53 protein-coding genes and 1 pseudogene are annotated in these 53642 nt (G+C 71.5%); 38 read left to right on the top strand and 16 right to left on the bottom strand.

What is annotated here, in order from left to right; all coding sequences use genetic code 11:
- Window positions 1–127: 127 nt before the first annotated feature.
- Entirely contained in the window at window positions 128–1699 is a 1572-nt protein-coding gene (ffh, locus tag AVW11_RS22090) for a signal recognition particle protein (RefSeq protein WP_076045476.1), read from the top strand.
- Window positions 1700–1787: 88 nt separating this feature from the next.
- Here the strand turns inward: ffh and AVW11_RS22085 are convergent, their stop codons facing one another.
- The gene (locus AVW11_RS22085) at window positions 1788–2474 is read right to left on the bottom strand and encodes a hypothetical protein (protein WP_030844524.1); all 687 of its coding nucleotides are present in this window, start codon (window positions 2472–2474) and stop codon (window positions 1788–1790) included.
- Window positions 2475–2605: 131 nt separating this feature from the next.
- On the opposite strand from AVW11_RS22085, the gene proS reads away from it, so the two are divergent.
- The 18 genes from proS (at window position 2606) to AVW11_RS21995 (ending at window position 17178) form a co-directional block, all read left to right on the top strand.
- Window positions 2606–4018, top strand: a complete 1413-nt coding sequence (gene proS, locus AVW11_RS22080; protein ID WP_046776320.1) for a proline--tRNA ligase — start codon at window positions 2606–2608, stop codon at window positions 4016–4018.
- Between the two features lie 210 nt (window positions 4019–4228).
- On the top strand, window positions 4229–4825 hold the full coding sequence (locus AVW11_RS22075) for a hypothetical protein (RefSeq protein WP_030844521.1): 597 nt from the start codon (window positions 4229–4231) through the stop codon (window positions 4823–4825).
- A 236-nt stretch (window positions 4826–5061) separates the two neighbouring features.
- A complete protein-coding gene (gene rpsP, locus AVW11_RS22070; RefSeq protein WP_030031059.1) occupies window positions 5062–5499 on the top strand; it encodes a 30S ribosomal protein S16 in 438 nt (145 codons plus the stop codon).
- 2 nt (window positions 5500–5501) lie between these two features.
- Complete coding sequence (locus AVW11_RS22065; RefSeq protein ID WP_030011889.1) at window positions 5502–5741, top strand: RNA-binding protein; 240 nt, start codon at window positions 5502–5504, stop codon at window positions 5739–5741.
- A gap of 83 nt (window positions 5742–5824) precedes the next feature.
- Complete coding sequence (gene rimM, locus AVW11_RS22060) at window positions 5825–6439, top strand: ribosome maturation factor RimM (RefSeq protein WP_030844520.1); 615 nt, start codon at window positions 5825–5827, stop codon at window positions 6437–6439.
- Window positions 6436–7257, top strand: a complete 822-nt coding sequence (gene trmD, locus AVW11_RS22055) for a tRNA (guanosine(37)-N1)-methyltransferase TrmD (RefSeq protein WP_030844518.1) — start codon at window positions 6436–6438, stop codon at window positions 7255–7257. The genes rimM and trmD overlap by 4 nt, the downstream gene beginning before the upstream one ends.
- A 134-nt stretch (window positions 7258–7391) precedes the next feature.
- A complete protein-coding gene (gene rplS, locus AVW11_RS22050; RefSeq protein ID WP_030823745.1) occupies window positions 7392–7742 on the top strand; it encodes a 50S ribosomal protein L19 in 351 nt (116 codons plus the stop codon).
- 44 nt (window positions 7743–7786) lie between these two features.
- Window positions 7787–8551: a signal peptidase I gene (lepB, locus tag AVW11_RS22045; RefSeq protein WP_076045484.1), complete on the top strand. Its 765-nt coding sequence runs from the start codon at window positions 7787–7789 to the stop codon at window positions 8549–8551.
- 208 nt (window positions 8552–8759) lie between these two features.
- A complete protein-coding gene (gene lepB, locus AVW11_RS22040) occupies window positions 8760–9542 on the top strand; it encodes a signal peptidase I (protein WP_381785673.1) in 783 nt (260 codons plus the stop codon).
- A 112-nt stretch (window positions 9543–9654) separates the two neighbouring features.
- Entirely contained in the window at window positions 9655–10551 is an 897-nt protein-coding gene (lepB, locus tag AVW11_RS22035) for a signal peptidase I (protein WP_076045482.1), read from the top strand.
- A 41-nt stretch (window positions 10552–10592) separates the two neighbouring features.
- Entirely contained in the window at window positions 10593–11375 is a 783-nt protein-coding gene (gene lepB / locus AVW11_RS22030; RefSeq protein ID WP_030844508.1) for a signal peptidase I, read from the top strand.
- The gene (locus AVW11_RS22025) at window positions 11365–11871 is read left to right on the top strand and encodes an NUDIX hydrolase (protein ID WP_076045472.1); all 507 of its coding nucleotides are present in this window, start codon (window positions 11365–11367) and stop codon (window positions 11869–11871) included. The genes lepB (AVW11_RS22030) and AVW11_RS22025 overlap by 11 nt, the downstream gene beginning before the upstream one ends.
- Before the next feature lie 55 nt (window positions 11872–11926).
- A complete protein-coding gene (locus AVW11_RS22020; RefSeq protein WP_005311352.1) occupies window positions 11927–12235 on the top strand; it encodes a DUF2469 domain-containing protein in 309 nt (102 codons plus the stop codon).
- Between the two features lie 109 nt (window positions 12236–12344).
- Window positions 12345–12716, top strand: coding sequence for a YraN family protein (locus tag AVW11_RS22015; RefSeq protein WP_030844504.1), 372 nt, complete (start codon window positions 12345–12347; stop codon window positions 12714–12716).
- Entirely contained in the window at window positions 12716–14347 is a 1632-nt protein-coding gene (locus tag AVW11_RS22010; RefSeq protein ID WP_060176880.1) for a YifB family Mg chelatase-like AAA ATPase, read from the top strand. The genes AVW11_RS22015 and AVW11_RS22010 overlap by 1 nt, the downstream gene beginning before the upstream one ends.
- The gene (gene dprA / locus AVW11_RS22005; protein WP_076045470.1) at window positions 14344–15522 is read left to right on the top strand and encodes a DNA-processing protein DprA; all 1179 of its coding nucleotides are present in this window, start codon (window positions 14344–14346) and stop codon (window positions 15520–15522) included. Before AVW11_RS22010 ends, dprA begins: the two co-directional genes overlap by 4 nt.
- 209 nt (window positions 15523–15731) lie before the next feature.
- Entirely contained in the window at window positions 15732–16568 is an 837-nt protein-coding gene (whiG, locus tag AVW11_RS22000; RefSeq protein WP_037833057.1) for an RNA polymerase sigma factor WhiG, read from the top strand.
- 52 nt (window positions 16569–16620) lie between these two features.
- A complete protein-coding gene (locus tag AVW11_RS21995) occupies window positions 16621–17178 on the top strand; it encodes a TetR/AcrR family transcriptional regulator (RefSeq protein WP_030844494.1) in 558 nt (185 codons plus the stop codon).
- A gap of 329 nt (window positions 17179–17507) precedes the next feature.
- Here the strand turns inward: AVW11_RS21995 and AVW11_RS38525 are convergent.
- A pseudogene (locus AVW11_RS38525) lies at window positions 17508–17864 on the bottom strand (M23 family metallopeptidase); the annotation flags it as partial.
- A 251-nt stretch (window positions 17865–18115) separates the two neighbouring features.
- Here AVW11_RS38525 and rpsB point away from each other — a divergent pair.
- From rpsB to AVW11_RS21945, 9 genes are all read left to right on the top strand, one after another.
- Window positions 18116–18994 carry a 30S ribosomal protein S2 gene (rpsB, locus tag AVW11_RS21985; protein ID WP_030844489.1) on the top strand — a complete coding sequence of 293 codons (879 nt, stop codon included), beginning with the start codon at window positions 18116–18118 and terminating at the stop codon, window positions 18992–18994.
- A 135-nt stretch (window positions 18995–19129) separates the two neighbouring features.
- The gene (gene tsf, locus AVW11_RS21980; protein WP_030844487.1) at window positions 19130–19966 is read left to right on the top strand and encodes a translation elongation factor Ts; all 837 of its coding nucleotides are present in this window, start codon (window positions 19130–19132) and stop codon (window positions 19964–19966) included.
- Window positions 19967–20128: 162 nt separating this feature from the next.
- On the top strand, window positions 20129–20908 hold the full coding sequence (gene pyrH / locus AVW11_RS21975; protein WP_030844484.1) for a UMP kinase: 780 nt from the start codon (window positions 20129–20131) through the stop codon (window positions 20906–20908).
- Window positions 20909–20990: 82 nt separating this feature from the next.
- Complete coding sequence (frr, locus tag AVW11_RS21970) at window positions 20991–21548, top strand: ribosome recycling factor (protein WP_030028670.1); 558 nt, start codon at window positions 20991–20993, stop codon at window positions 21546–21548.
- Window positions 21548–22624: a phosphatidate cytidylyltransferase gene (locus tag AVW11_RS21965; protein WP_060176896.1), complete on the top strand. Its 1077-nt coding sequence runs from the start codon at window positions 21548–21550 to the stop codon at window positions 22622–22624. The genes frr and AVW11_RS21965 overlap by 1 nt, the downstream gene beginning before the upstream one ends.
- A 133-nt stretch (window positions 22625–22757) precedes the next feature.
- Window positions 22758–23873 carry a dual-specificity RNA methyltransferase RlmN gene (gene rlmN / locus AVW11_RS21960; RefSeq protein ID WP_030844478.1) on the top strand — a complete coding sequence of 372 codons (1116 nt, stop codon included), beginning with the start codon at window positions 22758–22760 and terminating at the stop codon, window positions 23871–23873.
- A gap of 252 nt (window positions 23874–24125) precedes the next feature.
- Complete coding sequence (locus tag AVW11_RS21955) at window positions 24126–25226, top strand: thiamine ABC transporter substrate-binding protein (RefSeq protein WP_076045466.1); 1101 nt, start codon at window positions 24126–24128, stop codon at window positions 25224–25226.
- Window positions 25227–25339: 113 nt separating this feature from the next.
- Entirely contained in the window at window positions 25340–26956 is a 1617-nt protein-coding gene (locus tag AVW11_RS21950) for an ABC transporter permease (protein ID WP_060176898.1), read from the top strand.
- Window positions 26956–27996 carry an ABC transporter ATP-binding protein gene (locus AVW11_RS21945; protein ID WP_173675265.1) on the top strand — a complete coding sequence of 347 codons (1041 nt, stop codon included), beginning with the start codon at window positions 26956–26958 and terminating at the stop codon, window positions 27994–27996. Before AVW11_RS21950 ends, AVW11_RS21945 begins: the two co-directional genes overlap by 1 nt.
- 58 nt (window positions 27997–28054) lie before the next feature.
- Here the strand turns inward: AVW11_RS21945 and AVW11_RS21940 are convergent, their stop codons facing one another.
- The 10 genes from AVW11_RS21940 to AVW11_RS21895 all read right to left on the bottom strand — a co-directional run bounded on the left by AVW11_RS21940 (window position 28055) and on the right by AVW11_RS21895 (window position 37878).
- Entirely contained in the window at window positions 28055–29311 is a 1257-nt protein-coding gene (locus AVW11_RS21940; protein ID WP_060176899.1) for a cytochrome P450, read from the bottom strand.
- Window positions 29312–29350: 39 nt separating this feature from the next.
- A complete protein-coding gene (locus AVW11_RS21935; RefSeq protein WP_240528231.1) occupies window positions 29351–30754 on the bottom strand; it encodes an NAD(P)/FAD-dependent oxidoreductase in 1404 nt (467 codons plus the stop codon).
- A complete protein-coding gene (locus AVW11_RS21930) occupies window positions 30751–31020 on the bottom strand; it encodes a ferredoxin (RefSeq protein WP_076045464.1) in 270 nt (89 codons plus the stop codon). The genes AVW11_RS21935 and AVW11_RS21930 overlap by 4 nt, the downstream gene beginning before the upstream one ends.
- Before the next feature lie 132 nt (window positions 31021–31152).
- Window positions 31153–31791 (bottom strand): hypothetical protein, encoded by a 639-nt coding sequence (locus tag AVW11_RS21925; protein WP_076045462.1) that lies wholly within the window; start codon window positions 31789–31791, stop codon window positions 31153–31155.
- A gap of 123 nt (window positions 31792–31914) precedes the next feature.
- Entirely contained in the window at window positions 31915–32820 is a 906-nt protein-coding gene (locus AVW11_RS21920; protein ID WP_030844459.1) for a DMT family protein, read from the bottom strand.
- Between the two features lie 80 nt (window positions 32821–32900).
- Complete coding sequence (locus AVW11_RS21915) at window positions 32901–33992, bottom strand: LOG family protein (RefSeq protein WP_107277529.1); 1092 nt, start codon at window positions 33990–33992, stop codon at window positions 32901–32903.
- Window positions 33993–34018: 26 nt separating this feature from the next.
- Window positions 34019–35092, bottom strand: a complete 1074-nt coding sequence (locus AVW11_RS21910) for a hypothetical protein (protein WP_076045460.1) — start codon at window positions 35090–35092, stop codon at window positions 34019–34021.
- Window positions 35074–35826 carry an ABC transporter ATP-binding protein gene (locus AVW11_RS21905; protein ID WP_060176903.1) on the bottom strand — a complete coding sequence of 251 codons (753 nt, stop codon included), beginning with the start codon at window positions 35824–35826 and terminating at the stop codon, window positions 35074–35076. The genes AVW11_RS21910 and AVW11_RS21905 overlap by 19 nt, the downstream gene beginning before the upstream one ends.
- A gap of 184 nt (window positions 35827–36010) precedes the next feature.
- Window positions 36011–37390 carry an aspartate aminotransferase family protein gene (locus AVW11_RS21900; protein WP_173675266.1) on the bottom strand — a complete coding sequence of 460 codons (1380 nt, stop codon included), beginning with the start codon at window positions 37388–37390 and terminating at the stop codon, window positions 36011–36013.
- Window positions 37375–37878: an Lrp/AsnC family transcriptional regulator gene (locus AVW11_RS21895; protein WP_007266859.1), complete on the bottom strand. Its 504-nt coding sequence runs from the start codon at window positions 37876–37878 to the stop codon at window positions 37375–37377. The genes AVW11_RS21900 and AVW11_RS21895 overlap by 16 nt, the downstream gene beginning before the upstream one ends.
- Before the next feature lie 169 nt (window positions 37879–38047).
- Between AVW11_RS21895 and AVW11_RS21890 the strand changes: the two genes are divergently transcribed.
- Together AVW11_RS21890 and AVW11_RS21885 are read left to right on the top strand one after the other, a co-directional pair.
- Window positions 38048–39487 (top strand): gamma-aminobutyraldehyde dehydrogenase, encoded by a 1440-nt coding sequence (locus tag AVW11_RS21890; RefSeq protein ID WP_030844449.1) that lies wholly within the window; start codon window positions 38048–38050, stop codon window positions 39485–39487.
- A 244-nt stretch (window positions 39488–39731) separates the two neighbouring features.
- Window positions 39732–40205, top strand: a complete 474-nt coding sequence (locus tag AVW11_RS21885; protein ID WP_076045458.1) for a hypothetical protein — start codon at window positions 39732–39734, stop codon at window positions 40203–40205.
- A gap of 70 nt (window positions 40206–40275) precedes the next feature.
- Here AVW11_RS21885 and AVW11_RS21880 read toward each other — a convergent pair whose 3' ends face one another.
- Together AVW11_RS21880 and AVW11_RS21875 are read right to left on the bottom strand one after the other, a co-directional pair.
- Window positions 40276–40965: a glycerophosphodiester phosphodiesterase gene (locus tag AVW11_RS21880; protein WP_060176906.1), complete on the bottom strand. Its 690-nt coding sequence runs from the start codon at window positions 40963–40965 to the stop codon at window positions 40276–40278.
- A 21-nt stretch (window positions 40966–40986) separates the two neighbouring features.
- Entirely contained in the window at window positions 40987–42012 is a 1026-nt protein-coding gene (locus AVW11_RS21875; protein WP_030844444.1) for an adenosine deaminase, read from the bottom strand.
- Between the two features lie 111 nt (window positions 42013–42123).
- Between AVW11_RS21875 and AVW11_RS21870 the strand changes: the two genes are divergently transcribed.
- Window positions 42124–42795, top strand: coding sequence for a DUF4190 domain-containing protein (locus tag AVW11_RS21870; protein ID WP_076045456.1), 672 nt, complete (start codon window positions 42124–42126; stop codon window positions 42793–42795).
- Here the strand turns inward: AVW11_RS21870 and AVW11_RS21865 are convergent.
- Together AVW11_RS21865 and AVW11_RS21860 are read right to left on the bottom strand one after the other, a co-directional pair.
- Window positions 42780–44381 carry a TROVE domain-containing protein gene (locus tag AVW11_RS21865; protein WP_076045454.1) on the bottom strand — a complete coding sequence of 534 codons (1602 nt, stop codon included), beginning with the start codon at window positions 44379–44381 and terminating at the stop codon, window positions 42780–42782. The two genes, AVW11_RS21870 and AVW11_RS21865, sit on opposite strands and share 16 nt — an antisense overlap.
- 475 nt (window positions 44382–44856) lie before the next feature.
- On the bottom strand, window positions 44857–45444 hold the full coding sequence (locus AVW11_RS21860) for an NADAR family protein (RefSeq protein ID WP_076045452.1): 588 nt from the start codon (window positions 45442–45444) through the stop codon (window positions 44857–44859).
- 194 nt (window positions 45445–45638) lie between these two features.
- On the opposite strand from AVW11_RS21860, the gene AVW11_RS21855 reads away from it, so the two are divergent.
- From AVW11_RS21855 to AVW11_RS21825, 7 genes are all read left to right on the top strand, one after another.
- Window positions 45639–47153 (top strand): gamma-aminobutyraldehyde dehydrogenase, encoded by a 1515-nt coding sequence (locus AVW11_RS21855; RefSeq protein WP_060176910.1) that lies wholly within the window; start codon window positions 45639–45641, stop codon window positions 47151–47153.
- A 47-nt stretch (window positions 47154–47200) separates the two neighbouring features.
- Complete coding sequence (locus AVW11_RS21850) at window positions 47201–48451, top strand: polyamine ABC transporter substrate-binding protein (RefSeq protein ID WP_030844438.1); 1251 nt, start codon at window positions 47201–47203, stop codon at window positions 48449–48451.
- 77 nt (window positions 48452–48528) lie between these two features.
- Window positions 48529–49677 carry an ABC transporter ATP-binding protein gene (locus AVW11_RS21845; RefSeq protein WP_030844435.1) on the top strand — a complete coding sequence of 383 codons (1149 nt, stop codon included), beginning with the start codon at window positions 48529–48531 and terminating at the stop codon, window positions 49675–49677.
- Window positions 49674–50603, top strand: coding sequence for an ABC transporter permease (locus AVW11_RS21840; protein ID WP_076045450.1), 930 nt, complete (start codon window positions 49674–49676; stop codon window positions 50601–50603). Before AVW11_RS21845 ends, AVW11_RS21840 begins: the two co-directional genes overlap by 4 nt.
- Window positions 50603–51409, top strand: a complete 807-nt coding sequence (locus tag AVW11_RS21835) for an ABC transporter permease (RefSeq protein WP_030844429.1) — start codon at window positions 50603–50605, stop codon at window positions 51407–51409. The genes AVW11_RS21840 and AVW11_RS21835 overlap by 1 nt, the downstream gene beginning before the upstream one ends.
- Before the next feature lie 25 nt (window positions 51410–51434).
- Complete coding sequence (locus AVW11_RS21830; protein WP_076045448.1) at window positions 51435–52853, top strand: NAD(P)/FAD-dependent oxidoreductase; 1419 nt, start codon at window positions 51435–51437, stop codon at window positions 52851–52853.
- Window positions 52854–53008: 155 nt separating this feature from the next.
- Window positions 53009–53473 carry a hypothetical protein gene (locus AVW11_RS21825; RefSeq protein ID WP_030844426.1) on the top strand — a complete coding sequence of 155 codons (465 nt, stop codon included), beginning with the start codon at window positions 53009–53011 and terminating at the stop codon, window positions 53471–53473.
- Window positions 53474–53642: the final 169 nt, after the last annotated feature.

Genomic DNA, 53642 nt, shown 5'->3' with positions numbered 1-53642 from the left:
GGGGTCCGGGACACCTCCCGGACCCCCGCCGTACGAGGGAAACCCGCCCGCAGGGCCGGACGGACGGCGCGGGCGGATACCCTGGGGGACGACCACAACGCCCCCGACCCGAGGAATCGCGACCACCGTGTTCGATACGCTCTCCGACCGCTTGGCGAATACCTTCAAGGGCCTGCGCGGCAAAGGCCGGCTGTCCGAGGCTGACATCGACGCAGCGGCCCGGGAAATCCGTATCGCCCTCCTCGAGGCCGACGTCGCCCTCCCGGTCGTCCGCTCCTTCATCGCGAACGTCAAGGAACGCGCGCGCGGCGAAGAGGTCAGCAAGGCCCTGAACCCGGGCCAGCAGGTCCTCAAGATCGTCAACGACGAGCTCGTCACCATCCTGGGCGGCGAGACCCGGCGGCTGCGCTTCGCCAAGACCGCCCCCACCGTGATCATGCTGGCCGGTCTCCAGGGTGCCGGTAAGACCACCCTCGCCGGAAAGCTCGGCCTCTGGCTGAAGGGGCAGGGCCACACCCCGCTCCTCGTCGCGTGCGACCTCCAGCGCCCGAACGCCGTCAACCAGCTCTCCGTCGTCGCCGACCGCGCGGGCGTGGCCTTCTACGGCCCCCAGCCGGGCAACGGCGTCGGCGACCCGGTCCAGGTCGCCAAGGACTCCGTCGAGTACGCGCGCACCAAGCAGTTCGACATCGTCATCGTCGACACCGCCGGCCGCCTCGGCATCGACGCCGAGCTGATGCAGCAGGCCGCGGACATCCGCGACGCCGTCAGCCCCGACGAGATCCTCTTCGTCGTCGACGCCATGATCGGCCAGGACGCGGTCAACACCGCCGAGGCCTTCCGCGACGGCGTCGGCTTCGACGGCGTGGTGCTCTCCAAGCTCGACGGCGACGCCCGCGGCGGTGCCGCGCTCTCCATCGCGCACGTCACCGGCAAGCAGATCATGTTCGCCTCGAACGGCGAGAAGCTCGACGACTTCGACGCCTTCCACCCCGACCGCATGGCGGGCCGGATCCTCGACATGGGTGACATGCTCACCCTCATCGAGCAGGCCGAGAAGACCTTCTCGCAGGCCGAGGCCGAGAAGATGGCGGCCAAGCTCGCCAAGGGCCCCAAGGAGTTCACGCTCGACGACTTCCTGGCCCAGATGGAGCAGGTCCGCAAGATGGGCTCCATCTCCAAGCTGCTCGGCATGCTGCCCGGCATGGGGCAGATCAAGGACCAGATCAACAACATCGACGAGCGTGACGTCGACCGCACCGCGGCGATCATCAAGTCGATGACCCCGGCCGAGCGCCAGGACCCGACGATCATCAACGGCTCGCGCCGCGCCCGCATCGCCAAGGGCTCCGGCACCGAGGTCAGCGCCGTCAAGGCGCTGGTCGAGCGGTTCTTCGACGCCCGCAAGATGATGTCCCGCATGGCCCAGGGCGGCGGCATGCCCGGCATGCCGGGCATCCCCGGGATGGGCGGCGGCCCCGGCCGGCAGAAGAAGCAGGTCAAGCAGGCCAAGGGCAAGCGCAAGAGCGGCAACCCGATGAAGCGCAAGCAGGAGGAGGCCGCAGCGGCGGCCCGCCGCGAGCAGGGCCCGCAGACGGTCGACCCGGCCGCCGCGTCCAACCCGTTCGGCCTTCCCGCCGGCGGCCAGGCCGGTCAGGACTTCGACCTTCCGGACGAGTTCAAGAAGTTCATGAAGTAGGCGGACATCCGCGACGGAGGGCCCCGACCGGGCACGGGCGCCGGCCCGCACGGTCGGGGCCCTTCGTCGCGCGGTCGCACCGCGGCGGTTACGCCACCCGGGCGATCACGTACCGGAAGATGTTCGGCAGCCACACGGCGCCGTCGGACCGCTCGAACGGGTGAAGCGCCTCGGCGAGCTCCTTCTCGGCGAGCGCGGCATCGGACGCCCCGTCGTAGAGCCCGGTCGACAGCAGCCCGCGCACCGCGCTGTCCACGTCCGCGTAGCCGAAGGGGCAGAACACCCGCCCCGACCCGTCCGGCCGCAGCCCGGCCCGCTCCACGGCCGCGTCCAGATCCCCGGGCGCCGGGCCGCCGCCCAGCACCGAGGGCACCGTGCAGCGCTCGGCGGGACCCCAGTCGGCCAGCACCACGGCGCCGCCGCGTCTGACGGCCGGCAGGGCCGAGGCCAGGGCTGCCGGAGCCGGGGAGAAGGCCAGCAGGGCGTCGTAGGGGCGGGGCACCGAGGACGCCGGCGGCGGCGCCGCCAGCACCTCCAGCAGCCGTTCGCGGGCCAGCGCCCGCCGGGCCGGATCCGCCTCCACGCCCGTGGCCGCGGCTCCCCTCGCGGCCGCCAGCAGCAGGGCCAGGCCGGCCCCGCAGTCGAGGCCCAGCAGCCGGTCACCCGGCCCGACCTCCAGCCGGTCGTAGACCGCCTCGTACAGCGGTACCAGCATCCGTTCCTGGATCTCCGCCCAGTCCCGGGCGACGAGCGTCGCGGTCGGCGTCGGTGTCATCGAAAGAGCGCTCCTGATTCCGTCTCGCCCCCCAGCCCCCGTTGCCAGAGAACTCCCCATTCGCCCCCGCGTCCAGAGGAGCGCGGCACCCGATTCACGCATCCCGTGCCGGGCGCCGTACGATTCGCGGCATGGCAAAGGCACCCGTTCTCACCCCGCAGGCGGAGGATTTCCCCCGCTGGTACCAGGATCTGATCAACAAGGCCGAGCTGGCCGACAACGGTCCGGTCCGCGGCACCATGGTCATCCGACCGTACGGCTACGGCCTGTGGGAGCGGATGCAGCAGGAGATGGACGCCCGCATCAAGGACCAGGGCGCCCAGAACGCGTACTTCCCCCTCTTCATCCCGCAGTCGTACCTGACGAAGGAAGCCGAGCACGTCGAGGGCTTCGCGCCCGAGCTCGCGGTCGTCACGCACGGCGGCGGCAAGGAGCTGGAGGAGCCGGTCGTCGTCCGGCCCACGTCCGAGACGATCATCAACGACTACTTCTCCAAGTGGGTCCAGAGCTACCGCGACCTGCCCCTGCTGATCAACCAGTGGGCCAACGTGGTCCGCTGGGAGATGCGCCCCCGCGTCTTCCTGCGCACGAGCGAGTTCCTCTGGCAGGAGGGCCACACCGCCCACGCCACCTACGAGGACGCCCGCGACTACGCCGCCCGCATCCACCGCGACGTCTACGGCGACTTCATGACGAACGTGCTCGGCATCGACGTCGTGCTCGGCCGCAAGACCGCCAAGGAGCGCTTCGCCGGCGCCATCAACACCCTCACCCTCGAGGGCATGATGGGTGACGGCAAGGCCCTGCAGATGGGCACCAGCCACGAGCTCGGCACCAACTTCGCCAAGGCCTTCAACACCCAGTACCTGTCGAAGGAAGGCAAGCAGGAGCTCGTCTGGCAGACCTCCTGGGGCGTCTCGACCCGCATGGTCGGCGGTCTGATCATGTCCCACGGCGACGACAACGGCCTGCGCGTCCCGCCGCGTCTGGCCCACGTCCAGGTCGTCGTCATGGCGATCAAGGGCGACGAGGCCGTCGCCAAGGTCCGTGAGCTGGGCGACCGGCTGAAGGCCGCCGGCATCCGCGTGCAGGTCGACGACCGCGTCGACACCCCCTTCGGCCGCCGCGCCGTGGACTGGGAGCTCAAGGGCGTGCCGGTCCGCATCGAGATCGGCCCCCGCGACCTGGAGGCCGGCACCGCGATGCTGGCCCGCCGCATCCCGGGCGGGAAGACCCCCGTCCAGATCGACGCGCTCGTCGACCTCCTGCCCAAGGTGCTGGACGAGGACCAGGCGCAGCTCCTGCGCGAGTCCCGCGAGCGCCGTGAGGCCCGTACGTCCGACGTCGCGACCATCGAGGAGGCCGCCGAGGCCGCCGTCGCCGGCGGCTGGGCGCGGATCCCGTGGGCCGACCTCGGCCCGGAGGGCGAGGCGAAGCTGGCCGAGCAGGCCGTCTCCGTGCGCTGCCTGGTGGCCGAGGACGGGTCCGTCCCGGACGCCGACGACGCTCCCGGTACCCTCGCCATCGTGGCGCGCTCCTACTGATCGCGCCGCCGAAGGCTTCCGGCCCCGGCGTGCGGCTGATGCCGCGCGCCGGGGGCCGCTGCTTTTTGGTCGACGTTACGTACCGACTCCTCCTGAGTTCGGCGCACCCGTCCTCGTCGGGACGCATCAGGCTGAACTGACTGGTACGTGCAAAAAATTTGGAATGGCCCGGAATCGGAACACCCGGGCACCTCGGCTCGTTGTCACGACGTGAGCACGACACCACCTGTTCTCGCCGCAGAGCTGGCGCAGGCGTGGGCCGACATTCAGCGGTACCACCCCGAGCTGCCCGACCTTGCCGCGCCCGAGTCCCTGATCGGAGAGTCCTCGTCCGCCTGCGGCGCCGAGCTCTCCTTCGAGCGACTGCTGCACGAGGCAGTCCACGGCATCGCGGCCGCCCGCGGTGTCCGCGACACCTCGCGCGCAGGCCGCTACCACAACCGCCGATTCCTCGCGATCGCCGAGGAGATGGGCCTGGACCACTCCGACGAGCCGCACGCGAGCAGCGGCTTCTCCCTGGTCACCCTCAATCCCGAGGCGAAGCGGCGCTACCGCCCCACCATGGAGCGACTGCAGCGCGCGCTGAAGGCGCACACGGCGGCCACCGCCGCCGACACCAAGCGCAGCTTCCGCGGGCCCGCCGCCCGGCACGGCTCCTCCGGTGGCGGGGTGCGCGTCAAGGCGGTCTGCGACTGCGGGCGCAACGTGCGCGTCGTCCCCTCCGTGCTCGCGCAGGCGCCGATCGTGTGCGGCGGCTGTATGAAGCCCTTCCGCATCCCCGACATCGCCGTCGCGGCGGCCTCCTGACACTGCGGGCGGCCGGCGCGCGGAGCCGGCCGTGACGTGCGGGCTCGTCCGACCGGAGCGATCCTCCCCGTCGGCCGGGCGCGCCGCAGGCGTATGGCACAATGGCTAGCTGTACTCGACAGTCGCATAGGACCCCTCTCTCCTCCGGCTGACGCGTCCATCGGGCACCCGAGTACCGCAACCCCACGTGGCATCTCATGTGCCCAACCACGTCAAGTTCAGGAGACACCACTCCAGTGGCAGTCAAGATCAAGCTCAAGCGCCTCGGTAAGATCCGCTCTCCCCACTACCGCATCGTCGTCGCCGACGCCCGCACCCGTCGGGACGGCCGCGCGATCGAGGAGATCGGCATCTACCAGCCGACCTACAACCCGTCGCGCATCGAGGTCAACGGCGAGCGCGCCCAGTACTGGCTCTCTGTCGGCGCCCAGCCGACCGAGGCCGTCCTCGCCATCCTGAAGCTCACCGGTGACTGGCAGGCGCACAAGGGCCTCCCGGCCCCCGCGCCGCTGCTGCAGCCGGCCACGAAGGAAGACAAGCGTCGCTCCTTCGACGAGTTCGCCAAGGCCCTCGAGGGCATCGGCGAGGGCAAGGGCGAGGCCATCACGCAGAAGAAGAAGGCCGACAAGAAGGCGGACGAGGCTGAGGCCGCCGCCGAGTCGACCGAGGCCTGAGCATGCTCGAGGAGGCTCTTGAGCACCTCGTAAAGGGCATTGTGGACAACCCCGACGAAGTGCAGGTCGCCTCGCGCAACCTGCGCCGCGGGCAGGTGCTCGAGGTCCGGGTCCACCCCGACGACCTCGGCAAGGTGATCGGCCGCAACGGCCGCACCGCACGTGCCCTGCGTACCGTCGTGGGCGCCATCGGCGGCCGGGGGATCCGCGTCGACCTCGTCGACGTGGACCAGGTCCGCTGAGCAGTTGAATCACCGGCACGGGCCGGGGAGGGCACACGTGCCCGCCCCGGCCCGTCGTCGTCTGAACAGGAGAGGCACAGACAGTGGAGCTGGTAGTCGCGCGGATCGGCCGCGCCCACGGCATCAAGGGTGAGGTCACCGTCGAGGTGCGCACGGACGAGCCGGAACTGCGGCTCAGCCCCGGCGCCGTGCTGCGCACCGAACCGGCTTCGGCGGGCCCGCTGACCATCGAGACGGGCCGGGTGCACAGCGGCCGGCTGATGCTGCGTTTCGCCGGTGTCAAGGACCGCACCGCCGCGGAGGCCCTCCGCAACATCCTCCTCATCGCCGACGTGGACCCGGACGAGCTGCCCGAGGAGGAGGACGAGTACTACGACCACCAGCTGATGGACCTGGACGTGGTGCTCGAGGACGGCACCGAGATCGGCCGGATCACCGAGATCTCCCACCTGCCCTCGCAGGACCTCTTCATCGTCGAGCGCCCCGACGGCACCGAGGTGATGATCCCCTTCGTCGAGGAGATCGTCGCCGAGATCGACCTGGAGGAGCAGCGCTGCGTCATCACCCCGCCGCCGGGGCTGATCGACGACCGCGCCGAGATCGCCTCCGCGCGCGACGCCGAGGCCGCGGACGCAGAGGCCCGGAGTTCCGAGGCTGCGAGTTCCGAGGGCGCGAGTTCCGAGGGCGACGCCCGATGAGGCTCGACGTCGTCACGATCTTCCCCGAGTACCTGGAACCGCTGAACGTCTCGCTCGTCGGCAAGGCGCGCGCCCGCGGGCAGCTCGACGTGCACGTCCACGACCTGCGGGACTGGACCCACGACCGGCACAACACGGTCGACGACACCCCGTACGGCGGCGGCCCCGGCATGGTCATGAAGACCGGCCCGTGGGGCGAGGCACTGGACGAGGTGCTGGCCGACGGCTACGAGGCGGGCGCGCACGGCCCCGTCATGGTGGTCCCCACGCCCAGCGGCCGTCCGTTCACCCAGGAGCTCGCCGTCGAGCTCGCCGAGCGGCCGTGGCTGATCTTCACGCCCGCCCGCTACGAGGGCATCGACCGCCGCGTCATGGACGAGTACGCCACCCGCATGCCCGTGTACGAGGTCTCCATCGGCGACTACGTCCTGGCCGGCGGCGAGGCGGCCGTGCTGGTGGTCACCGAGGCCGTGGCGCGGCTGCTGCCCGGGGTGCTCGGCAACGCCGAGTCGCACCGGGACGACTCCTTCGCCCCCGGCGAGATGGCGAACCTGCTGGAGGGTCCCGTCTACACCAAGCCGCCGGTGTGGCGCGGCCGGGACATCCCCGACGTGCTGCTCAGCGGCCACCACGGCAGGATCGCCCGGTGGCGCCGGGACGAGGCCTTCCGCCGGACCGCGAGCAACCGGCCCGACCTGATCGAGCGCTGCGAGGCCTCCGGCTTCGACAAGAAGGACCGCGAGATCCTCTCCATCCTGGGCTGGCAGCCGTCGCCGGACGGCCGATTTTGGCGCAGGCCGCAGGCCGTGGAAGAATAGGCGGCTGCTGTGTGCTCGCCGGACGCCCCTGCCACAGGGGGACCGTCGGCCGCCGAGTGGCACGGCTCCCGAATTCTCTACGGAAACCCGCACTGGCGACCTGTGGCGTCATGCGAAGAAAGCAGACGAAGAACATGTCTCACCTGCTCGATGGCGTCAACGCCGCCGCGCTCCGCTCGGACGTCCCGGCCTTCCGCCCGGGTGACACGATCAACGTGCACGTCCGCGTGATCGAGGGCAACCGCTCCCGTATCCAGCAGTTCAAGGGTGTCGTCATCCGCCGCCAGGGCGCCGGTGTCTCCGAGACCTTCACCGTTCGCAAGGTCTCCTTCAGCGTCGGCGTGGAGCGCACCTTCCCGGTCCACTCCCCGATCTTCGAGAAGATCGAGCTGGTCACCCGCGGTGACGTCCGCCGTGCGAAGCTGTACTACCTCCGTGAGCTCCGCGGCAAGGCTGCGAAGATCAAGGAGAAGCGCGACAAGTAAGGTCGCCTCCGGTGTCCGGCGGCGGCCGGATAGGCTCGCCCCCGATGGACACCGAAGCACCTCACACGCAGCGCGGTCACTCTTCCCCCCGCGAGGGGCAAGGGTGGCCGCGTTCTGCGTTCTCCCGGAGGGGCGGCGCGGAACCCGCGGAGGGGGCCGGCCAGGACCGGTCCTCCGGGCGGCCGACCTGGCGCCGGGCGGGTGTCCTCGGCGTGGTCTGCACGGCCTTCCTGCTGCTGCTCAGCAATTTCGTCCTCCAGCCCTTCCTGATCCCGAGCCACTCCATGGAGCCGACGCTCCGGGTCGGGGACCGGGTGCTGGTCAACAAGCTGGCGTACCGTTTCGGCGATCAGCCGGGCCGCGGGGACCTGGTGGTCTTCGACGGCACGGGCTCCTTCGTACGGGAACGCGCGGGCGGCAGCCCGGTCGACGGCCTGGTGCGGGGCGCCGCCTCGGCGCTCGGGCTCGCCGAGCCCTCCGACACCGACTTCGTGAAGCGGGTGGTGGGCGTGGGTGGTGACGACGTGGTCTGCTGCGACGCGGGCGGGCGGCTCTCGGTCAACGGCGTCCCGCTGGACGAGCCGTACCTGTATCCCGGCGACGCCCCCTCGAAGGTGCCCTTCCGGATCGTCGTGCCGCTGGGGACCCTCTGGGTGATGGGCGATCATCGTTCCCAGTCCCGGGACTCGCGGGACCACCTCGGGGAACCGGGCGGGGGGATGGTGCCGGTGGAGAAGGTGATCGGGCGGGCCGACTGGATCGGCTGGCCGGCTTCGCGCTGGGGCGCCGTCGGCGGCGGCCATGGGTAGCCGGGGGCGGCCCAAGGGCCGACGGGACCGGGAGCCCGAGCCGGGGCCGCGTGCGAGGACGCGGAGCCGACACGACTGGCTGGATGACGAGCCCGAGCCGGGGCCGCGTGCGAGGACGCGGAGCCGACAGGACTGGCTCGATGACGAGCCCGAGCCGCAGCCGCGCGCAACACCGCGAGGGCGACGACAGCCCGAGCCGGAGCCGGTCGTGGCGGAGGGCGGCCGGGCCGAACGGCGCCGGCTGGCCCGCAGGGTCAAGCGGCGCCGCCGCACGCGCCGGGCGGGCGAAGTCCCGCTGCTCGTCGTGGTGGCGCTGTGCATAGCCCTGCTGCTCAAGACCTTCCTGGTGCAGGCCTTCTTCATCCCGTCGGGCTCGATGGAGCAGACCATCCGGATCGGCGACCGCGTCCTCGTGGACAAGCTGACCCCGTGGTTCGGCTCCAAGGTCGAGCGCGGCGACATCGTCGTGTTCAAGGACCCCGGCGGCTGGCTCCAGGGCGAGGCGGCCCGGCCCGCCCCGGACCCGGTCGTGGTCAAGCAGATCAAGCAGACCCTGACCTTCATCGGCCTGCTGCCCTCGGCCGACGAACAGGACCTGATCAAGCGCGTCATCGGGGTCGGCGGAGACACCGTCAAGTGCTGCGACGCCCGCGGCCGGGTCACCGTCAACGGCTCGCCGCTCGACGAGCCGTACGTGAAACCGGGCAACACGCCCTCGGACATCCCCTTCGAGGTGGAGGTGCCCGCCGGAAGGCTCTTCGTGATGGGCGACCACCGAGCGAATTCGGCCGATTCCCGCTTCCATCTGGACGAGGCATTCGAGGGCACGATCGACGAGAACGGGGTCGTGGGGGAGGCCGTGGTGATCGCCTGGCCCTTCGGACACTGGACCCGTCTGGAGCAGCCCGAGACCTTCCGCATGGTGCCCGATCAGGCACGCCGCGAGGGACGCGGCCGCGGGCGGCGCCGTAGGGGCACACCGTTCGCATAGTGTGTCCTCGGTCTCCCGAGCCTTAGGGAACTCCCGCTCGTTAAGGGAGGGGAGGGCCCGTGTCCGGTTCGGCGCGGGCGGCGAACGTGAGTGAGGAGTGGATGTGGGGGACGTGGCGGTAGGCGCACGGTCCGGACGCGACGAGGGCGAGGAGCGGCCGGACGACGCCGTCGCGCACGAGACCGAGGAGGACGGCGCTGTGGAGAAGCCGCACCGCTCCTTCTGGAAGGAGCTCCCGCTCCTCATCGGCATCGCCCTGCTGCTGGCCCTGCTGATCAAGACCTTCCTGGTCCAGGCGTTCTCGATCCCCTCCGACTCGATGCAGGACACGCTGCAGCGCGGGGACCGGGTGCTGGTCGACAAGCTCACGCCGTGGTTCGGCTCCGAGCCGGAGCGCGGCGAGGTCGTGGTCTTCCACGACCCGGCGAACTGGCTCTCGGGCGAGCCCACGCCGGAGCCGAACATCGCCCAGAAGGTCCTCAGCTGGATCGGCCTGATGCCGTCCGCGGAGGAGAAGGACCTGATCAAGCGGACCATCGCCATCGGCGGTGACACGGTCGAGTGCAAGAAGGGGGGACCGGTCGTCGTCAACGGCAAGGCGCTCGACGAGCCGTACATCTACCCCGGCAACACCGCGTGCGACGACGCCCCCTTCGGCCCGCTCAAGGTGCCCGAGGGCAAGATCTGGGTGATGGGCGACCACCGGCAGAACTCCCAGGACTCCCGCTACCACATGCAGGACTCCACCAAGGGCTTCGTGCCGGTCGACAAGGTCGTCGGACGGGCCGTCGTGATCGCGTGGCCGGTCACCCGCTGGTCCACCCTGCCGGTCCCGGACACCTTCGACCAGCCGGGCATCGGCAACCAGGCCGCGGCCACCGCGCTCGGCCTCGGGGCCGCCGGACTGGCGCCCGTCGGGCTCGGCCCGGCCGCGCTGGGGCTCGCCGGAGCCGTCCCCCTCGTGATGTGGCGCCGCCGGAAGCTGACCAGCGGTCGTACCGACGGGTAGGGTGCCGCCCAGGTCGACGATCCCGATGTGGGGGCGCTGGTATGGGCGGAACAGAAGCGATACGCAGTGGCAAGGATGGCCGCGGCGGTCTCGGCAACGTGCTGTCGGGGATCGCCGTGGCCATCGGCTTTGCGCTCTTCCTCGGCGGATTCGTGTGGGGGGCGCTCGTCTACCAGCCCTACACGGTCCCGACCGACTCGATGATGCCGACGGTGCGCCCGGGCGACCGGCTGCTGGCACAGCGCATCGACGGCAGTGAGGTGCGGCGCGGGGACGTGGTGGTCTTCACTGATTCCATGTGGAGCGACTTGCCCATGGTCAAACGGGTCGTCGGCATCGGCGGCGACACCGTGAAGTGCTGCGGCGCCGACGGCGGGCTGACCGTGAACGGCACCCCGCTGGACGAGCCCTACGCCGACACCAGCCGGCCGGACTCCGGCCTGGCGATGCCGCCCGGGCAGGCCCCGCCCGCCCCCGGGACCCCCTTCGAGGTGACGGTCCCCGAGGGCAATCTCTTCCTGCTGGGCGACCGGCGCGCCGCCTCGCTGGACTCGCGGGCCCACCTCCAGGAGGCCGGGCAGGGCACGGTGCCCCGGTCGGCCGTCAGCGCCCGCGTCGACGCCCTGGCCTGGCCGTCCATGGCGATGCTGGAGCGCCCGAAGACGTACGCCGCCCTGCCCGGCGGGATCTCGGGGCACGGGCCGCTGCGGTTGCAGGCGGCGGCCGTGGCCGCCGGCGCGGCCCTGGTGGTGCTGGGGGCCGCGTACGGGCCGCTGGCCCGGGTCCTGGCGCGCGGTCGGCGGGAGCGGGCCGGTGTCGCCTGAGCCGGCGGGCGGCCGCAGACACCGGCAGGTGTCCCGGGTGATCCTGCTCGACCCGGCGGACCGGATCCTGCTGCTGCACGGCTTCGAACCGGCCGACCCCTCGGACGACTGGTGGTTCACCCCGGGCGGCGGACTGGAGGGGACGGAGACCCGGGCGCAGGCCGCGCTGCGCGAGCTGGCGGAGGAGACCGGCATCACCGAGGTGGAGCTGGGTCCGGTGCTGTGGCACCGCTTCTGCTCCTTCCCCTTCGACGGCCGGCGCTGGGAGCAGGACGAGTGGTACTTCCTGGCCCGGACCAGTCAGACCGCGACCGCGATGGGCGGTCTGACCGAGCTGGAACGGCGCAGCGTCACCGGAGCCAGGTGGTGGACCTCCGAGGAACTTCTCGCGGCACGTGAGACGGTGTACCCGACCAGACTCGCCGAGCTGCTCCGCACGCTGCTCGACGAGGGTCCTCCGGGTGCGCCGGTGGTCCTGGCCCCGGAAATCGTTTAGGGGCGCACGGCGCTGGCGCACAATAGGGGGACGCACGGCTGAAGGGGAACATGCCATGAGTGCCGAGGACCTCGAAAAGTACGAGACCGAGATGGAGCTGAAGCTCTATCGGGAGTACCGCGACGTCGTCGGGCTGTTCAAGTATGTGATCGAGACCGAACGCCGTTTCTACCTCACCAACGACTACGAGATGCAGGTGCACTCGGTGCAGGGCGAGGTGTTCTTCGAGGTCTCGATGGCCGATGCGTGGGTCTGGGACATGTACCGGCCGGCCCGCTTCGTGAAGCAGGTCCGGGTGCTGACCTTCAAGGACGTGAACATCGAGGAGCTCAACAAGAGCGACCTCGAACTGCCCGGAAGCTGAGCCGCCTCACCCGGGAGGGTGACGGGTCCGTCCACAGCGGCCGGGTTTTCCACCAAGATCCACAACGTGGGCGGGGGCGCGGGACCGTCGGTGCCGGAGGTGGTGCCCGATGGACGCGAAGAGCGCGGCACGGCAGGCGATGGGGCGGTACGGCGAGGAGCTCGCGGCACGACGGCTGACCGAGGCCGGGATGACCGTGATCGCACGGAACTGGCGGTGCCGCGGCGGGGAGATCGACATCGTCGCGCGCGACGGGGACGCCCTCGTCGTGTGCGAGGTCAAGACCCGGCGCACGGGCGACTTCGAGCATCCGATGGCCGCGGTACGGGCCGCCAAGGCGGACCGGCTGCGCAGGCTCGCCGGGCGGTGGCTCGCCGACCACGGCGGACCGCCGCCGGGCGGCGTCCGCATCGACCTCGTCGGAATCCTGCTGCCGCGCCGCGGCGCGCCCCTGGTGGAACACGTCAGGGGGGTGGCCTGATGGGGTTCGCGCGGGCCTGCTCCGTGGCCCTGGTCGGCGTCGACGGCGTGGTGGTCGAGGTCCAGGCCGACCTGGAGCCCGGGGTCGCGGCCTTCACCCTGGTGGGGCTGCCGGACAAGACCCTCGTCGAGAGCCGCGACCGGGTGCGTGCCGCCGTGGTCAACTCGGGGGCGGCATGGCCGCAGAAGAAGCTCACGGTCGGGCTGAGCCCGGCCTCCGTTCCGAAGGCGGGCGCGGGGTTCGACCTCGCTGTCGCCGTCGCGGTGCTCGGGGCCGCCGAGGTGGTCGACCCGGCGGTCATCGCCGACCTCGTGCTGATCGGCGAACTCGGGCTGGACGGGCGGGTGCGCCCGGTCCGGGGGATCCTGCCGGCCGTCCTCGCCGCGGCCGAGGCAGGCTACCGGCAGGTGGTCGTTCCGCAGCAGTGCGCCGCCGAGGCCGCGCTCGTGCCGGACGTCTCGGTGCTCGGCGTGCGCAGCCTGCGCCGGCTGATCGCCGTCCTGACCGACGGGGAGGTGCCCGAGGAGGAGCCCGGGGACCCGCCCGGCCGCCCGGACCCGATGCTGGCCGGACTGCTCGTCCCCGGCGCGGGCCTGGGCACCGGTCTCGCCCCCGGCCGTCCCGGCGGGGACTGCACCGACCTACCCGACCTCGCCGATGTGGCGGGGCAGCACACGGCCCGCCGCGCCCTCGAAGTGGCGGCCGCCGGAGGGCACCACCTGTTCCTGAGCGGGCCGCCCGGAGCCGGCAAGACGATGCTGGCCGAGCGGCTGCCCTGGATCCTGCCGCCGCTCACCCGCCAGGACTCCGTGGAGGTCACGGCGGTCCACTCGGTCGCGGGAATCCTGCCGCCCGGCGAGCCGCTGGTCTCCCGGCCGCCGTACTGCGCTCCGCACCACTCGGCGACCATGCAGTCCCTGGTGGGCGGCGGGACCGGGGTGCCCAGGCCGGGAGCGGTCTCCCTGGCACACCGCGGGGTGCTCTTCCTGGACGAGGCGCCGGAGTTCCACAGCCGGGCGCTGGACGCGCTGCGCCAGCCCCTCGAATCGGGACACGTGGTCATCGCCCGCGCGGCCGGAGTGGTACGGCTGCCCGCCCGGTTCCTGATGGTGCTCGCCGCGAATCCCTGTCCCTGCGGGCGGCACACCCTGCTCGGGGCGGGCTGCGAGTGCCCGCCCTCGGTGATCCGGCGCTACCAGGCCCGGCTGTCCGGCCCGTTGCTCGACCGGGTCGACCTGAGGGTGGAGGTCGAGCCCGTGACCCGCGGCGACCTGCTGGGACAGGGCGGCCGCGGGGAGCCCAGCGAGCTGGTCGCCCACCGGGTGCGGGAGGCCCGGGAGCGTGCCGGGGCCCGGCTCGCCGGCACTCCGTGGCGGATCAACTCCGAAGTCCCGGGACAGGAGTTGAGGACCCGTTGGCAGGCCGCCCCGGGTGCCCTGGCGCCGGCCGAGCGGGAGATGGAGCGGGGCATGCTCACCGCCCGCGGGCTCGACCGCGTCCTGCGGGTCGCCTGGACCGTCGCCGACCTGCGGGGGCGGGACCGGCCCGAGCCGCTCGACGTCGCCGTGGCGCTGGAGCTGCGGACCGGCGTCGCCCGCGGGGCCATGTCGCTGACGGGGGCCGGGACATGACCGGGGCGGGGGAGGAGGAACTGCTCGCCCGCGTCGCGCTGACACGGGTGCTGGAGCCCGGCGACGCACGCGGCGGACGCTGGATCCGGGAGCACGGTGCCGCGGGGCTGCTCCGGCTGCTGACCGGCCCGGAGGCGCAGTGGCAGCCTCCGCCCGGGGTGGGGCCGGAACGGCTCGCCGCCTACCGCAGACGCGCGGAGCTGGCCGACCCCCGCCGGGACCTGGAGCTGGCCGCGGGTGCGGGGTGCCGGTTCGTGTTCCCGGGGTGCGCGCAGTGGCCGACGCAGTTGGACGACCTCGGGGACGAACGCCCCGTCGGGCTCTGGCTGCGGGGCCGGCCGAACCTGCGCACCTGGGCGCTGCGTTCGGTCGCCGTGGTCGGGGCCAGGGCCTGCACCCCGTACGGCGCGCACATGGCGCAGACGCTGGCCGCCGGTCTCGCCGAGCGGGGCTGGGTCGTGGTCTCCGGCGCGGCCTTCGGCATCGACGGCGCCGCCCACCGCGGGGCCCTCGCCGCCGGCGGTGCGACCGCGGCGGTGCTCGCCTGCGGGGCGGACGTCGCCTATCCCCGGGGCCACGCCGGGCTGCTCGGCCGGATCGCCGGGCAGGGGCTGGTCGTGGGTGAGTTGCCGCCCGGCAGCCATCCCACGCGCAGCCGGTTCGTCCTGCGCAACCGGGTCATCGCGGCCCTCACCCGCGGCACCGTCGTCGTGGAGGCCGCGCACCGCAGCGGCTCCCTGGTGACCGCCCGGCGGGCCCAGCGCCTCGGACGGTTCACGATGGGCGTCCCCGGGCCCGCCACCAGCGGGCTCTCGGCAGGCGTCCACGAACTGCTGAGGGGCGGTGAGGCCGTGCTGGTCACCGACGCCGCTGAGGTGGTCGAAGTCGTCGGCTCCATGGGGGAGCTGGCACCCGAGCGGCGGGGCCCGGTGCTCGCCCGTGACCTGCTGGACCGGGACACGGCCCGCGTGCTCGAAGCCCTCCCGGCCGGCCGCCCGGCGACCGCGGCCGAGCTGGCACTTGCCGCCGGCACCGGCACCGATGAAGTCATCGGCAGACTGTACGAACTTCACTCTCTGGGGTTCGTCGAACGGCAGGGCGACGGCTGGCAGTTGAGCGGAGATCCGGCCGGCGAGGCCGTACAAACCCGGGTTCCCCGGCGAGGCGGTCGTTGACCTGGGGAGTTCCGGTGAAAGAGTGAAGCCGATGAGAGACGCGATCCTCCCGGTGGCAGTCGCCGGGACCGTGCGCGAGGCGCCGGTCCCGGGTCGCCCGTGCCGCTCGGGGCGCCCCTCGGCCCCCGCGCCATCCCGTACTCTTCGCGCACCGCGACACTCTCGTCACGCTACGCTCCCAAGGAATCCGGCTCCGGCAAAGGCGAAGCATGCCCCAACACACCTCAGGGTCCGACCGCGCAGCGGTGCCCCCCGCTGCCCGCGGCAGCGTGCGGTCCACCGCGCCCTCGTCCCTGGAAGTGCTGTGGCGCTCATACAAGGACTCGGGTGACGAACGGCTGCGGGAGCAGCTGATCCTGCACTACTCGCCCCTCGTGAAATACGTGGCCGGCCGCGTCAGCGTGGGCCTGCCGCCCAACGTGGAGCAGGCAGACTTCGTCTCCTCCGGGGTCTTCGGGCTGATCGACGCCATCGAGAAGTTCGACATCGACCGCTCGATCAAGTTCGAGACGTACGCGATCACCCGGATCCGCGGCGCCATGATCGACGAGCTGCGGGCGCTGGACTGGATCCCCCGCTCGGTCCGGCAGAAGGCGCGGGCCGTGGAGCGGGCCTACGCCACGCTGGAGGCCCAGCTGCGGCGCACCCCGACGGAGAGCGAGGTCGCCGCGGAGATGGGGATCGGCGTGGAGGACCTCCACACCGTCTTCAGCCAGCTGTCGCTGGCGAACGTGGTCGCCCTGGAGGAACTGCTGCACGTCGGCGGGGAGGGCGGCGACCGCCTCTCGCTGATGGACACGCTGGAGGACACCGCCGCCGACAACCCGGTGGAGGTGGCCGAGGACCGCGAACTGCGGCGCATGCTGGCACGGGCCATCAACACGCTGCCCGAGCGGGAGAAGACCGTGGTGACCCTCTACTACTACGAGGGGCTCACCCTGGCCGAGATCGGCAACGTGTTGGGCGTCACCGAGAGCCGGGTCAGTCAGATCCACACCAAGTCCGTGCTGCAACTGCGGGCAAAGTTGGCAGATGTGGGGCGGTGAGCTTGCGCTACCTCCGTAGAGTGGATGTGTGCCCAGGATTCGAGCGGCCTCCGTGGCCGAGCACCGGTCGATGCAGCGCGGCGCCCTCTTGGACGCCGCGCGCTCCCTGCTGTCCGAAGGCGGTACGGAGGCGCTGACCTTCCCCGCCCTGGCGGAGCGGACCGGACTCGCCCGGTCCTCCGTGTACGAGTACTTCCGCTCCCGCGCGGCCGTCGTCGAAGAGCTGTGCGCCGTGGACTTCCCCGTGTGGGCCGCCGAGATCGAGGCGGCGATGGAACGGGCCGATGAGCCGGAGGCGAAGGTCGAGGCCTACGTACGCAGCCAGCTCGACCTGGTGGGGGACCGGCGGCACCGGGCGGTCGTGGCCATCTCGGCCAGCGAGCTGGACCCCGGAGCCCGGGAGAAGATCCGCGCCGCGCACGGCGGTCTGATCGCGATGATCGTCGAGGCGCTGGCCGCCCTCGGGCAGCAGGAGCCGAGGCTGGCCGCGATGCTGCTCCAGGGGGTCGTGGACGCGGCCGTGCGCCGTATCGAGCTCGGCGCCGCGGAGGACCCCGAGGTCATCACGGAGACGGCCCTCGCCATCGCGCTGCGGGGCGTCCGGGGCTGAGCCCCGCCGCGACCGGCGGACACCGCGCCGTCCCACCTGCCGCCCGCTGCCGTGCCGGGTCCGCGCGCCGGTCCGCGCCCGCGGCCGTGCCCAGGTCTACGGGCCGAGCCCGCGCGTAGGTTGGCGCCCGCGGCCGTGCCGACGCCTGGGGCGGCGGTCGGGCCCGGGTCCGTCACCGGGTCTGCGGCCGGGCCGCGGCCTGGGCCGGGGGCGGCGTCCGGGTGCGGGTCCGGCAGAAGGCGCGCGGTGGGCCGCGCCAGGAGCGTCAGCGGGTTGAGGTACGCCTCCCCCGACAGCAGGCCCCAGTGCAGGCACGGCGCCGGACAGTGGGACCCCTCCGCTAGCACCGCCACCACCTGCCCCGCCGCGACCTCCTCGCCCTCCGCGACCAGCGGCCGGACCGGCTCGTAGGTCGTGCGCAGCCCGTTCGGAAGGGCGAGCGAGAGGACCCCGCGGCCCGCGACCTGCCCGGCATGGTGGACCCGGCCGGCGGCGACCGCCCGCAGCTCCGCGCCCACCGGCGCGGCCAGGTCCACCCCGCGGTGGCCGGCCGCGTACGGGGTCGGGGGCGGATCCCACCAGCGCGCCACCACCAGCGGCGCGGGCAGCGGGCGGACCACGGGGCGGGCCGTCGGCAGGGCCGTCTGGGCCAGGACCAGGAGCAGGCTGAGCAGCAGCGTCGTCATGCACCGCAGCGTCCCGCGGAACCCCGGGCCGACGGGCCCGGCTGTGGACGGCCCCGGCACTGTGGACAACGGCGTCACCCGGCATACCGCCGGGTCCCGTACACTTCTTGTGGCGATCCGGGTCACCGGGTCGACTTCGCACGCCCCGGCACCAGCCCCAAACGGCCAGGTGACAGCGTCTCTCGGTCCCCTCATGGGGGCAGGGCGCGGTGGGGCGTCAGGAACCAAACCGAGAAACCAAGGAGATGGCCATGGCCGTCGTCACGATGCGGGAGCTGCTGGAAAGCGGCGTCCACTTCGGTCACCAGACCCGCCGTTGGAACCCGAAGATGAAGCGCTTCATCTTCACGGAGCGCAACGGCATCTACATCATCGACCTGCTGCAGTCGCTGTCGTACATCGACCGCGCCTACGAGTTCGTGAAGGAGACCGTCGCGCACGGTGGCTCCATCATGTTCGTCGGCACCAAGAAGCAGGCGCAGGAGGCCATCGCCGAGCAGGCGACGCGCGTCGGCATGCCGTACGTCAACCAGCGCTGGCTGGGTGGCATGCTCACCAACTTCTCCACCGTCTACAAGCGCCTCCAGCGTCTGAAGGAGCTTGAGGCGATCGACTTCGAGGACGTCGCCGCCTCGGGTCTCACCAAGAAGGAGCTCCTGGTCCTCTCCCGCGAGAAGGCCAAGCTGGAGAAGACCCTCGGTGGTATCCGCGAGATGTCGAAGGTCCCCAGCGCCGTCTGGATCGTCGACACCAAGAAGGAGCACATCGCGGTCGGTGAGGCGCGCAAGCTGCACATCCCGGTCGTCGCGATCCTCGACACCAACTGCGACCCCGACGAGGTCGACTACAAGATCCCGGGCAACGACGACGCGATCCGTTCCGTCACCCTGCTCACCCGCGTGATCGCCGACGCCGTCGCCGAGGGCCTCATCGCCCGCTCCGGCGCTGCGACCGGTGACTCGAAGCCGGGCGAGAAGGCCGCCGCCGAGCCGCTCGCCGAGTGGGAGCGCGACCTGCTCGAGGGTGACAAGAAGGCTGACGAGGCTGCTCCGGCCGCCGACGCCGCCGCCGAGGCTGCTCCGGCCGCCGAGGCCGTCGAGGCCCCGGCCGCCGACGCCGAGCAGGCCTGACCCACTGGGAGCGCCCGGCGTTCACGCGCAGGGCACTCACAGCACGGACGATGACGGCGGGGGAGCCGCGCCACGAGCGCGGCGCCTCCGCCGTTCACCCGTAGATCTACGACTTCGAGAGAGAATCACAGACTCATGGCGAACTACACCGCCGCTGACGTCAAGAAGCTCCGCGAGCTCACCGGCGCCGGCATGCTGGACTGCAAGAACGCGCTCGTGGACGCCGACGGTGACGTCGAGAAGGCCCAGGAAGCCCTCCGCATCAAGGGCCAGAAGGGCGTCGCCAAGCGCGAGGGCCGTTCTGCCGAGAACGGTGCCGTCGTCTCCCTCATCGCCGACGACAACACCTCCGGTGTCATCGTCGAGCTGAAGTGCGAGACCGACTTCGTCGCCAAGGGCGAGAAGTTCCTGGCCGTCGCCAACCAGCTGGCCGCGCACGTCGCCGCCACCTCCCCGGCCGACATCGAGGCGCTGCTCGCGTCCGAGATCGAGCCCGGCAAGACCGTCACCGCTTTCGTCGACGAGGCCAACGCCAACCTCGGCGAGAAGATCGTCCTGGACCGCTTCGCGCAGTTCACCGGCGGTTACGTGACCGCGTACATGCACCGCACGATGCCCGACCTGCCGTTCCAGATCGGCGTCCTGGTCGAGCTCGACAAGGAGAACGCCGAGGTCGCCCGCGGCGTCGCGCAGCACATCGCCGCGTTCGCCCCGCAGTGGCTGTCCGCCGAGGACGTCCCGGCCGAGAAGGTCGAGTCCGAGCGCCGCATCGCCGAAGAGGTCACCCGCGCGGAGGGCAAGCCCGAGGCTGCCATCGCGAAGATCGTCGAGGGTCGCGTCAACGGCTTCTTCAAGGACGCCACGCTGCTCGGCCAGGCCTACGCCCTGGACAACAAGAAGTCCGTCCAGAAGGTTCTGGACGAGGCCGGTGTCACCCTGAAGCGCTTCACCCGCATCAAGGTCGGCATCTGAGTCCGTCCGTACGCGACGGACACCGGACCCCGGTAGGGTCTGAAGCAGTCGTCCGCGCTTGCGCGAGGCGACCGCAGATCTGACGAGGAGGCCATTGCCGTAGAGGGAACCGCAAGGACCCACCGGCAATGGCCTTCTTCGTATGTGCACGAGGAGATCTCCATGAATCAGGGCGTGGACCCCCACACCGCATCCGACGACAAGAGCGACCAGTACAAGAAGGGCCGCCGCTTCATGCTGAAGCTGTCGGGCGAGGCCTTCTCCGGTGGCGGAGGACTGGGCGTCGACCCCGACGTCGTCCACGCCATCGCGCGTGAGATCGCCGCGGTGGTCCGCGACGGCGCGGAGATCGCCGTCGTGATCGGCGGCGGCAATTTCTTCCGAGGCGCCGAGCTCCAGCAGCGCGGCATGGACCGGGCGCGGTCCGACTACATGGGCATGCTCGGCACGGTCATGAACTGCCTCGCGCTCCAGGACTTCCTGGAGAAGGAGGGCATCGACTCCCGCGTGCAGACGGCCATCACCATGGGCCAGGTCGCGGAGCCGTACATCCCGCTGCGCGCCGTGCGCCACCTGGAGAAGGGCCGCGTCGTCATCTTCGGCGCCGGCATGGGCATGCCCTACTTCTCCACCGACACCACGGCCGCCCAGCGCGCCCTGGAGATCGACGCCGAGGCCCTCCTCATGGGCAAGAACGGTGTCGACGGGGTCTACGACTCCGACCCGAAGAAGAACCCGGACGCGGTGAAGTTCGACGCGCTGGAGTACGGCGAGGTGCTCTCGCGCGACCTCAAGGTCGCCGATGCCACCGCGATCACCCTCTGCCGTGACAACAAGCTGCCGATCCTCGTCTTCGAGCTGCTCGCCGAGGGCAATATCGCCCGCGCCGTCAAGGGTGAGAAGATCGGCACGCTCGTGAGCGACGAGGAAACCCGGGCCTGAGCAGTCCGCTGCCGGTCCGGGTGGCCCCGACCGGCCCGCCCGCCCGCCCGAACCATCCATTCAAGACATGCAGGAGCACGTGGTGATCGAAGAAATCCTCCTCGAGGCCGAGGAGAAGATGGAGAAGGCCGTCGTCGTCGCGAAGGAGGACTTCGCCGCGATCCGTACCGGCCGTGCGCACCCGGCGATGTTCAACAAGATCGTCGCCGACTACTACGGCGCCATCACGCCCATCAACCAGCTCGCCTCCTTCGCGGTTCCCGAGCCGCGCATGGCCATCGTGACGCCGTTCGACGCGTCCGCGCTGCGCAACATCGAGCAGGCCATCCGCGACTCCGACCTCGGGGTCAACCCGAGCAACGACGGCCGCATCATCCGGGTGACCTTCCCCGAGCTGACCGGGGAGCGCCGCAAGGAGTACATCAAGGTCGCCAAGAACAAGGCCGAGGACTCCAAGGTCTCCATCCGCTCCGTCCGCCGCAAGGCCAAGGACGCCCTCGACAAGCTCGTCAAGGACAAGGAGGCGGGCGAGGACGAGGTCCGTCGCGCGGAGAAGGAGCTCGACGACACCACCGCGAAGTACGTCGCGCAGGTGGACGAGCTCCTCAAGCACAAGGAAGCCGAGCTCCTCGAAGTCTGATGAACGACTCTTCCTGGCAGCCGGAGCCGGTTCCGGCGGGTCCCGCATACGATGCGCAGGTGGGCCCGCACACTCGGCCCATGCCCATCGTGCCCGATGCCGCCGGCCGTGACTTCGACGACCGGGAAGCACGCGACAGAGGGGCCGTCTCGGACGGCGGCTCCCTCTTCCGCGCCGATACGCCGCCGCAGGAGCCCATGCCCAGCCCCCCGCCCCCGCATGCCGAGCACCCGCAGGACTCCTCCCCCCCGCCGCAGAAGAAGCGGGCGGGGCGGGACCTGCGTGCCGCGATAGGGGTCGGCGTCGGTCTCGGCGCGGTGATCTTCGCATCGCTCCTGATCGTCAAGGCGGTCTTCGTCGGCGTCATCGTCGTCGCCGTCGTCGTCGGGCTGTGGGAGCTCACCTCCCGGCTGCAGGAGAAGAAGGGCATCAAGGCCCCTCTGGTCCCGCTCGCGGTCGGTGGCGCGGCCATGGTCATCGCCGGATACGTCCGGGGGGCCGAGGGCGCCTGGGTGGCCATGGCGCTGACCGTGCTGGCCGTCCTGGTGTGGCGGATGACCGAACCGCCCGAGGACTACCTCAAGGACGTCACGGCGGGCGCCTTCGCGGCGTTCTACGTGCCCTTCCTGGCCACCTTCGTGGCGATGCTGCTGACCGCCGACGACGGGCCGCAGCGTGTGATCACCTTCCTGCTCCTGACCGTGGTCAGCGACACCGGGGCCTACGCGGTGGGCTGGCGCTTCGGGAAGACCAAGCTCGCGCCGCGCATCAGCCCCGGCAAGACCCGCGAGGGGCTCTTCGGCGCGGTGGCCTTCGCCATGGCCGCCGGCGCGCTCTGCATGGAGTTCCTGATCGACGGCGGCGCCTGGTGGCAGGGGCTGCTGCTCGGCCTCGCGGTCGCGGTCAGCGCCACCCTGGGCGACCTGGGCGAGTCGATGATCAAGCGGGACCTGGGCATCAAGGACATGGGCACCCTGCTGCCGGGGCACGGCGGCATCATGGACCGGCTGGACTCGCTGCTGCCCACCGCTCCGGTGGTGTGGCTGCTGCTGGCCGCTTTCGTGGGCACCGGCTGAGAGGTCCCGGTCGGGTTATCCTGGAGGGCGCGCCGCGTGTACGCGGCGCGCCCTTTCCGTCCAGCGGCTTCAGTCGCGGACCGGCCCTGCACGCGCGGGGTGACCCCCACCTCGTCGTACTGAGGAGTACCGCATGGCCCCCCGTCCCGCTCCGGGTGAGCTCACCTTCGTCGCTCCCCGCGGGGCCAAGAAGCCGCCCCGGCACCTCGCCGACATGACCCCGGCCGAGCGCCGCGAAGCGGTCGCCGCGATCGGTGAGAAGCCCTTCCGGGCCAAGCAGCTCTCCCAGCACTACTTCGCCCGCTACGCCCACGACCCGGCCGAGTGGACGGACATCCCCGCGGGCTCCCGGACCAGGCTTCAGCAGGAGCTCCTCCCGGACCTGATGACCGTCATCCGGCACATCAGCTGCGACGACGACACCACCCGCAAGACCCTGTGGAAGCTGCACGACGGCACGCTCGTCGAGTCCGTGCTGATGCGCTACCCCGACCGGGTCACCATGTGCATCTCCTCGCAGGCCGGCTGCGGTATGAACTGCCCGTTCTGCGCCACGGGCCAGGCGGGCCTGGACCGCAACCTCTCCACCGCCGAGATCGTGCACCAGATCGTCGACGGCATGCGCGCGCTGCGCGACGGAGAGGTCCCCGGCGGCCCCGCCCGGCTGTCGAACATCGTCTTCATGGGCATGGGCGAGCCGCTCGCCAACTACAACCGCGTCGTCGGCGCCATCCGCCGGCTCACCGACCCGGAGCCCGACGGCCTGGGCCTGTCCCAGCGCGGTATCACCGTCTCCACCGTCGGCCTGGTCCCGGCCATGCTGCGCTTCGCCGACGAGGGCTTCAAGTGCCGTCTCGCCGTCTCGCTGCACGCCCCGGACGACGAGCTGCGCGACACCCTGGTCCCGGTGAACACCCGCTGGAAGGTCCGCGAGGTCCTCGACGCCGCCTGGGAGTACGCCGAGAAGTCCGGCCGACGCGTCTCGATCGAGTACGCCCTGATCCGCGACATCAACGACCAGGCCTGGCGGGGCGACCTCCTGGGCCGGCTGCTCAAGGGCAAGCGCGTACACGTCAACCTGATCCCGCTGAACCCGACGCCCGGCTCGAAGTGGACCGCCTCGCGGCCCGAGGACGAGAAGGCCTTCGTCGAGGCGATCGCCCGCCACGGTGTGCCCGTGACCGTACGGGACACCCGCGGCCAGGAGATCGACGGCGCGTGCGGCCAGCTGGCGGCCTCGGAGCGCTAGCTTCCGCTTCCGGCCGGCCTCATTCGGCCACGGGGTACCCTGTGGCCGAACCAATTGCATATTCCGACAGGGGAGCGCCACAGCGCTGAGAGTGCGGTATCCGTCATCCGCAGACCCTCTGAACCTCGCCCCGGTCATTCGGGGTAGGAAGTTCGGTCACCACTCAAGCTGTTGCGCCCTGCCCGGCGTCCGCTCCCACAGAGCGCCGGGCAGGGCCGCGTCTTCTCCTGGTCATCCCAGGAGGAATCACCAGTGAGCACCACCAAGAAGATCGCGGGCGCCGCGCTCGCGGCCGCGCTGGGCGTCACCACGCTCAGCGCCTGCGGCGGCGGCGACGCCAAGGACAAGACCGCGGGCACCAGCGACGCCCCGAAGTCCAAGACGGTCACGCTCGTCTCCCACGACTCCTTCAACGTGACCGAAGCGGTCCTCAAGGAGTTCGAGCAGCAGAGCGGCTACACCGTCAAGGTGCTGAAGTCCGGCGACGCCGGCGCCGCCCTGAACCAGGAGATCCTCACCAAGGGCTCCCCCCGCGGCGACGTCTTCTTCGGCGTCGACAACACCCTGCTCTCCCGGGCCCTCGACAACGGCATCTTCACCCCGTACGAGGCCAAGGGCCTGGCCGACGTGAAGCCCGAGTACGTGCTCGACCAGGAGCACCGGGTCACCCCGGTCGACTCCGGCGACATCTGCGTCAACTACGACAAGGCCTACTTCGCCGACAAGAAGATCGCCCCGCCGCAGACGCTGGACGACCTGGTCAAGCCCGAGTACAAGAACCTGCTGGTCGTCGAGAACGCCGCGACCTCCTCTCCCGGCCTCGGCTTCATGCTCGCCTCCGTCGGCAAGTACGGCGAGGAGGGCTGGAAGGACTACTGGAGCAAGCTGAAGGCCAACGGCGTCGAGGTCGTCGACGGCTGGGAGCAGGCCTACAACGAGCGCTTCTCCGGCTCCGCCGGCGGCAAGAAGGCCAAGGGCGACCGCCCGCTGGTCGTCTCCTACGCCTCCAGCCCGCCGGTCGAGGTGCTGTACGGCGAGCCGCAGCCCGCCGAGGCCCCGACGGGTGTCTCCACCGGCACCTGCTTCCGCCAAGTCGAGTTCGCGGGCCTGCTGAAGGGCGCGAAGAACGAGGAGGGCGGCAAGGCCCTCGTGGACTTCCTGATCAGCAAGAAGTTCCAGGAGGACATGCCCCTCCAGATGTTCGTGAACCCCGTGACCAAGGACGCCGCGCTGCCGGAGCTGTTCACCAAGCACGGAGTGGTGGTCGACAAGCCCGAGAACGTCACCCCGGAGGCCATCGCCAAGAACCGTGAGCAGTGGGTCAAGGCATGGACCGCGCTCGTCGTGAAGTAAGCGGTACGAAGGAGCCGGGCGCGGCGTCCCACGACGCCGCCCCGGTCCCCGGACCGGGGAGGACACCCGGACAGGGCGAGAGCGGGCGCGCCACCGCCGTCCGCCTCGCCCTGATGGCCGTCCCCCTCGCCTTCTTCGGGCTGTTCTTCGCCTACCCCGTCACCGCGATCGTCGGCCGCGGCCTCAAGACCGACACCGGCTGGCAGTTCGACCGGTTCGGCGAGGTCCTGGCCCGGCCCGACATCGCCGACGTGCTGTGGTTCACCACCTGGCAGGCGCTCGCCTCCACCGTGCTCACGCTGCTGATCGCGCTCCCCGGCGCCTACGTCTTCGCGCGCTTGGAGTTCCCCGGCAAGGAGCTGCTGCGGGCGGTGGTGACCGTCCCCTTCGTGCTCCCGACCGTGGTCGTGGGCACCGCCTTCCTCGCGCTGCTCGGGCGCGGCGGACTGCTGGACGAGCAGGCCGGGATCCGCCTCGACACCACCGTCTGGGCGATCCTGCTCGCACACGTCTTCTTCAACTACGCCGTCATCGTCCGCACGGTCGGCGGTCTGTGGGCCCAGCTCGACCCGCGCCAGGAGGAAGCCGCACGGGTGCTGGGCGCGGGCCGCTTCGCCGCCTGGCGGCGGGTGACGCTGCCCGCGCTGGCCCCGGCCGTGGCCGCGGCCTCCCTGATGGTGTTCCTCTTCACCTTCAGCTCCTTCGGCGTCGTCCTGATCCTGGGCGGACCCGCCTACTCCACCCTGGAGGTGGAGGTCTACCGGCAGACCGCGCAGCTCCTGGACCTGTCGACGGCGGCCGTGCTGACGATGGTGCAGTTCGCCGCGATCGGCGCGATCCTCGCCCTGCACGCCTGGACCGTGCGCCGGCGCGAGAGCGCACTGCGCCTCGTCGACCCGGGCCGCACCACGCACCGGCCGCGCGGCTGGGCGCAGCGCACCCTGCTCGGCGCCGTCCTGCTCACCATCGGGCTGCTCATCGTGGCGCCGCTGGCCGTGCTGGTCGAGCGCTCCTTCGACACCCCGGGCGGTTACGGACTCGGCTTCTACCGGGCCCTGCAGGACGCCGGCGCCGGCGGCGGCACCTTCCTGGTGCCGCCGCTGGAGGCGATCTGGAACTCCCTGCAGTACGCGCTCGCCGCCACCGCGATCGCCCTGGTCGTCGGGGGGCTCGCGGCCGCGGCCCTGACCCGGCGCGGGGGCCGCTTCGTCCGCGGCTTCGACGCGATGCTGATGCTCCCGCTGGGGGTGTCCGCCGTGACCGTGGGCTTCGGCTTCCTGATCACCCTGGACGAGCCGCCGCTGGACCTGCGGACCTCCTGGATCCTGGTGCCGCTGGCGCAGGCCCTGGTGGGCGTGCCCTTCGTCGTGCGGACCATGCTGCCGGTCCTGCGCGCGGTGGACGGGCGGCTGCGGGAGGCGGCCGCCGTGCTCGGCGCGTCACCGCTGCGCGCCTGGCGGGAGGTGGACCTCCCGCTGGTGCGGCGGGCGCTGCTCATCGCGGCCGGGTTCGCCTTCGCGGTGTCGCTCGGGGAGTTCGGCGCGACCGTCTTCATCGCGCGGCCGGACCAGCCGACGCTGCCGGTGGCCGTGGCGCGGCTGCTGGGGCGGGCGGGCGAGCTGAACTACGGGCAGGCGATGGCCTTGAGCACGATCCTGATGCTGGTGTGCGCGGTGTCCCTGCTGGTGCTGGAGCGACTGCGACCCGACAAGACCTCCGGAGAGTTCTGATGACACTGCTTCAGCTGGAAGGGGTGTCGGTCCGCTTCGGCGAGCGCGCGGTCGTCGACTCCGTGGACCTGGCGGTGGCCGAGCACGAGATCGTGTGCGTGCTGGGCCCGAGCGGCAGCGGGAAGTCCACGCTGCTGCGGGTCGTCGCCGGGCTCCAGCAGGTGTCCGCGGGGCGGGTGCTGCTGGACGGGGCGGACCAGGCCGCCGTACCGGTGCACCGGCGGGGTGTGGGCCTGATGTTCCAGGACCACCAGCTCTTCCCGCACCGCGACGTCGGCGCGAACGTCTCCTTCGGTCTGCGGATGCGCGGCGGCGGACGCGGTCCGGGGCGCGGATCGCACCCGGCACGGGTCGCCGAGCTGCTGGAACTGGTCGGGCTCCCCGGGGCCCAGGGGCGCGCCGTGGCCTCCCTGTCCGGCGGTGAGCAGCAGCGGGTGGCGCTGGCCCGGGCGCTGGCGCCGTCGCCGCGGCTGCTGATGCTGGACGAGCCGCTCGGGCAGCTGGACCGGGGGCTGCGGGAGCGGCTCGTGGTGGAGCTGCGGGGCCTGTTCTCGCGGCTCGGGACGACGGTCCTGGCCGTCACGCACGACCAGGGGGAGGCCTTCGCCCTGGCCGACCGGGTCGTGGTGATGCGGGACGGCCGGATCGCGCAGGCCGGGACGCCGCTGGAGGTGTGGCAGCGTCCGGCCTCGGAGTTCGTGGCGCGCTTCCTCGGCTTCGAGAACGTGGTCCCGGCGACGGTGACGGGCGCGGCCGCCGCGACCGTATGGGGCAGGGTCCCGGTCCCGGCCGGCTCCCCCGAGGGGGAGCAGCGGCTGCTGATCCGCCCGGCGGGAGTCGTGCTCGGCGAGGCGGGCCTGCGCTGCGAGGTGGTGTCCCGGACCTTCCGCGGCACGCACGTCGCGCTGCTGCTGCGGCCGGAGGGCGGCCCGGTGCTGGAGGCGGAGTGCGGCCTGGCGGGGGCTCCGGCCGTCGGCGACCGGGTCGCCGTGGCCTTCACCCCCGCCGAGGTCGTCGTCCTCCCGCCGGGCGATCGCTAGTGCCGTGCCGGGCGTCGCGACCCGGTGAACCTTGCCGGGCACAGCACCAGGAGCCGGCTCAGGCGGCCTTCGGCAGGACGCCGTCGCAGGCGATCGGCAGGTGCCGGGGCCCGCGCAGCACCGCGTTCTGGCGGTACGGCGGCGGGTCCTCCAGCAGCCGGGGGTTCTCCAGCCGGCGGGCCAGCTCGCTCAGCGCCATCTGGGCCTCCTGCCGGGCCAGCGGCGCCCCGAAGCAGCTGTGGATGCCGCTGCCCAGCCCGAGGTGCTGGATGTCCTTGCGGTCCGGGTCGAAGCGGTCGGGGTTCTCGAAGCGCTTGGGGTCGCGGTTGCCGGACGCCAGGATCAGCCACAGGGACGCGCCCTTGGGGATGTTGACCCCCGCGACCTCGATGTCGGAGAGCGTGGTGCGCTGCGGCAGCAACTGCACGGGCGGCTCGTACCGCAGCAGCTCCTCCACGATCGGGACGGACAGTCCGGGCTCCTTGCGCAGCCGCTGGAGGACGTCCGGGTGGCGCAGCAGGGTCAGCATCCCGTTGGTGATCAGGTTGACCGTGGTCTCGTGGCCCGCGATCAGCAGCAGCGCGGAGGTGCTGAGCGCCTCCATCGTGGTCATCGCGCCGTCCGGGCCGTCCGCGGTCGCCAACTGGGACAGCATGTCGTCGCCAGGGTTCTTGCGCCGCTCCTCGATCAGCCCGGCCAGGTACATGCCCAGCTCCATGCGGGCGTCCGCGGTGCCCTGGCCGCGCCGGGTGGGGTCCGCGTCCGGATCCGGGTCCAGGCTGGCCGCGAGGGTCTCCGCCCAGACGTGGAAGCGGGGCTCGTCCTCGTGGGGCACCCCGAGCAGCCGGCAGATCACCGACACCGGGAACGGGTACGCGAACTGGTCGACGAGGTCGACCCGGTCCAGGTTCCCGGTGGCGGCGATGTTGTCGATGAGCCCGTCCACGAGGCCGTGGAGCTCGTCGCGCATGTCGTGCACCCGGTGCGGTGAGTGCGGAGGCCCGAACGGCCGGTTCGTCATCCGCCGCAGGCGGTCGTGGTCGGGCGGGTCGAGCTTGAGGAAGGAGGGCGGCAGCGCCGTCCCCTCGTCGTCGGCCGACTGCCCCAGGGGATCGTCACCGGTCGACTTCAGGTTGCGCGAGTCGGAGCTGATCCGCGGGTCGTGCAGCAGGCTCTGGATCTCGTAGTACGTGCTGACGACGTACGGGCCGTTCCCATCGTGGGACACCGGGGTCTTGCGGAGCTCCTCGTACAGCGGATACGGGTTGGCCCGGTTCGCGTAGTCGATGATCTCCCGCAGGAGGGCTTGGGTCATGACGGGTCCTCGTGATCCTCGGGGGCGGTCGCGGCGCGGTCAGCGCCCGGGGGTGAAGGTCATCTTCCGGTCGGCCGGCGAGTAGCCGCTGAGGGTGATGGTCGGGCCGTGGGTCGGGACCGAGGGGTCGGGGAAGTCCGCCGGCAGGGGCTTGTTCCCCTCAGGCCTGCGGTCCACCGTGGCGAACGGCGGCGGGAACGGCGCGGTGCTCTCGATCTGGTGCTCGTAGAACGGCAGCCACCGGCAGTTGTCGAAGGTCACGGCGGCGATCACCCGCCCCTGGTAGCCGTAGACGGCCGCGAACCGGCGCTCGGCGAGCGATCCCTGCGTGATGAGGATCTCGGTGCCCATCGGCGGCACCCCGACCGACTTGATGTTCACGCCGAACTGCGAGGACCAGAAGGCCGGCACCCACAGGTGGGGGCGGCGGTCCGCGCTCTCGCTGAGCATGTTGTGCGCGGCGGTGTCGGCCTGCGCGACGGCATTGCCCCAGTGTTCCAGCGACAGGAACTGGTAGCCGAACAGGGCGTGCGGGGAACGCGCCACGTCACCGGCCACGTAGATGTCGTCGGTGACGATGCCGCGGATGTCGAAGGCCCGGCAGCCCGCGTCGCAGGCGATGCCCCGGGGGCCGGCGCCGAGCCCGGACCCGGCGAGCCACTCGGTGTTGCGCTGCGCGCCGAGGGAGACGACCACCACGTCGGCCTCGACGGTGGAGCCGTCCGACAGGTGGGCGGCGCGGACCCGTCCGGAGGGGTCGCCCTCCAGGGCGGTGACCATGACGCCGGTGCGCAGGTCGACCCCGTGCTCGCGGTGCATCTCGGCCGCCACCTCGCCGATCACCCCGCCGAGCGCGCCGACGAGCGGGGCGCCACCCCGTTCGGCGACGGTCACGTTCAGGCCGCGTTCCCGGCAGGCGGAGGCGATCTCGGACCCGGTGAACCCGGCTCCGATGACGAGCACGCGGCGCGGGTTGTCGGCGAGGGCGCGTTGCAGGCCTTCGCCGTCGTCGCGGGTGCGCAGGACGAAGACCCCTTGCAGGGATCCCTCCTCCTCGTTGGGCCACGGCCTGGCCCGTACGCCGGTGGCGATCAGCAGCCGGTCGTACTCGACCTCGTCGCCGTTGCCGAGCCGGACCCGGCGGGCGGTCATGTCCAGGCCGGTCGCGGGTACTCCGAGGCGCCAGTCGGCGTCGATCGCCCGGCGGCGGGGAAGCGCCGTGTGGTCCGCGAGCGCGTTGCCCAGCAGGACCTGCTTGGACAGCGGGGGCCGGTCGTACGGCTCGTGGGGTTCGTCGCCGATCAGCGTGAGCGAACCGGCGAACCCCTTATCCCGCATGGTCTCGGCGGCCCGCAGACCCGCGAGCGAAGCGCCGACGATGACGATGCGGCCTTCGCGCTTGAGGTGCTCCAGGGCCCCGTCGCGGATGCGTTCACCGGTCACCGTGCGCCTCCGGATGCGGATGCGGCGCCGGCCCCGGCGACGGTGTCCTGGGACACCATGCCCGCCATGTCCTCGTCCGTGAGTTCGAGGAGGATCGCGCCGACGGGGCACGCGGCCACGGCGCGGACGACGTCCTCGCGCTGCTCGGCGGGCGCCTCCGGGTTGTAGAGGAGCGACTCGTCGCCGTGCATGGCGAAGACGTCGGGAGCGAGGAAGGCGCACTGTGCGTATCCCTGGCAGCGGTTGAGGTCGACGACAAGCCTCATGACGGATCTGCCTTTCCCTCGGCTGTTGATCCCCGTCGCCCCCCGGGTACCCCCGGGCCTCCCCTGTCCCCAGCATGCACGCGGGACCGGGAGGCCGCCTGCCGGAGCACGGACCGCCAGGTCAGGAGTGGTTCAGGGCCGGCCGGAGCCGTCCGCGGACGCGCTGGTGCGCCGGACCCGCAGAATGTAGAGGCTGATCACCAAAGCCCACGCCGGGAACAGCAGCTCGGACCAGGGCACCCCGGCGCCCACCACGATCAGGAACAGGCCGACGAGGGTGCCCAGCATGGCCAGGGGCCGGGGGAGGACACCGAGCGTCCGCCCGATCATCGAGGTCGCGAGGACGAAGACCGCCGCCATGCGCATCGCGTACGTCGCGAGCAGGGTGTAGGCGTAGTGGCGGCCGAAGTCGGAGGGTGCCTGCTCGTTCAGCACGGTGCCGGCCGCCGCGGCGGCGGCGAACAGCGTGGCCACGAAGACGAAGCCGCTGCCGAGGAACACCGTGGCGATGAACCGGTCCTCGGCCTCGCCGGTGTGCGCGCGGAGGGCGCCCATGAACCAGAGGAAGAAGATCCCGGCGAAGGGCACGATCTGCAGGGCCAGCTGGACCGCCCAGCGGCGGTCCTGGTCGATGGTCGCGGCGGCGGCGGCGTCGCCGGCCGGGACGGAGATCCGCATCAGGACGATCGCCGCAGCGAGGAGCAGGGCGAAGGCGACCCCGGCCAGACCGGCAGCGCGCGGTGTCTTGAGCGGATCGGTCGTGGGATCCATGAACCCCTCGCTCTCTCCCCCCGGTCCAGCAAGCGACAGCCGTGGCCGCGCCACCACCGGGGGCGGCCGACCGGGTGAGGGAGCGGGGCGCCGCCGCCCCGCGCCGCCCGGCCGGCCCTGCGGTCAGCCGACCGGTTGCGGTACCGGCGCCGGGGCTTCCGCCTCGGCGCCCTCGTGCTTGCCGTACCAGGCCACCGCCACCGCGCCGGTCACGGCCATGACGAAGCCGAGGACCGCGAGCCAGGCCAGGCCGGGGCGCGAGGCGTCGCCGAGCCAGAGCACTCCGATCGCGCCGGGGAGCACCGTCTCGCCGACCACGAGGGCCGCCGTCGCCCCGTTCACCGAGCCGATCTGCAGGGCCACGGTGTGCAGGTACATGCCGCCGATGCCGGCCAGCAGGATGGCGTAGAGGGCCGGGTCGGTGAGGAGGGTGCCGAGGTCGAACGGGTCGACGCCGTCCAGGATGCGCACACCCACGCCGAGGGCGCCGAAGCCCAGGCCGGACAGCAGACCCGCCAGGATCGCGGCGCCGCCGCCGAGGAGGCGGACGGCCACCGTGCCGCCCACCATCAGCAGCGCGGTGATCCCCAGCAGCCACCAGTGCGTGGACATGGGCGCATGGTGGCCGCCCTCGTGGCCGGCCGCCGTCGCCAGCAGGACGAGCGCGGTGCAGACGACACCGATGGAGGTCCATTCCTTGCGGGTCAGCCGGATGCCGAGCATCTTCACGCTGAGCACGGCCGTGATGACCAGGTTGGCGCTGATCACCGTCTGGGAGAGGAAGAGCGGAAGGAGGCGGGCGGCCAGGGCGCCGAGCCCGAAGCCGACGAAGTCCAGGATGGTGCCGACGATGAACTCCCACGTCATCGCCGCCTTCGCGGTGGACGACAGGTTGGGGCCGCCGTGGGCGGTCACCCCGGCGGCCGCCGGGGACATCCGGGCGGCGCGGCGGGATCCGACGGCTTGCAGCACGGAGCCCGTGCCGTAGCAGATGGATGCCGCGACAGCGGTCAGCAGGCCTATGAGCACCGATGGCTCCGTTCACGTCTGGCAGGTTGTGCGGTACCTCTGCCAGACGTGGGAATCGGCCCGGAAGTTGCCTCCGGAGCTCAGCTCATCGAAGCGAGCACCCCGGGGACCTCGTCCACCGAGTCCACGAGCGCGATCCGCGACTCCATCGCCCGCCCCCGGGCCAGCGCCCGCAGCAGGGGCCAGGCCGGGAGGTCCTCGGTCCAGTGGCTGCGGCCGACCAGCACCATCGGGGCCGCCTCGCCCCGGGACCCGTAGTAGTTCGGCGTCGCGTGGTCGAATATCTCCTGGACGGTGCCGGCAGCCCCGGGCAGGAACACCACGCCCGCGGAGGACCGGGCCAGCAGCCCGTCCTCCCGGACGGCGTTCGCGAAGAACTTCGCGATGTGCGCCGCGAAGGCGTTCGGCGGCTCGTGCCCGTAGAACCAGGTGGGGATGCCCACCGAATCGCCGCCGCCGGGCCAGCGGTCCCGTACGGCGAAGGCCGCGCGCGCCCAGTCGGACACCGACGGCTCGAAGGACGGGGCCTTGGCCAGCAGCTCCAGGGCCTCGTCGAGGGCGTCGTCCGGGGCCGGCGCCAGGTGGGCGCCGAGGTGGGCGGCCTCCATCGCGCCGGGTCCGCCGCCCGTGGCCACGGTCAGTCCGGACCGGGTCAGCGCCCGGCCGAGCTCCGCGGCACCGCGGTAGTCCGCGCTGCACCGGGACACGGCGTGGCCGCCCATCACCCCCACCACGCGGGCGGTGGCGAGGTGCTCGTCGAGGGCGTCGGAGACGGCGTCGTCGTGGACGGAGCGCAGCATCGAGGAGAAGACGTCGCCGTCGGTCTCGGTCTCCCGGAACCAGGCGTACGTCTCGGCGTCCGGGGTGGCCTCGTAGCCGTCGGGCAGCCCTTCGAAGAGCTCCTCCGGCGTGTACAGCAGGCCCCGGTACGGGTTGAAGGGCAGGTCGGGGACGGGCGGGAAGACCAGTGCGCCGTCCGCGCGGACCTTCGCCGAGGCATCGGGCTCCATCGCGCAGCCCAGGAAGACGGCCGCCGAGGTGTCGGCGGCCAGCAGCGCGAAGGTCCGCTCCAGCAGGTTGACCGACTGGATCCGGTAGCCGCTGAGCGAGCCGCGTGCCACGGCCTGGTCGAATGCGGCGAGCGTCTCGATCTCGATGTCTGCGTTGACCATTCGGCCCACCCTAAGGGCTGTACGCCTCAGCGGGTCAGCGCCAGCGACGTCAGCTGTGCCACACCCCAGCTGAGCGGTACGCACACGGCCGCGAGCGCGGCGGCCCGCACCCCCGCGGCCGTCCGCAGGACCCTTGCGGGAGCGGCCAGATCGAGCATGGCCCGGCGTCCGGGGGACTCGGACCGGCGGGTCTCCACCGCCGATGTGAGAAGGGTCGCGGCGGCGCACAGGGCCACCAGGGCGGCGGCCGGCCAGGCCAGCGGACCGAGCGGTACGTGCAGCCCGCCCCGGTCCCGCAGGGCGAAGGCGGTCAGGGCCCCCGCGGCCACGGAGCACAGCACGCCCAGCGGCGGCCCGATCCGGGAGGCCTGCTCCTGCAGGGACCGCCCGGCCAGCAGCCGCAGCGCGCCCGGGCGGACGGCCTGGACCAGGCTTCCGCAGGCGTAGGCCAGACCCGGCCCGGTGAGGGCGAGCCCGACGGCGGTCAGCGTCCAGCCGGCGAGGACCCCGCCGCCGTCCCGGCCGGCGTAGGCCTCGGTGGCGAGCCCGCAGGCGGTCAGCGTGATGCCCCAGGGCAGGGCGGTCTGCGGAGCCAGCGGCCGGTGCGGACGCAGCGCGAGGACGGTGGCGGCCGAAGCGGTCAGCGGTACGAGGGCCAGCAGGGTCAGGGCGGCCGCCACGGGCAGCGGCTGCTCGGCATGGAGCAGCCGGGCGCCGGAGCCGTCGAACGGCAGGCCGGCGACGTCCCCGCGGAGGTGCAGGAAGAGGGCCAGTGCCAGGGCGCTGCCCAGGGCGCACGCGACGGCCGTGGAGATCGCGGCGGCCAGCGCCAGGCGTACGGGTCCCAGCCCGGCGGCGTCCAGCCCCTCGCGGGGCCGGGTGGCGGGGTCGGCCCGGGCGACGGCGACGGCGAAGTGGACCGTCGCGGCGAGCGGGACCAAGGCCCACAGCAGGCGCGGGAACGATCCGGCAGGCCGGGCCACGGCTCCGGCGAGCACGTACAGCAGCAGGAAGCCGGTCCCGGCGGAGGCCGCGGCGACGAGCAGCCGCCGCAGCTGGACGAGGGGCCGGGAGCCGCGGGCTAGGCGGAGAGCGAGCACGCTGCCTGGCCCTCCGGGGTGTCGGGGAGGGGGGAGGCGCCGTTCACCGCGAGGCGGCCGTCGACCAGGGCCAGGCGGCGGTCCGCGGCGGCGGCGGTGGCCTCGTCGTCGGTGGCCAGCAGCACGGTGATCTCGTGGGAGCGGGCCGCGGTGGTCAGCGTCCGCAGCAGCAGGGCCCGGTCGGCCCGGTGCAGCGGGGCGGTGGGCTCGTCGGCGTAGATCACCGAGGGCACGTTGACCAGGGCCCGGGCCAGGGCGACGCGCTGGCACTCGGCGCGGGTCAGGGAGGCGGGACGCTTGCGGGCGAAGGCGCCGATGTCGAGGCGGTCGAGCCATTCGCAGGCGGCGTGCTTGGCGCTGCGGTGGGAGGCCCCGGCGAGCAGCAGCGGCAGGGCGGCGTTCTCCCAGACCTTCAGCTCGGGCAGCAGCTGCGGTTCGGGACCGAGCCAGCCGAAGCGGTCGCGGCGCAGCCGCTCACGGGCCAGGTCTCCCATGGTGTGGACGGGGACGCTGTTGAACCAGACCTCGCCCTCGCAGGGGCGCAGCTGCCCGGACAGGCAGCGCAGCAGGGTGGTCTTGCCGCTGCCGCGGGGGCCGGTCAGGGCCACGATCTCGCCCTGGCGGACTCCGAGGGAGACGCCGACGAGGGCGGGGGCACCGTCGTGCGCGTGGTGCAGGGACCGCGCCCAGAGCACGTCGTTGTCCGGCGGGGCATTCTCCGGTGGGGCCACCATGGCGTACACCTCCGTCCGAGGGAACGAAACGGAGCCCTTTCGGTCACTGGCGCCGCAATGAGATGTAAAGAGATGAACCGCTTGAATGCTGACAGCACACGGCCCGGACCCCCGCGTTCTCACTCGAACGGAGGATCCGGGCCGTGTGTTCGCCCTGTCGTGCCGCGGACCGTCTACTGACCGGTCAGAGCTTGGTCCAGGCCTCGGTGAGCACCGAGCGCAGGATGCCTTCGATCTCGTCGAAGGTGCCCTGGTCCGCGGTCAGCGGCGGCGCCAGCTGGATGACCGGGTCGCCGCGGTCGTCGGCCCGGCAGTACAGGCCGTTCTCGAAGAGGGCCTTGGAGAGGAAGCCGTAGAGCACGCGCTCGGTCTCCTCGTCCGTGAAGGACTCCTTGGTGACCTTGTCCTTGACGAGCTCGATGCCGTAGAAGTAGCCGTTGCCGCGGACGTCGCCGACGATCGGCAGGTCGTGCAGCTTCTGCAGCGTCTGGAGGAAGGCGCCCTCGTTGTCCAGCACGTGCTGGTTGAGGCCTTCCTTGTCGAAGATGTCGAGGTTGGCCAGGGCCACCGCGGAGGACACCGGGTGTCCGCCGAAGGTGTACCCGTGCAGGAAGGTGTTGTCGCCCTTGTAGAACGGCTCGGCGATGCGGTCCGAGACGATGCAGGCGCCGATCGGGGAGTAGCCCGAGGTCATGCCCTTGGCGCAGGTGATCATGTCCGGTACGTAGCCGAACTTGTCGCAGGCGAACATCGTGCCGAGGCGGCCGAAGGCGCAGATCGTCTCGTCGGAGACGAGGAGCACGTCGTACTCGTCGCAGATCTCGCGGACCCGCTGGAAGTAGCCGGGCGGCGGCGGGAAGCAGCCGCCGGCGTTCTGCACCGGCTCCAGGAAGACGGCTGCGACGGTGTCGGCGCCCTCGAAGAGGATCTGCTGCTCGATCTGGTCGGCGCACCAGCGGCCGAAGGCCTCGGGGTCGTCGCCGTAGATCGGGGCGCGGTAGATGTTGGTGTTCGGCACCTTGTGCGCGCCGGGCACCAGCGGCTCGAACGGAGCCTTCAGGGCCGGCAGGCCCGTGATCGACAGGGCGCCCTGCGGGGTGCCGTGGTAGGCGACCGCACGCGAGATGACCTTGTACTTGGTGGGCTTGCCCTGCAGCTTGAAGTACTGCTTGGCGAGCTTCCAGGCGGTCTCGACGGCCTCGCCGCCGCCGGTGGTGAAGAAGACCTTGTTCAGGTCGCCCGGGGCGTAGTTCGCCAGGCGCTCGGCGAGCTCCACGGCCATCGGGTGGGCGTAGGACCACACGGGGAAGAAGGCCAGCTGCTGCGCCTGCTTGTAGGCGACCTCGGCCAGCTCCTTGCGGCCGTGACCGGCGTTGACCACGAACAGGCCGGCGAGACCGTCCAGGTAGCGCTTGCCCTTGTCGTCGAAGATGTAGGTGCCCTCACCGCGGACGATGGTGGGGACGGGGGAGTTCTCGTAGGACGACATGCGGGTGAAGTGCATCCACAAGTGGTCGTACGCGGTCTTGGACAGGTCCTGGGTCACGGTTATCGGGTTCCCCACATGTAGGTCTGCTTCTTCAGCTTCAGGTAAACGAAGCTTTCGGTGGATCGCACGCCGGGGAGCGTGCGGATCTTCTTGTTGATCGTTTCCAGCAGGTGGTCGTCGTCCTCGCAGACGATCTCCACCATCAGGTCGAACGAGCCGGCGGTCATCACCACGTACTCGCACTCGGCCATCGCGGTCAGCGCGTCGGCCACCGGGTCGAGGTCGCCCTCGACGTTGATGCCGACCATGGCCTGGCGCCGCAGGCCCACGGTGAGCGGGTCGGTGACGGCGACGATCTGCATGACGCCCTGGTCGAGCAGCTTCTGTACGCGTTGGCGTACGGCAGCCTCGGACAGGCCTACGGCCTTGCCGATCGATGCATAGGGACGGCGACCGTCCTCCTGCAGTTGCTCGATGATCGCCAGGGACACAGCATCGACCGAAGGGGACGGTTGTCTGTTCCTGGAATCTGCGCTTCGACTGACCACGACCTCACTGTGCACGAGGGTCGTCTGTTCCGCAAGGCGGAATCGATGAAATTCGTTGTTTGAAGACTCCGATCTCACCGATTTCGTAGGTGGTGGCGTCCGGGTCTGTCGAAAGCCTCCGCCGAGCGGCTAGGCTTTGGTAAACGTCTCAATCGTTGGACATGTGATCAGGAGTGTGGCTGTAGTGACCACCGAACTGCGTCGTCTGCGCAACTACATCGGCGGGGAGTTCAAGGACGCCGCCGACGGGCGGACCACCGAGGTGGTCAACCCGGCCACCGGCGAGGTGTACGCGACCGCCCCGCTCTCGGGCCAGGCCGATGTCGACGCCGCCATGGCCGCTGCCGCGGCCGCGTTCCCGGGCTGGCGCGACACCACCCCCGCCGAGCGCCAGAAGGCGCTGCTGAAGATCGCGGACGCCTTCGAGGCGCGCGCGGACGAGCTCGTCGCCGCCGAGTCGGAGAACACCGGCAAGCCGCTGGGCCTCACGGCCAGCGAGGAGCTGCCCCCGATGGTGGACCAGATCCGCTTCTTCGCGGGTGCGGCCCGCCTGCTCGAGGGTCGCTCGGCCGGCGAGTACATGGACGGGATGACCTCGATCATCCGTCGTGAGCCGGTCGGCGTATGCGCCCAGGTCGCGCCGTGGAACTACCCGATGATGATGGCGGTGTGGAAGTTCGCCCCGGCCATCGCGGCGGGCAACACGGTCGTGCTCAAGCCGTCCGACACCACCCCGGCCTCCACCGTCCTGATGGCGGAGATCATCGACTCGGTGCTGCCCAAGGGCGTCTTCAACGTCATCTGCGGCGACCGCGAGACCGGCCGGGCCATGGTCGAGCACTCGACCCCGGCGATGGCCTCCATCACCGGCTCGGTGCGCGCCGGCATGCAGGTCGCCGAGAGCGCCTCCAAGGACGTCAAGCGCGTCCACCTGGAGCTCGGCGGCAAGGCCCCGGTCGTCGTCTTCGAGGACGCCGACATCCCCAAGGCCGTCGAGGACATCGCGGTCGCCGGCTACTTCAACGCCGGCCAGGACTGCACCGCAGCCACCCGGGTGCTCGTGCACGAGTCGATCCACGACGAGTTCGTGGCCGCCCTCGCCAAGGCCGCCGCCGACACCAAGACCGGCGCGCCGGACGACGAGGACGTGCTCTACGGCCCGCTGAACAACCCCAACCAGCTGAAGCAGGTCGCCGGCTTCATCGAGCGCCTCCCCGCCCACGCCAAGGTCGAGGCGGGTGGCCACCAGGTCGGCGAGAAGGGCTACTTCTACGCCCCGACCGTGGTCTCCGGCCTCAAGCAGGACGACGAGATCATCCAGAACGAGGTCTTCGGCCCCGTCATCACCGTCCAGTCCTTCACGGACGAGTCCCAGGCCCTGGAGTACGCCAACGGCGTCGAGTTCGCCCTGGCCTCCTCCGTGTGGACCAAGGACCACGGCCGCGCGATGCGCATGTCGAAGAACCTCGACTTCGGCTGCGTGTGGATCAACACCCACATCCCGCTCGTCGCCGAGATGCCGCACGGCGGCTTCAAGAAGTCCGGCTACGGCAAGGACCTCTCCGCCTACGGCTTCGAGGACTACACCCGCATCAAGCACGTGATGACCTCGCTCGACGGCTGATCGGCCGCATCGATCACAGCAGGGCTTCGCAGGGGCGGGCAGGGGACGACATGTCTGCTGCCCGCCCTTCGGCGTTCGCGGCGGCTGTGGCCTTCGCCCTCTCCGACTGGCCGCTCTGCATCGACACCGGCGAGCGGACCGGCATCGAGGTGATCGTCGGACTTTGATCACGGTCAGGACACGGAATTGAACACGTTCAGCCTATTGGCTGAACGTGTTCAGAAACCTGCGTAGGCTTCCTTCCATGAGCGAGAGAAGCGCCCTTGAGCGCCGGATCCGGGCCTGGTTGATCCTCTTCGTCGTCTGCCTCGTACTCAGCGGTCTCACGGCCTTCCCCCTGGTCACCGAGCTCCGCTGGAGCAACGCGCTGATCGACAACGCATGGCTGCGGCGCGTGGGCGACGGGCTGGACCGGGCCGATGCGCAATACCCCTTCCTCCTGTACGGGACCGACTGGCTCGCCTTCGCCCACCTGGTGATCGCCGTCTTCTTCTACGGCGTGTACCGCGACCCCGTGCGCAACATCTGGATCATCGAAGCCGGCATGATCGCCTGCGCCGGAGTGATCCCCCTGGCCCTGATCTGCGGCCCCATCCGCGGCATCCCCTTCTGGTGGAGCGTCATCGACATCTCGTTCGGCGTCTTCGGGGTGATTCCCCTCCTGATCCTGCGCCGCATGATCAAGCGACTGGAGACCGAGGCCGCCGCTACCTCGTGAAGGCCGCGATGACGATGCCGAGGGCCACCCCGTTCCCGTCCCGGCCCTCGGCGTCCGCCCGGCGCGGGTATCACCGGCCGAACTCGGCCCGCACGGCCGTCAGCGCGTCCACCCTGTTCGTGGTGATCGCGTCGGCCCCCGCCGCGACGAGCCGCTTCATCGTGCGCCGGGTGTCGGCGGTCCACGCCGACACCAGCAGGCCGTCCCGATGCAGGGCGTCCACCAGCTCCCGGCTCACCAGCCCGAAGCGGTAGTTGAGCCAGCGCGGCGCCACCGCGTCGATCAGGACCCGCCGGGGCGGTGACAGCGTCGTCCAGGTCAGCGCGATCTCCGCGCCGGGATCGGCGGCGCGGAGCACCAGCATCGAGCCCGGTCCCGCGCAGTAGAACGTACGCTCCCGCGCCCCGCACTCGCGGACCAGGCCCACGACCGTGCGGACCGCCTCCGGCGTGGCGCCCGGGAGGTCGAGCATCAGACGGCCCGCCCCGGCCGCCGTCAGCGCGTCGCGCAGCGTCGGAACGGCGCCCTGCGTCAGCTCCTTGAGCTGTGCCGCGGAGATCTCGTCGAGCCGCACGTCGTGGCTCCACAGCCGCTGGAGCGACTCGTCGTGGAGGAGGACCGGCACCCCGTCACGGGTCAGCCGTACGTCGACCTCGACCGCGTCCGCCCCGCGGGCGAAGGCGGAACGGATCGAGGGCAGGGTGTTCTCACGGACGCGGTAGGGGTCTCCGCGGTGGCCGATGGCAGTCAAGGTGCGCATGGCCCCATTCTCGGGGCGACTTCAGCGCGCGAGCCATTGCGTGGTGTACGTGTCGATCTCCGCGTTGAGCTTCGCCTTGCCGTCCGGGTCCAGGAAGGAGGCCTCGACGGCGTTCTTGGCGAGCTGCGCGAGCCCGCGCTCGTCGAGGTCGAGGAGACGCGCCGCGACCGCGTACTCGTTGTTGAGGTCGGAGCCGAACATCGGCGGGTCGTCGCTGTTGATGGTGACGAGCACGCCCGCGGCGACCATCTCCTTGACCGGGTGGCGGTCCAGGTCGGTCACCGCGCGGGTGGCGATGTTCGACGTCGGGCAGACCTCCAGCGCGATGCGGTGCTCGGCGAGGTACGCGAGCAGCTCCGGGTCCTTGACGGAGCTCGTGCCGTGGCCGATGCGTTCGGCGCCCAGGTCGCGGATGGCGTCCCACACGGTCTCCGGGCCGGTGGTCTCGCCCGCGTGCGGCACGCTGTGCAGGCCGGCGGCCCGCGCCGCGTCGAAGTACGGCTTGAACTGCGGGCGCGGGACGCCGATCTCGGGCCCGCCCAGGCCGAAGGAGACCAGGCCCTCGGGGCGCAGGTCGACGGCGAGCCGCGCGGTCTCGGCCGCGGCCTCCAGACCGGCCTCGCCGGGGATGTCGAAGCACCAGCGCAGAATGACGCCCAGTTCCTTCTCGGCGGCCCTGCGGGCGTCCTCGATGGCCTCCATGAAGGCCTTCTCGTCGATGCCGCGGCGGGTGGAGGAGTACGGGGTGATGGTCAGCTCGGCGTAGCGGATGTTCTGCCGGGCCATGTCGCGGGCGACCTCGAAGGTCAGCAGCCGCACGTCCTCGGGGGTGCGGACGAGGTCGACGACCGACAGGTAGACCTCGATGAAGTGGGCGAAGTCCGTGAAGGTGAAGTAGTCGGCGAGGGCCTCGGGATCGGTGGGGACCGCCGAGTCGGGGTGCCGGGAGGCGAGCTCGGCCACGATGCGCGGGGAGGCGGAGCCGACGTGGTGGACGTGGAGTTCGGCCTTGGGCAGCCCCGCGATGAAGGGGTGCAGGTCGGTCATGGGGGGTTGCCTCCGGGGGACGGGGTGCGGGCAGGTCGCCTTCATCGTAGGCACGGCCGTGACTGTCGGTCGCAGCGCTTAGCATGGCCGTACGAGAGAGGGGGGCTCCGTATGAACGACAGCAGTCCCGAGCCGAGGGACCCGTGGGCGCCGCCGGAGCGGCCGCCGGTGGACCTGGGCAAACCACAGGGCACGCAGGGCACGCAGGGCGTGTCGGGCCCGCCGTCCGCGCACGACCAGCCGACGCTCGCCGGGATGCCGGGCGACGGGACGGCCCCCGCAGCGCCGGGCCCCGGCGCGGCCGCGCCGTCCCCGGCCGGTCCGGCCCCCGCGGCGTACGGCTACCCGGCGGACCGGCCCGGCTACGGATACCCCGGCGACCCGGCATACCCGTATCCCGGCTATCCCGGATATCCCACCCAGCAGGGATACCCGTTCCCCGGCGCGTATCCGCCGTACGGGCGCGCGCCCAGCAACGGCTTCGGCATCACCGCGCTCGTCCTCGGGATCCTCGCGGTCGTCGGATGCATCACCAGCTTCATAGCGGTCGCGCTCGGGATCGGGGCCGTCGTCTTCGGCGCCCTGGGCAGGGGCAAGGCCAACCGCGGCGAGGCCGACAACGGCGGCATGGCCCTGGCCGGCATCATCCTGGGTGCGATCGGCATCGCCCTGGGCCTCCTGATGCTGGTGGCCATGTTCGCCCCGTTCCTCGACGGGGGATGGGACGACGGCCCGCGCCACGAGAGCCCGTATTCGGACTCACGGCTTCACGAACGGGTCTGAAGCCACGGCCAGTCGGCGTCCCGGCCCCCCTCGATCAGCGACACCATCCGGAATGCCGCGTCCGTGAGCCCGCCGAAGGTGTGCCGGTTCGAGGAGCCGGAGGGCGCGTGCCCCACCCGGTAGCCGGCCAGGTTCCAGGTGTAGACGGGCACGCCGGACGGCACGTGCTCCGTCGGGTCCCCGCCGTAGCCGTACGAGGCCGCCTGCTCGTCCGTCACGATCAGCACCCGGTCGTGGTCCCGGTAGTGCTTCTTCACGGCCTCGGCCGTGCAGGTGCCGCCGAGGTCCCCGAACCGTTCGAGCACCTTCAGTACGGACTCGCCGCGGCGGTGGGGGACCGCCTCGCTGGTCGTGCCGAACTGCACGAGGTCGGCGTGCTCGGCCCGCAGCGCCAGCGCCGCGCCGAAGACGGCCGCGGCGTCGGCCCGGTTGAGCCGGGAGCGGTCCGACAGCGGGGACCACATCGAGCCGGAGCGGTCGACGAGCACCAGTGTGCGGCCGGGCAGCGCCGGTACGTTGGCCAGCGAGTGGCCCAGCGCCTGCTCCAGCGGGTACGCCCAGCGCAGCGAGGGCGCGTGCTGGTAGGCGGCCAGGTAGCGGAAGGGGAACTGCCGCGACCGGGCCACGACCTCCGGGTCGGAGATCTTCGCCGCGACCTGCGCGGCCACCGCGTCCGACACCCCGGCCTCGTCGAAGTTGCGCAGGTTGCGCAGCAGCGCCATCGCGCCCATGGACGGGATGACCGCCTCCCAGGCGGCCGCGTCCAGCGGTCCCTGCAGCCAGCCGGCCAGCGCCTCCCAGGTCATGCCCGCCGCCGCGAGCCGCTCCGCGCCGCCCGGGCCGACGACGGCACCTCGCCGCTGGGAGACCGGCAGCTCCATCAGCGCCCGGTGCGCGGCGAGGGTGCGGTTGCCCGCCGGAACCTGCGCGCTGTGCGGGTTGTGCCTGCGGTCCAGGGCGTAGCGGAACAGCTCGCCCTGCCACGGCTTGTCCGGGTCGGGGGAGGCGTGCACGAGGTTGAGGACGTCGCCGAAGCGGTAGGCCTTGGAGTCGGTGTCGTACTTCAGCAGCGAGGTGCCGGAGTAGAGCCTGCGCACGGCGTCGGCGATCCCGCGCTTGACGGGCTTGGGCACGGCTCGGCCGTACGTGGCCGTCCAGTAGGCGAGCAGTTCGCCCGGCTCGTCGGCGCGCCGCAGGACGCAGTCCACGACCCGGCGGTTCGAGGGGCCTTCGGTGGCGCCCGCGTCGAGCCGGGCCTTCACGTACTCGGCGGCGCCGACGAGGGAGGCGGTGCGCATGTTCGCATCCCCGCGCAGCCAGCCCAGCAGGCCGGCCGTCCATACCGGATCCTCGACCGCGAGGGTGCGCACGAGCGCGGCGAAACGGTCGTCGCGCGCCTCGCCGCTCTCGTAAGCGGTGCGCTGCGTAACGAAGTTGGCGACGGCCAGCAGGAACAGCTCGGAGCGCGGGTCGCGCAGGCGGCCCGGGCCGCCCTCGGCGGTGCGGGCCCTTCCGGTGGAGCGCACCGGCGAAGTGGGCGCGGTGGGCGCCGACTTGACGAGCGCGCGCAGGTTGAAGCGAGCCATGGGAATCCCCCCGAATTCGATGGAAGCGGGGGAGGCGTCGCGTGGGGGATGCCCGAGATCGGGAGTCGGCGGCGGACTTTTTGCCCGGCGAGCTTCCTCACTGCTCCACCGGCCCGTTCCTTGCGGGTGACGGGCCGGGCGGGATTCGAACCCACGACCTCCGGGTTGGCGGAAGTAACCGTCGCCTGCGCACCGGGCATCCCCCACGCGGCCTCCCGAGATCAAGGTGGCGGCGGCCTGGGAATCTCTGCGAAAGAAGGAGCCGCAGCCTGCGCACCGGGAGGTGCGTGACAAAAGGTGTCCAGAGAACAAGGCCGGCGAAACCACATGGTGCTCTGCCGACTGAGCTACACCGGCCTGAAGCCGGTGACGGGACTCGAACCCGCGGCCACCCGATCTGGAGTCGAAGTAGGTCTCGCCTTCGCACCTGGACGAGGAACACGTTAGGCGGCGCCCTTCCGGCTCCGCCAGCCAATTACGCCCGGCCCGGACCGTCCCCGCCGCCAGCGGCCTCGCCGCCTTCGCGCAGCTGCTTGCGGGCCTCCATCAGGGCGAAGCCCAGCAGGTTCAGCCCGCGCCAGCGGGCGGGGTCCAGGGCGCGCTCGTCATCGGCCGCCAGCCCGATGCCCCAGATCCGGTCCATCGGGCTCGCCTCCACCAGCACCCGGTCCGCGGTGCCCAGCAGGTAGGCGCGCAGCGCCGGGTCGGAGCCGAACTTGTGCAGGCTGCCCTCCACGACCAGGGCGAACCGCTCCCGCTCCCACGTCGCGTTGTCGAAGCCGCGCACGAGCCGGCCGGCCTTCTTCGCCTCGGCCGGGGTCTTCGCCTCCAGTGCGGCGCGCTCGCCCTCGGGGTCCCCGAACAGCCGGGCCTTGCCGGCCATCATCCAGTGTTCGGCCGTGGCATAACGGACGTCACCGACAGTGAAGGCGGACGGCCACCACTGGCTCAGGCAGCTCGGACCGAGCTTGCCGTCGGGCCGCGGCCGGTGCCCCCAGAACGGCAGGTACTTCACCCGCTCACCGCGGCTGACCTGCTTGATCAGGTCGTCGATCATCTCCATGCACGCGAGTGTGACACCCGCCACTGACACTTCGTACCGGATTTTCGGCGTGCCTCGACACATGGTCGACCGATTCCGTCGCGTAATCAAAAGGCAACAACGGAATCACTTGGCCGAGGGCACCACCTCTGTCAGGATCGGCACTCAATTCGAGCTGTAGCTCGAACTGTAGCTACGGAGAGCGTGAGAGCGTGATGGGCAACCGCTTCCAGGTCAAGGACCGCTTCGCAGACGGCGCGCAGTACATCGACGGACAGCTCCGGGCCGGAACCTCCGGACGGTCACACACCGTGGTCGATCCGGCCACCGGCGAGGAGGTCCTGACCTACGAGCTGGCGAGCACCGCGGACGTCGACGAGGCCGTCGCCGCCGCCGGGCGCGCCTTCCCGGCCTGGTCCGGGGCCACCCCCGGCGAGCGGTCGGACGCCCTGCACCGGCTGGCCGCCGTACTGGCCGAGCAGGCCGAGGACTTCGCCTACGCCGAGTCCCTCCAGTGCGGCAAGCCGATCAAGCTGTCGAGCGAGTTCGACGTACCCGGCACCATCGACAACACCGCGTTCTTCGCGGGCGCCGCCCGGCACCTCCAGGGGCAGGCCGCCGCCGAATACTCGGGCGACCACACCTCGTACGTACGCCGCGAGGCGATCGGCGTCGTCGGCTCCATCGCCCCCTGGAACTACCCGCTCCAGATGGCCGCCTGGAAGATCCTCCCGGCGATCGCGGCGGGCAACACCATCGTGCTCAAGCCCGCCGAGCTGACCCCGCTGACGTCCCTGATGTTCGCCCAGGCGGCCAAGGACGCGGGCCTGCCCGACGGCGTGATCAACATCGTCACCGGCGCCGGCCGCGACGCGGGCGAGCACCTGGTGGGCCACCCCGACGTGGTGATGACCTCCTTCACCGGCTCCACCGCCGTCGGCAAGCGGGTCGCGGAGATCGCCACCGCCACCGTCAAGCGCCTGCACCTCGAGCTCGGCGGCAAGGCACCCTTCCTCGTCTTCGACGACGCCGACCTGGAAGCCGCCGCGCACGGCGCCGTCGCCGCCTCCCTGATCAACACCGGGCAGGACTGCACCGCCGCCACCCGCGCCTACGTGCAGCGCCCCCTGCACGACGCCTTCGTCGCCCGGGTCGCCGCGCTGATGGAGACCGTCCGCCTCGGCGACCCCTTCGCGCCGGGCACCGACCTGGGCCCGCTGGTCTCGCACGCCCAGCGCGACCGCGTCGCCGGCTTCGTCGAGCGCGCCCGCGGCTACGCCACCGTCGTCACCGGCGGCGAGATCCCGGGCGGCGACCTCGCCGACGGGGCGTACTACCGGCCCACCCTCATCAGCGGGGCCGCCCAGGACAGCGAGGTGGTCCAGTCGGAGATCTTCGGCCCCGTCCTCGTGGTCCTGCCCTTCGACACCGACGACGAGGGCATCGCGCTGGCCAACGACACCCCGTACGGACTCGCCGCCTCCGCCTGGAGCCGCGACGTCTACCGGGCGAACCGCGCCACCCGCGAGATCAAGGCGGGCTGCGTGTGGGTCAACGACCACATCCCGATCATCAGCGAGATGCCCCACGGGGGCTACAAGGCCAGCGGCTTCGGAAAGGACATGTCCGCCTACTCCTTCGAGGAGTACACGCAGGTCAAGCACGTGATGTACGACAACACCGCGGTAGCCGCGAAGGACTGGCACCGCACGATCTTCGGGGACCGATAGCCGACCACCGCCCGACCGGCGGTACACCTCCCGAAAGGCCTCTTCGCATGGAGCAGTTCGAGCCCGACCGCCTCTCCGCGGCACAACTCGCCGCGATGCGGCGCAGCCTCACCAGCGGGCGCGGCGCCCTCACCCGCCGCTCGCTGCTGCGCGCCTCCGGAGTCGGAGCGCTCACCCTCGCAGGCGCGTCCACCCTCGCCGGGTGCGGAATCCCGCCCGCCAAGCGCGAGGGCGGCGCGGCCGCGGCCTCCGACGACCACTCGGACCGGGAAAAGGAGATCATCTTCTCCAACTGGACCGAGTACATGGACACCAGCGAGGACGAGAAGTCCCGTCCCACCTTGGACGAGTTCGCCAAGCGGACCGGGATCAAGGTCAAGTACACCGAGGACATCAACGACAACGTCGAGTTCTTCGGCAAGATCAAACCGCAGCTCGCGGCCGGCCAGGACACCGGCCGCGACCTGATCGTCGTCACCGACTGGCTCGCGGCGCGCATCATCCGCCTCGGCTGGGCCCAGAAGCTCGACCCCGCGCACCTGCCGCACGCCTACGCCAACCTGTCCCCGCAGTTCCGCAGCCCCGACTGGGACCCGGGCCGCGCGTACAGCTACCCCTGGACCGGCATCTCCACCGTCATCGCCTACAACGAGAAGGCGACGGACGGCAAGAAGGTCGACTCCGTCACCCAGATGCTCGACGACCCCTCCCTCAAGGGCCGCGTCGGCTTCCTGACGGAGATGCGCGACAGCGTCGGCATGACCATGCTCGACCAGGGCAAGAACCCCTCCTCCTTCACGGACGCGGACTTCGACGAGGCGATAGGCCGGCTCCAGAAGGGCGTGGACAAGAACCAGATCCGCCGCTTCACGGGCAACGACTACACCTCCGACCTCGACAAGGGCGACCTCGCGGCCTGCCTCGCCTGGGCGGGCGACGTCATCCAGCTCCAGGCCGGCAACCCGGACATCAAGTTCGCGATCCCCGCCGCCGGCTACATCACCTCCAGCGACAACCTGCTGGTCCCCGCCAAGGCCCGGCACAAGGCCAACGCGGAACGGCTCATCGACTACTACTACGAGCTCCCCGTCGCCGCCCAGCTCGCCGCGTACATCAGCTACGTGTGCCCCGTCGAGGGCGTGGGCGAAGAGCTCGCCAAGATCGACCCCGAGCTCGCGGAGAACACCCTGATCGTCCCGGACAAGGCGATGACCGCCAAGTCCCACGCCTTCCGCTCCCTCACCGGCGAGGAAGAGACGGCGTACGAGGAGAAGTTCGCCAAGCTCATCGGCGCCTGACGCCCGCCCGACGCGCCGGCGGCCGCCCCGGCCCTCCCTCCTTGACCTCTCCGCCCACCCAACCCCGGGACCCCTCCATGACTGACAAGACCGAAGGCGGCGACGTCCGCCTCTCCGGGATCAGCAAGCACTACGGCACCTTCACCGCCGTGCACCCGCTGGACCTCACCGTCCCCCAGGGCTCCTTCTTCGCCCTGCTCGGCGCTTCCGGCTGCGGCAAGACCACCACCCTGCGCATGATCGCGGGGCTGGAGGAGCCCTCCACCGGCACGGTCCACCTCGGCGACCGGGAGGTCACCCACCTGCCGCCCTACAAGCGCCCGGTCAACACGGTCTTCCAGAGCTACGCGCTCTTCCCGCACCTGAGCATCTTCGAGAACATCGCCTTCGGCCTGCGCCGCCGCGGCATCAAGTCCGTCAAGAAGCAGGTCGAGGAGATGCTGGAGCTGGTCCAGCTCGGCCAGTTCGCCCAGCGCAAGCCGCACCAGCTCTCCGGCGGCCAGCAGCAGCGCGTCGCCGTCGCCCGGGCCCTGATCAACCACCCGCAGGTGCTGCTGCTCGACGAGCCCCTCGGCGCCCTCGACCTCAAGCTGCGCCGCCAGATGCAACTGGAGCTCAAGCGGATCCAGACCGAGGTCGGCATCACCTTCGTGCACGTCACGCACGACCAGGAGGAGGCCATGACCATGGCCGACACGGTCGCCGTGATGAACGGCGGGCGCGTCGAGCAGCTGGGCGCCCCCGCCGAGCTCTACGAGAACCCGCGGACCACCTTCGTCGCCAACTTCCTCGGCACCTCCAACCTCATCGAGGCCTCGGTGGAGTCCGCCGGATCCGACGTCGTCGTCTCGGCCTCCGGCACCACCCTGCGGCTGCCCGCCACCCGGTGTTCGACCACGCCCCGGGCCGGCGGGAAGCTGCTCGTCGGTGTCCGCCCGGAGAAGGTGTCCCTCGTCCCGGCCGAGGAGGAGAACGCCATCGCGGCCGGCCGTAACAAGATCACCGGCCGGATAGCCGCCTCCTCCTTCATCGGGGTGTCCACCCAGTTCGTCGTCGACAGCCCGGTCTGCGCCGAGCTGGAGGTCTACGTCCAGAACATCGAGCGCGACGCCCGCCTGGTGCCGGGCGCCGAGGTGGTACTGCACTGGAACCCGGAGCACACCTTCGGACTCGACGCGGCCCAGGACATGGAAGCGGGCATCGAGACGGTCGAGGAGAGCGCGTGACCGCCACCGCCGCGCCGCCCCAGGCGCCCGCCCCCGCCGGACCCCCGGTCCACAAGCCGTCCGTGCGCAAGCGGCTGGTCCCGTACTGGCTGCTGCTGCCCGGGATCCTGTGGCTGCTGGTCTTCTTCGTCCTGCCGATGGTCTACCAGGCCTCCACCTCGGTGCAGACCGGCTCCCTCGAAGAGGGCTTCGAGGTCACCTGGCACTTCCGGACGTACTGGGACGCCCTCACCGAGTACCTGCCGCAGTTCCTGCGCTCCCTGCTGTACGCCGGCACCGCCACCGCGCTGTGCCTGCTGCTCGGGTACCCGCTGGCCTACCTGATCGCCTTCAAGGCGGGCCGCTGGCGGGGCCTGCTCCTGGTCCTGGTCATCGCCCCGTTCTTCACCAGCTTCCTGATCCGCACGCTGGCCTGGAAGACGATCCTGGCCGACGGCGGACCGGTGGTGGGCGCCCTCAACGCGGTCGGCTTCCTCGACGTGACCAGCTGGCTGGGCATGACCGAGGGGGACCGGGTGCTGGCCACGCCGCTCGCGGTCGTCTGCGGCCTGACGTACAACTTCCTCCCCTTCATGATCCTGCCGCTGTACTCCTCCCTGGAGCGCATCGACACCCGCCTCCACGAGGCGGCCGGGGACCTCTACGCCCGCCCCGCCACGGTCTTCCGGAAGGTCACCTTCCCGCTCTCCATGCCGGGCGTGGTCTCCGGGACCCTGCTCACCTTCATCCCGGCGAGCGGCGACTACGTCAACGCCGAGCTGCTCGGCTCCACGGACACCCGGATGATCGGCAACGTCATCCAGTCGCAGTACCTGCGGATCCTCGACTACCCGACGGCGGCCGCGCTGTCCTTCATTCTCATGGCCATCGTGCTGATCATGGTCACCATCTACATCCGCCGAGCGGGGACGGAGGACCTGGTCTGATGCGCACCCCCCTCACCTGGCTGCGGCGCAACCTGGTCGTGATCGCGGGCCTCGGCACGCTCGCGTACATGATCCTGCCGAACGTCGTCGTCACCGTCTTCTCCTTCAACAACCCCTCCGGGCGCTTCAACTACGCCTGGCAGGAGTTCTCGCTCGACGCGTGGAAGGACCCCTGCGGAGTCGCCGACATGTGCGGCTCCCTCGGCCTCTCGCTCCAGATCGCCCTGTGGTCGACGCTCGCGGCGACCGCCCTGGGCACGGCGATAGCCTTCGCGCTGGTGCGCTACCGGTTCCGGGCGCGCGGCGCCGTCAACTCGCTGATCTTCCTGCCCATGGCCATGCCGGAGATCGTGATGGCGGCCTCGCTGCTCGCGCTCTTCCTCAACATGGGCATCCAGCTGGGCTTCTGGACGATCCTGATCGCCCACATCATGTTCTGCCTCAGCTTCGTCGTCGCCGCGGTCAAGGCCCGCGTCCTGTCCATGGACCCGCGGCTGGAGGAGGCCGCCCGGGACCTCTACGCGGGCCCGGTGCAGACCTTCCTGCGGGTGACCCTGCCCATCGCCGCACCCGGTATCGCGGCGGGCGCGCTGCTCTCCTTCGCGCTCTCGTTCGACGACTTCATCATCACCAACTTCAACTCGGGCAACACCGTCACCTTCCCCATGTTCGTGTGGGGCTCGGCGCAGCGCGGCACGCCCGTCCAGATCAACGTCATCGGCACGGCGATGTTCGTCATCGCGGTGCTGGTGGTCCTCGCCGGCCAGATGGTCGGCAACCGCCGCAAGAAGGCACAACCGAAGTAATCAGTTCCGTAGGGAGTTGGAAGCCATGGCCCCAGTCGCCATGCGTAGTGTTGCGAAATCCCTTTCCGAAGCGAAGCCGGTCTCGTACTGGCTGGACGACCCCGGCAAGCCCGCCCCGCAGCCGGCGCTCACCTCCGACGAGCGCTGCGACCTGCTGGTCGTCGGCGGCGGCTACAGCGGCCTGTGGACCGCGCTGCTCGCCAAGGAGCGCGACCCCGAGCGGGACGTCGTACTGATCGAGAGCAGGGAGGCGGGCTGGGCCGCCTCCGGCCGCAACGGCGGCTTCTGCGCCGCCTCCCTCACCCACGGCCTGGGCAACGGCATCGCCCGCTGGCCCGGTGAGCTGGCGAAACTGGAGGAACTGGGCGCCCGCAACCTCGACGCCATCGAGGAGGCCGTCGCCCGCTACGGCATCGACTGCGACTTCGAGCGGACCGGCGAGATCGACGTCGCCACCGAACCGCACCAGGTCGAGGAACTGCGCGAACTCCACGAGGAGGCACTGCGCCTCGGCCTGGCCGGGGGCTCCGAATGGCTCGACCGCGACGCCGTGCGCGCCGAGGTCGACTCCCCGACCTTCCTCGCGGGCCTCTGGGACCGCGACGGCGTCGCCATGCTCAACCCGGCCAAGCTGGCCTGGGGCCTCAAGCAGGCCTGCCTGGACCTCGGGGTGCGGATCTACGAGAACACCCGCGGCCTGAAGCTCGCCGGGGCGGGGCGCGGGATGACCGTGCAGACCCCCTACGGCACGATCCTCGCCCGCCGGGTCGCCCTGGGCACCAACATCTTCCCCTCGCTGGTCCGCCGGATCCGCCCCCTCACCGTCCCCGTCTACGACTACGCCCTGATGAGCGAGCCGCTGGACGAGGCCCAGCTGGCGTCCATCGGCTGGAAGAACCGCCAGGGCCTGGGCGACAGCGCCAACCAGTTCCACTACTTCCGGATCACCAAGGACCACCGGATCCTGTGGGGCGGCTACGACGCGATCTACCCGTACCGCGGCAGGCTCGACTCCGAGTACGACCACCGCCCCGAGACCTACCTCCGGCTCGCGGAGCACTTCTTCACCGCCTTCCCCCAGCTGGAGGGGCTGAAGTTCAGCCACGCCTGGGGCGGCGCGATCGACACCTGCTCGCGCTTCTCCGCCTTCTTCGGGACGGCGCACTCCGGCAAGGTGGCGTACGCGGCCGGCTACACCGGCCTCGGGGTGGGCGCCACCCGCTTCGGCGCGGAGGTCATGCTCGACCTGCTCGACGGGCTCTCCACCGAGCGCACCCGGCTGGAGATGGTGAAGTCCAAGCCGATGCCCTTCCCGCCCGAGCCGTTCGCCTGGACCGGGATCGCGCTCACCAAGTGGTCGCTGGCCCGCGCGGACGCCCGGGGCGGGCACCGGAACCTGTGGCTGAAGGCGATGGACAAGCTCGGCCTCGGCTTCGACAGCTGAGCACGCCCCGCACCGCCCCCGCGCCCGGCGCACACCACCAAGCGCCGTGTGACCCGATTCACCACCACGGGGTGGGGAAACCCGCGTCATAGCCGCGCCCGGCCCCGCTCTGTGCGGGTGAGGACACCTCACCTACACGGAACGGAGGCCGGGCGATGACGACCCCGGGGGAGAAGACCGCGGTGGACTGGCTCGTGTCGGCGGCGCCGGACCCCGGTGCCTGCCGGCGGGCATGGGAGCGCGACCCCCTCGGGGTGGCCCTGCTGCCCGCGGGGCGGCTCTGGGACGTGCTGGTCCTGCCGGGGGAGCTGGGGCAGGCCACCCTCGACGTGCTCGGGCCGCTCGCCGGCCGGCCCGGCCCGGTGCTCGCCGACTTCGGAGCATCGCGGCTGGGCTTCTTCGTGCCCCCGGGCACCGCCTCCCACTGGGTCGGCACGGGCGTACGGGGGGTCGGACGCGGGGCGTGGATCGTGGTCCCCTACCCGGGCCGGGCGACCGGGGGAGTGCGCTGGGCGGTGCTCCCGGACGGGGAGGGCACCCTCACGGACCCGGTCCTGCTGGAACTCGCCATGCACGAGGCGGCCGCCCGCGCGGCGGTGGGGGAGGCCCGGAACCCTTGACAAGAGGATTGGTCTGGACCATCTTGGGCGCCGCTGGTCCCGTTCCGCCGACCTGACTCCATCCCCCCATGTTCCGGAGGCAGTTGTGCGCAGAGCCTGGTCCCTCCTCACGGCCGCCGCCCTCGCGGCGGCCGGCTTCCTCGCCGCGGGCCCGCCGGCCGCGGCCGCC

Origin of the sequence: Streptomyces amritsarensis (assembly GCF_001953875.1) — a bacterium.
Lineage (GTDB): Bacteria > Actinomycetota > Actinomycetes > Streptomycetales > Streptomycetaceae > Streptomyces > Streptomyces amritsarensis.
The sequence above is the reverse complement of the archived record's forward strand: the minus strand, read 5'-3'. Positions and strand labels throughout refer to the sequence as shown.

Excerpts from the sequence above, each read along its gene's own strand:
- AVW11_RS22085 (WP_030844524.1), bottom strand. The coding sequence starts at position 2,474 with ATGACACCGACGCCGACCGCGACGCTCGTCGCCCGGGACTGGGCGGAG.
- proS (WP_046776320.1), top strand. The coding sequence starts at position 2,606 with ATGGCAAAGGCACCCGTTCTCACCCCGCAGGCGGAGGATTTCCCCCGC.
- AVW11_RS22065 (WP_030011889.1), top strand. The coding sequence starts at position 5,502 with ATGCTCGAGGAGGCTCTTGAGCACCTCGTAAAGGGCATTGTGGACAAC.
- trmD (WP_030844518.1), top strand. The coding sequence starts at position 6,436 with ATGAGGCTCGACGTCGTCACGATCTTCCCCGAGTACCTGGAACCGCTG.
- rplS (WP_030823745.1), top strand. The coding sequence starts at position 7,392 with ATGTCTCACCTGCTCGATGGCGTCAACGCCGCCGCGCTCCGCTCGGAC.
- lepB (WP_076045484.1), top strand. The coding sequence starts at position 7,787 with ATGGACACCGAAGCACCTCACACGCAGCGCGGTCACTCTTCCCCCCGC.
- lepB (WP_030844508.1), top strand. The coding sequence starts at position 10,593 with ATGGGCGGAACAGAAGCGATACGCAGTGGCAAGGATGGCCGCGGCGGT.
- AVW11_RS22020 (WP_005311352.1), top strand. The coding sequence starts at position 11,927 with ATGAGTGCCGAGGACCTCGAAAAGTACGAGACCGAGATGGAGCTGAAG.
- AVW11_RS22015 (WP_030844504.1), top strand. The coding sequence starts at position 12,345 with ATGGACGCGAAGAGCGCGGCACGGCAGGCGATGGGGCGGTACGGCGAG.
- AVW11_RS22010 (WP_060176880.1), top strand. The coding sequence starts at position 12,716 with ATGGGGTTCGCGCGGGCCTGCTCCGTGGCCCTGGTCGGCGTCGACGGC.
- dprA (WP_076045470.1), top strand. The coding sequence starts at position 14,344 with ATGACCGGGGCGGGGGAGGAGGAACTGCTCGCCCGCGTCGCGCTGACA.
- whiG (WP_037833057.1), top strand. The coding sequence starts at position 15,732 with ATGCCCCAACACACCTCAGGGTCCGACCGCGCAGCGGTGCCCCCCGCT.
- rpsB (WP_030844489.1), top strand. The coding sequence starts at position 18,116 with ATGGCCGTCGTCACGATGCGGGAGCTGCTGGAAAGCGGCGTCCACTTC.
- tsf (WP_030844487.1), top strand. The coding sequence starts at position 19,130 with ATGGCGAACTACACCGCCGCTGACGTCAAGAAGCTCCGCGAGCTCACC.
- pyrH (WP_030844484.1), top strand. The coding sequence starts at position 20,129 with ATGAATCAGGGCGTGGACCCCCACACCGCATCCGACGACAAGAGCGAC.
- AVW11_RS21965 (WP_060176896.1), top strand. The coding sequence starts at position 21,548 with ATGAACGACTCTTCCTGGCAGCCGGAGCCGGTTCCGGCGGGTCCCGCA.
- rlmN (WP_030844478.1), top strand. The coding sequence starts at position 22,758 with ATGGCCCCCCGTCCCGCTCCGGGTGAGCTCACCTTCGTCGCTCCCCGC.
- AVW11_RS21950 (WP_060176898.1), top strand. The coding sequence starts at position 25,340 with ATGGCCGTCCCCCTCGCCTTCTTCGGGCTGTTCTTCGCCTACCCCGTC.
- AVW11_RS21945 (WP_173675265.1), top strand. The coding sequence starts at position 26,956 with ATGACACTGCTTCAGCTGGAAGGGGTGTCGGTCCGCTTCGGCGAGCGC.
- AVW11_RS21940 (WP_060176899.1), bottom strand. The coding sequence starts at position 29,311 with ATGACCCAAGCCCTCCTGCGGGAGATCATCGACTACGCGAACCGGGCC.
- AVW11_RS21930 (WP_076045464.1), bottom strand. The coding sequence starts at position 31,020 with ATGAGGCTTGTCGTCGACCTCAACCGCTGCCAGGGATACGCACAGTGC.
- AVW11_RS21925 (WP_076045462.1), bottom strand. The coding sequence starts at position 31,791 with ATGGATCCCACGACCGATCCGCTCAAGACACCGCGCGCTGCCGGTCTG.
- AVW11_RS21915 (WP_107277529.1), bottom strand. The coding sequence starts at position 33,992 with ATGGTCAACGCAGACATCGAGATCGAGACGCTCGCCGCATTCGACCAG.
- AVW11_RS21905 (WP_060176903.1), bottom strand. The coding sequence starts at position 35,826 with ATGGTGGCCCCACCGGAGAATGCCCCGCCGGACAACGACGTGCTCTGG.
- AVW11_RS21885 (WP_076045458.1), top strand. The coding sequence starts at position 39,732 with ATGAGCGAGAGAAGCGCCCTTGAGCGCCGGATCCGGGCCTGGTTGATC.
- AVW11_RS21880 (WP_060176906.1), bottom strand. The coding sequence starts at position 40,965 with ATGCGCACCTTGACTGCCATCGGCCACCGCGGAGACCCCTACCGCGTC.
- AVW11_RS21875 (WP_030844444.1), bottom strand. The coding sequence starts at position 42,012 with ATGACCGACCTGCACCCCTTCATCGCGGGGCTGCCCAAGGCCGAACTC.
- AVW11_RS21870 (WP_076045456.1), top strand. The coding sequence starts at position 42,124 with ATGAACGACAGCAGTCCCGAGCCGAGGGACCCGTGGGCGCCGCCGGAG.
- AVW11_RS21865 (WP_076045454.1), bottom strand. The coding sequence starts at position 44,381 with ATGGCTCGCTTCAACCTGCGCGCGCTCGTCAAGTCGGCGCCCACCGCG.
- AVW11_RS21860 (WP_076045452.1), bottom strand. The coding sequence starts at position 45,444 with ATGGAGATGATCGACGACCTGATCAAGCAGGTCAGCCGCGGTGAGCGG.
- AVW11_RS21855 (WP_060176910.1), top strand. The coding sequence starts at position 45,639 with ATGGGCAACCGCTTCCAGGTCAAGGACCGCTTCGCAGACGGCGCGCAG.
- AVW11_RS21850 (WP_030844438.1), top strand. The coding sequence starts at position 47,201 with ATGGAGCAGTTCGAGCCCGACCGCCTCTCCGCGGCACAACTCGCCGCG.
- AVW11_RS21845 (WP_030844435.1), top strand. The coding sequence starts at position 48,529 with ATGACTGACAAGACCGAAGGCGGCGACGTCCGCCTCTCCGGGATCAGC.
- AVW11_RS21835 (WP_030844429.1), top strand. The coding sequence starts at position 50,603 with ATGCGCACCCCCCTCACCTGGCTGCGGCGCAACCTGGTCGTGATCGCG.
- AVW11_RS21830 (WP_076045448.1), top strand. The coding sequence starts at position 51,435 with ATGGCCCCAGTCGCCATGCGTAGTGTTGCGAAATCCCTTTCCGAAGCG.
- AVW11_RS21825 (WP_030844426.1), top strand. The coding sequence starts at position 53,009 with ATGACGACCCCGGGGGAGAAGACCGCGGTGGACTGGCTCGTGTCGGCG.